The organism is Synechococcus sp. A18-25c (genome assembly GCF_014280035.1).
Taxonomy (GTDB): Bacteria; Cyanobacteriota; Cyanobacteriia; order PCC-6307; family Cyanobiaceae; genus Synechococcus_C.
The window spans coordinates 2426519-2482610 of record NZ_CP047957.1; the positions used below are offsets into that span (position 1 = coordinate 2426519).

The 56092-nt window shown below is 58.4% G+C and carries 59 protein-coding genes and 1 pseudogene (1 of these 60 only partly in view); 32 read left to right on the forward strand and 28 right to left on the reverse strand.

The genetic code is table 11. The features are described from left to right. Positions 1 to 6 precede the first annotated feature (6 nt). A complete protein-coding gene (locus tag SynA1825c_RS13065) occupies positions 7 to 246 on the forward strand; it encodes a DUF1830 domain-containing protein (protein ID WP_186469679.1) in 240 nt (79 codons plus the stop codon). A 96-nt stretch (positions 247 to 342) separates the two neighbouring features. On the opposite strand, the gene urtE is transcribed toward SynA1825c_RS13065, so the two are convergent. The 8 genes from urtE to ureE all read right to left on the reverse strand — a co-directional run bounded on the left by urtE (position 343) and on the right by ureE (position 7469). Then, the gene (gene urtE / locus SynA1825c_RS13070) at positions 343 to 1053 is read right to left on the reverse strand and encodes an urea ABC transporter ATP-binding subunit UrtE (protein ID WP_186469680.1); all 711 of its coding nucleotides are present in this window, start codon (positions 1051 to 1053) and stop codon (positions 343 to 345) included. Then, complete coding sequence (gene urtD / locus SynA1825c_RS13075) at positions 1050 to 1805, reverse strand: urea ABC transporter ATP-binding protein UrtD (RefSeq protein WP_186469681.1); 756 nt, start codon at positions 1803 to 1805, stop codon at positions 1050 to 1052. Before urtD ends, urtE begins: the two co-directional genes overlap by 4 nt. Next, entirely contained in the window at positions 1802 to 3064 is a 1263-nt protein-coding gene (gene urtC / locus SynA1825c_RS13080) for an urea ABC transporter permease subunit UrtC (protein ID WP_255476984.1), read from the reverse strand. The genes urtD and urtC overlap by 4 nt, the downstream gene beginning before the upstream one ends. Before the next feature lie 4 nt (positions 3065 to 3068). Then, on the reverse strand, positions 3069 to 4223 hold the full coding sequence (locus SynA1825c_RS13085; RefSeq protein WP_186469682.1) for a branched-chain amino acid ABC transporter permease: 1155 nt from the start codon (positions 4221 to 4223) through the stop codon (positions 3069 to 3071). Between the two features lie 93 nt (positions 4224 to 4316). After that, the gene (gene urtA, locus SynA1825c_RS13090; protein WP_186469683.1) at positions 4317 to 5627 is read right to left on the reverse strand and encodes an urea ABC transporter substrate-binding protein; all 1311 of its coding nucleotides are present in this window, start codon (positions 5625 to 5627) and stop codon (positions 4317 to 4319) included. 119 nt (positions 5628 to 5746) lie between these two features. Further along, a complete protein-coding gene (gene ureG, locus SynA1825c_RS13095; RefSeq protein ID WP_186469684.1) occupies positions 5747 to 6352 on the reverse strand; it encodes an urease accessory protein UreG in 606 nt (201 codons plus the stop codon). Then, positions 6352 to 7020, reverse strand: coding sequence for an urease accessory protein UreF (locus SynA1825c_RS13100; protein WP_186469685.1), 669 nt, complete (start codon positions 7018 to 7020; stop codon positions 6352 to 6354). The genes ureG and SynA1825c_RS13100 overlap by 1 nt, the downstream gene beginning before the upstream one ends. Next, positions 7017 to 7469, reverse strand: a complete 453-nt coding sequence (gene ureE, locus SynA1825c_RS13105; protein WP_186469686.1) for an urease accessory protein UreE — start codon at positions 7467 to 7469, stop codon at positions 7017 to 7019. The genes SynA1825c_RS13100 and ureE overlap by 4 nt, the downstream gene beginning before the upstream one ends. 99 nt (positions 7470 to 7568) lie before the next feature. On the opposite strand from ureE, the gene SynA1825c_RS13110 reads away from it, so the two are divergent. The 7 genes from SynA1825c_RS13110 (at position 7569) to SynA1825c_RS13140 (ending at position 12295) form a co-directional block, all read left to right on the forward strand. Beyond that, positions 7569 to 8507: an urease accessory protein UreD gene (locus SynA1825c_RS13110; RefSeq protein WP_186471230.1), complete on the forward strand. Its 939-nt coding sequence runs from the start codon at positions 7569 to 7571 to the stop codon at positions 8505 to 8507. An 18-nt stretch (positions 8508 to 8525) separates the two neighbouring features. Continuing rightward, the gene (locus SynA1825c_RS13115; RefSeq protein ID WP_038552166.1) at positions 8526 to 8828 is read left to right on the forward strand and encodes an urease subunit gamma; all 303 of its coding nucleotides are present in this window, start codon (positions 8526 to 8528) and stop codon (positions 8826 to 8828) included. Between the two features lie 10 nt (positions 8829 to 8838). Beyond that, positions 8839 to 9159: an urease subunit beta gene (locus tag SynA1825c_RS13120; protein WP_186469687.1), complete on the forward strand. Its 321-nt coding sequence runs from the start codon at positions 8839 to 8841 to the stop codon at positions 9157 to 9159. Between the two features lie 3 nt (positions 9160 to 9162). Beyond that, positions 9163 to 10872 (forward strand): urease subunit alpha, encoded by a 1710-nt coding sequence (gene ureC / locus SynA1825c_RS13125; RefSeq protein ID WP_186469688.1) that lies wholly within the window; start codon positions 9163 to 9165, stop codon positions 10870 to 10872. Next, positions 10869 to 11639, forward strand: a complete 771-nt coding sequence (locus SynA1825c_RS13130; protein ID WP_186469689.1) for a type 1 glutamine amidotransferase — start codon at positions 10869 to 10871, stop codon at positions 11637 to 11639. Before ureC ends, SynA1825c_RS13130 begins: the two co-directional genes overlap by 4 nt. Positions 11640 to 11827: 188 nt before the next feature. Beyond that, positions 11828 to 11995 (forward strand): DUF4278 domain-containing protein, encoded by a 168-nt coding sequence (locus tag SynA1825c_RS13135; protein ID WP_186469690.1) that lies wholly within the window; start codon positions 11828 to 11830, stop codon positions 11993 to 11995. 81 nt (positions 11996 to 12076) lie between these two features. Beyond that, a complete protein-coding gene (locus tag SynA1825c_RS13140; RefSeq protein WP_186469691.1) occupies positions 12077 to 12295 on the forward strand; it encodes a hypothetical protein in 219 nt (72 codons plus the stop codon). A 3-nt stretch (positions 12296 to 12298) separates the two neighbouring features. On the opposite strand, the gene SynA1825c_RS13145 is transcribed toward SynA1825c_RS13140, so the two are convergent. The 6 genes from SynA1825c_RS13145 to SynA1825c_RS13170 form a co-directional block, all read right to left on the reverse strand. Next, positions 12299 to 12976 (reverse strand): DUF1028 domain-containing protein, encoded by a 678-nt coding sequence (locus SynA1825c_RS13145; RefSeq protein WP_186469692.1) that lies wholly within the window; start codon positions 12974 to 12976, stop codon positions 12299 to 12301. Next, the gene (locus SynA1825c_RS13150; protein ID WP_370523165.1) at positions 12973 to 14262 is read right to left on the reverse strand and encodes a Zn-dependent hydrolase; all 1290 of its coding nucleotides are present in this window, start codon (positions 14260 to 14262) and stop codon (positions 12973 to 12975) included. Before SynA1825c_RS13150 ends, SynA1825c_RS13145 begins: the two co-directional genes overlap by 4 nt. Before the next feature lie 95 nt (positions 14263 to 14357). Continuing rightward, complete coding sequence (asnB, locus tag SynA1825c_RS13155) at positions 14358 to 16382, reverse strand: asparagine synthase (glutamine-hydrolyzing) (protein ID WP_186469694.1); 2025 nt, start codon at positions 16380 to 16382, stop codon at positions 14358 to 14360. Positions 16383 to 16391: 9 nt separating this feature from the next. Continuing rightward, a complete protein-coding gene (locus tag SynA1825c_RS13160; protein WP_222930016.1) occupies positions 16392 to 17462 on the reverse strand; it encodes an aspartate carbamoyltransferase in 1071 nt (356 codons plus the stop codon). Positions 17463 to 17650: 188 nt separating this feature from the next. Beyond that, positions 17651 to 17794: a hypothetical protein gene (locus SynA1825c_RS13165; RefSeq protein ID WP_186469696.1), complete on the reverse strand. Its 144-nt coding sequence runs from the start codon at positions 17792 to 17794 to the stop codon at positions 17651 to 17653. Next, positions 17791 to 19218 (reverse strand): sodium:solute symporter family protein, encoded by a 1428-nt coding sequence (locus tag SynA1825c_RS13170; RefSeq protein ID WP_186469697.1) that lies wholly within the window; start codon positions 19216 to 19218, stop codon positions 17791 to 17793. The genes SynA1825c_RS13165 and SynA1825c_RS13170 overlap by 4 nt, the downstream gene beginning before the upstream one ends. A gap of 318 nt (positions 19219 to 19536) precedes the next feature. On the opposite strand from SynA1825c_RS13170, the gene SynA1825c_RS13175 reads away from it, so the two are divergent. The 3 genes from SynA1825c_RS13175 to SynA1825c_RS13185 are packed head-to-tail and all read left to right on the forward strand — an operon-like array spanning position 19537 to position 22867. Beyond that, positions 19537 to 21012, forward strand: coding sequence for a circularly permuted type 2 ATP-grasp protein (locus tag SynA1825c_RS13175; protein ID WP_186471231.1), 1476 nt, complete (start codon positions 19537 to 19539; stop codon positions 21010 to 21012). Beyond that, on the forward strand, positions 21006 to 22001 hold the full coding sequence (locus SynA1825c_RS13180) for an alpha-E domain-containing protein (RefSeq protein ID WP_186469698.1): 996 nt from the start codon (positions 21006 to 21008) through the stop codon (positions 21999 to 22001). The genes SynA1825c_RS13175 and SynA1825c_RS13180 overlap by 7 nt, the downstream gene beginning before the upstream one ends. Continuing rightward, complete coding sequence (locus tag SynA1825c_RS13185) at positions 21974 to 22867, forward strand: transglutaminase family protein (protein ID WP_186469699.1); 894 nt, start codon at positions 21974 to 21976, stop codon at positions 22865 to 22867. Before SynA1825c_RS13180 ends, SynA1825c_RS13185 begins: the two co-directional genes overlap by 28 nt. On the opposite strand, the gene SynA1825c_RS13190 is transcribed toward SynA1825c_RS13185, so the two are convergent. Continuing rightward, the gene (locus tag SynA1825c_RS13190; protein ID WP_186469700.1) at positions 22855 to 23346 is read right to left on the reverse strand and encodes a redox protein; all 492 of its coding nucleotides are present in this window, start codon (positions 23344 to 23346) and stop codon (positions 22855 to 22857) included. The two genes, SynA1825c_RS13185 and SynA1825c_RS13190, sit on opposite strands and share 13 nt — an antisense overlap. An 82-nt stretch (positions 23347 to 23428) precedes the next feature. Beyond that, positions 23429 to 24013, reverse strand: a pseudogene (locus SynA1825c_RS13195) (cyclic pyranopterin phosphate synthase MoaA); the annotation flags it as partial. 104 nt (positions 24014 to 24117) lie between these two features. Here SynA1825c_RS13195 and SynA1825c_RS13200 point away from each other — a divergent pair. Continuing rightward, positions 24118 to 24957 (forward strand): hypothetical protein, encoded by an 840-nt coding sequence (locus SynA1825c_RS13200; RefSeq protein ID WP_186469701.1) that lies wholly within the window; start codon positions 24118 to 24120, stop codon positions 24955 to 24957. Between the two features lie 10 nt (positions 24958 to 24967). Here SynA1825c_RS13200 and SynA1825c_RS13205 read toward each other — a convergent pair whose 3' ends face one another. Next, on the reverse strand, positions 24968 to 26017 hold the full coding sequence (locus SynA1825c_RS13205; protein WP_186469702.1) for a GTP 3',8-cyclase MoaA: 1050 nt from the start codon (positions 26015 to 26017) through the stop codon (positions 24968 to 24970). Beyond that, entirely contained in the window at positions 26014 to 26601 is a 588-nt protein-coding gene (locus tag SynA1825c_RS13210) for a molybdenum cofactor guanylyltransferase (RefSeq protein ID WP_255476986.1), read from the reverse strand. The genes SynA1825c_RS13205 and SynA1825c_RS13210 overlap by 4 nt, the downstream gene beginning before the upstream one ends. Positions 26602 to 26850: 249 nt before the next feature. On the opposite strand from SynA1825c_RS13210, the gene SynA1825c_RS13215 reads away from it, so the two are divergent. After that, the gene (locus tag SynA1825c_RS13215) at positions 26851 to 28416 is read left to right on the forward strand and encodes a NarK family nitrate/nitrite MFS transporter (RefSeq protein WP_186469703.1); all 1566 of its coding nucleotides are present in this window, start codon (positions 26851 to 26853) and stop codon (positions 28414 to 28416) included. A gap of 97 nt (positions 28417 to 28513) precedes the next feature. Next, positions 28514 to 30742, forward strand: coding sequence for a molybdopterin oxidoreductase family protein (locus tag SynA1825c_RS13220; protein ID WP_186469704.1), 2229 nt, complete (start codon positions 28514 to 28516; stop codon positions 30740 to 30742). Here SynA1825c_RS13220 and SynA1825c_RS13225 read toward each other — a convergent pair. Next, the gene (locus tag SynA1825c_RS13225) at positions 30723 to 31190 is read right to left on the reverse strand and encodes a nitrate reductase associated protein (RefSeq protein WP_186469705.1); all 468 of its coding nucleotides are present in this window, start codon (positions 31188 to 31190) and stop codon (positions 30723 to 30725) included. The two genes, SynA1825c_RS13220 and SynA1825c_RS13225, sit on opposite strands and share 20 nt — an antisense overlap. Positions 31191 to 31485: 295 nt before the next feature. Between SynA1825c_RS13225 and SynA1825c_RS13230 the strand changes: the two genes are divergently transcribed. From SynA1825c_RS13230 to glp, 3 genes are read left to right on the forward strand one after another with little or no spacing between them, the layout of a single operon-like run. Then, on the forward strand, positions 31486 to 31701 hold the full coding sequence (locus SynA1825c_RS13230; RefSeq protein WP_186469706.1) for a hypothetical protein: 216 nt from the start codon (positions 31486 to 31488) through the stop codon (positions 31699 to 31701). 33 nt (positions 31702 to 31734) lie between these two features. After that, complete coding sequence (gene moaC, locus SynA1825c_RS13235; protein WP_186469707.1) at positions 31735 to 32211, forward strand: cyclic pyranopterin monophosphate synthase MoaC; 477 nt, start codon at positions 31735 to 31737, stop codon at positions 32209 to 32211. Continuing rightward, positions 32192 to 33445 carry a gephyrin-like molybdotransferase Glp gene (glp, locus tag SynA1825c_RS13240; RefSeq protein ID WP_186469708.1) on the forward strand — a complete coding sequence of 418 codons (1254 nt, stop codon included), beginning with the start codon at positions 32192 to 32194 and terminating at the stop codon, positions 33443 to 33445. The genes moaC and glp overlap by 20 nt, the downstream gene beginning before the upstream one ends. Before the next feature lie 9 nt (positions 33446 to 33454). On the opposite strand, the gene SynA1825c_RS13245 is transcribed toward glp, so the two are convergent. Next, complete coding sequence (locus tag SynA1825c_RS13245) at positions 33455 to 34165, reverse strand: hypothetical protein (RefSeq protein ID WP_255478401.1); 711 nt, start codon at positions 34163 to 34165, stop codon at positions 33455 to 33457. A gap of 149 nt (positions 34166 to 34314) precedes the next feature. Here SynA1825c_RS13245 and SynA1825c_RS13250 point away from each other — a divergent pair, with 149 nt between their 5' ends. Further along, positions 34315 to 35178: an NAD-dependent epimerase/dehydratase family protein gene (locus tag SynA1825c_RS13250; RefSeq protein ID WP_186469710.1), complete on the forward strand. Its 864-nt coding sequence runs from the start codon at positions 34315 to 34317 to the stop codon at positions 35176 to 35178. Here SynA1825c_RS13250 and SynA1825c_RS13255 read toward each other — a convergent pair. Continuing rightward, a complete protein-coding gene (locus tag SynA1825c_RS13255; protein WP_186469711.1) occupies positions 35142 to 35570 on the reverse strand; it encodes a molybdenum cofactor biosynthesis protein MoaE in 429 nt (142 codons plus the stop codon). The genes SynA1825c_RS13250 and SynA1825c_RS13255 overlap by 37 nt on opposite strands. A gap of 3 nt (positions 35571 to 35573) precedes the next feature. Next, the gene (locus SynA1825c_RS13260) at positions 35574 to 35843 is read right to left on the reverse strand and encodes a MoaD/ThiS family protein (RefSeq protein WP_255476988.1); all 270 of its coding nucleotides are present in this window, start codon (positions 35841 to 35843) and stop codon (positions 35574 to 35576) included. Between the two features lie 12 nt (positions 35844 to 35855). Between SynA1825c_RS13260 and moaB the strand changes: the two genes are divergently transcribed. Further along, positions 35856 to 36353, forward strand: coding sequence for a molybdenum cofactor biosynthesis protein B (gene moaB, locus SynA1825c_RS13265; RefSeq protein WP_186469713.1), 498 nt, complete (start codon positions 35856 to 35858; stop codon positions 36351 to 36353). Between the two features lie 8 nt (positions 36354 to 36361). On the opposite strand, the gene cobA is transcribed toward moaB, so the two are convergent. Together cobA and SynA1825c_RS13275 are read right to left on the reverse strand one after the other, a co-directional pair. Continuing rightward, positions 36362 to 37150 (reverse strand): uroporphyrinogen-III C-methyltransferase, encoded by a 789-nt coding sequence (gene cobA / locus SynA1825c_RS13270; RefSeq protein ID WP_186469714.1) that lies wholly within the window; start codon positions 37148 to 37150, stop codon positions 36362 to 36364. After that, complete coding sequence (locus SynA1825c_RS13275) at positions 37147 to 37752, reverse strand: DNA mismatch repair protein MutS (RefSeq protein WP_370523166.1); 606 nt, start codon at positions 37750 to 37752, stop codon at positions 37147 to 37149. Before SynA1825c_RS13275 ends, cobA begins: the two co-directional genes overlap by 4 nt. An 81-nt stretch (positions 37753 to 37833) precedes the next feature. Between SynA1825c_RS13275 and SynA1825c_RS13280 the strand changes: the two genes are divergently transcribed. The 4 genes from SynA1825c_RS13280 to SynA1825c_RS13295 all read left to right on the forward strand — a co-directional run bounded on the left by SynA1825c_RS13280 (position 37834) and on the right by SynA1825c_RS13295 (position 41805). Next, positions 37834 to 38082 carry a hypothetical protein gene (locus tag SynA1825c_RS13280; protein ID WP_255478402.1) on the forward strand — a complete coding sequence of 83 codons (249 nt, stop codon included), beginning with the start codon at positions 37834 to 37836 and terminating at the stop codon, positions 38080 to 38082. 251 nt (positions 38083 to 38333) lie between these two features. Beyond that, positions 38334 to 39875 carry a ferredoxin--nitrite reductase gene (locus SynA1825c_RS13285; RefSeq protein WP_186469716.1) on the forward strand — a complete coding sequence of 514 codons (1542 nt, stop codon included), beginning with the start codon at positions 38334 to 38336 and terminating at the stop codon, positions 39873 to 39875. Positions 39876 to 40173: 298 nt separating this feature from the next. Further along, positions 40174 to 41064 (forward strand): formate/nitrite transporter family protein, encoded by an 891-nt coding sequence (locus SynA1825c_RS13290; RefSeq protein ID WP_186471235.1) that lies wholly within the window; start codon positions 40174 to 40176, stop codon positions 41062 to 41064. A gap of 9 nt (positions 41065 to 41073) precedes the next feature. Then, complete coding sequence (locus SynA1825c_RS13295) at positions 41074 to 41805, forward strand: HEAT repeat domain-containing protein (protein WP_255478403.1); 732 nt, start codon at positions 41074 to 41076, stop codon at positions 41803 to 41805. Between the two features lie 83 nt (positions 41806 to 41888). Here the strand turns inward: SynA1825c_RS13295 and cynS are convergent, their stop codons facing one another. Further along, positions 41889 to 42371 (reverse strand): cyanase, encoded by a 483-nt coding sequence (gene cynS / locus SynA1825c_RS13300; RefSeq protein ID WP_186469717.1) that lies wholly within the window; start codon positions 42369 to 42371, stop codon positions 41889 to 41891. A gap of 151 nt (positions 42372 to 42522) precedes the next feature. Here cynS and SynA1825c_RS13305 point away from each other — a divergent pair, with 151 nt between their 5' ends. Beyond that, positions 42523 to 42687, forward strand: coding sequence for a cyanate hydratase (locus SynA1825c_RS13305; protein ID WP_186469718.1), 165 nt, complete (start codon positions 42523 to 42525; stop codon positions 42685 to 42687). Between the two features lie 73 nt (positions 42688 to 42760). Continuing rightward, entirely contained in the window at positions 42761 to 43831 is a 1071-nt protein-coding gene (locus tag SynA1825c_RS13310) for an anthranilate phosphoribosyltransferase family protein (RefSeq protein WP_186469719.1), read from the forward strand. On the opposite strand, the gene SynA1825c_RS13315 is transcribed toward SynA1825c_RS13310, so the two are convergent. Beyond that, positions 43792 to 44259, reverse strand: coding sequence for a GNAT family N-acetyltransferase (locus SynA1825c_RS13315; RefSeq protein ID WP_186469720.1), 468 nt, complete (start codon positions 44257 to 44259; stop codon positions 43792 to 43794). The genes SynA1825c_RS13310 and SynA1825c_RS13315 overlap by 40 nt on opposite strands. Here SynA1825c_RS13315 and SynA1825c_RS13320 point away from each other — a divergent pair. The 4 genes from SynA1825c_RS13320 to SynA1825c_RS13335 all read left to right on the forward strand — a co-directional run bounded on the left by SynA1825c_RS13320 (position 44258) and on the right by SynA1825c_RS13335 (position 49624). Beyond that, a complete protein-coding gene (locus tag SynA1825c_RS13320) occupies positions 44258 to 45559 on the forward strand; it encodes an MFS transporter (protein ID WP_186469721.1) in 1302 nt (433 codons plus the stop codon). The two genes, SynA1825c_RS13315 and SynA1825c_RS13320, sit on opposite strands and share 2 nt — an antisense overlap. Before the next feature lie 80 nt (positions 45560 to 45639). After that, the gene (gene ppk1, locus SynA1825c_RS13325; protein WP_186469722.1) at positions 45640 to 47775 is read left to right on the forward strand and encodes a polyphosphate kinase 1; all 2136 of its coding nucleotides are present in this window, start codon (positions 45640 to 45642) and stop codon (positions 47773 to 47775) included. 180 nt (positions 47776 to 47955) lie between these two features. After that, a complete protein-coding gene (locus SynA1825c_RS13330; RefSeq protein WP_186469723.1) occupies positions 47956 to 48975 on the forward strand; it encodes an RpoD/SigA family RNA polymerase sigma factor in 1020 nt (339 codons plus the stop codon). A gap of 4 nt (positions 48976 to 48979) precedes the next feature. Then, positions 48980 to 49624, forward strand: a complete 645-nt coding sequence (locus tag SynA1825c_RS13335; RefSeq protein WP_255476991.1) for a diacylglycerol/polyprenol kinase family protein — start codon at positions 48980 to 48982, stop codon at positions 49622 to 49624. Here the strand turns inward: SynA1825c_RS13335 and SynA1825c_RS13340 are convergent. Further along, a complete protein-coding gene (locus SynA1825c_RS13340) occupies positions 49621 to 49941 on the reverse strand; it encodes a hypothetical protein (protein ID WP_186469724.1) in 321 nt (106 codons plus the stop codon). The two genes, SynA1825c_RS13335 and SynA1825c_RS13340, sit on opposite strands and share 4 nt — an antisense overlap. Before the next feature lie 104 nt (positions 49942 to 50045). Next, a complete protein-coding gene (locus tag SynA1825c_RS13345; protein ID WP_186469725.1) occupies positions 50046 to 51125 on the reverse strand; it encodes a 3-deoxy-7-phosphoheptulonate synthase in 1080 nt (359 codons plus the stop codon). Positions 51126 to 51239: 114 nt separating this feature from the next. Between SynA1825c_RS13345 and acnB the strand changes: the two genes are divergently transcribed. The 3 genes in view from acnB to SynA1825c_RS13360 are tightly spaced (at most 56 nt apart) and all read left to right on the forward strand, a layout consistent with a single transcriptional unit that may run on beyond the window. Further along, positions 51240 to 53840, forward strand: a complete 2601-nt coding sequence (acnB, locus tag SynA1825c_RS13350; RefSeq protein ID WP_186469726.1) for a bifunctional aconitate hydratase 2/2-methylisocitrate dehydratase — start codon at positions 51240 to 51242, stop codon at positions 53838 to 53840. An 18-nt stretch (positions 53841 to 53858) separates the two neighbouring features. After that, a complete protein-coding gene (locus SynA1825c_RS13355) occupies positions 53859 to 55343 on the forward strand; it encodes a ClC family H(+)/Cl(-) exchange transporter (RefSeq protein WP_186469727.1) in 1485 nt (494 codons plus the stop codon). 56 nt (positions 55344 to 55399) lie between these two features. Continuing rightward, positions 55400 to 56092, forward strand: the beginning of a protein-coding gene (locus SynA1825c_RS13360) for a radical SAM protein (protein WP_255478502.1). The gene runs 900 nt beyond the window's last position; 693 of the gene's 1593 nt are visible here — the first part of the coding sequence; its start codon is at positions 55400 to 55402; its stop codon lies beyond the right edge, outside the window.

Genomic DNA, 56092 nt, shown 5'->3' on the forward strand with positions numbered 1-56092 from the left:
CTTCCAATGCTTGAGTGCGTTTATCGCAACGACACCAACCGGATGGTGATCGTGAAGCTGATCGGCGATCAACAGTTTTATCGAGAAAAGGTCGTCATGCCCATGGAGGTGTTCTGGTTCGAAGCTCCGGAGCAAACGCGACTCGAGATCTGGCAGATGTCACCCCAGGGTCAGATGTTGCATGTGCGTGCTGATATCACCGACTATGTGTATGTGGAAGAGGCGGCGGCAGCGAAGAGTGCCTGAGCCTTCCAAGAACTACCTTGGCTGCTTCAGGAGCTTTGCCTAGACCGTGCAAACCCTTTGGTGCAACTCGGCCTTGAACACAGCACGAACCCAAGCTCAGACGCTGAGAAACTCATCCACCACCGATTGGCTGAGTTCACTGGTGGGACCACTGGCAACGATTCCACCCCGCTGCATCGCGTAATAACGATCCGCTTGTCGCACGAAATTCAGGTGTTGCTCAACCAGCAGAACACCGATCCCCGTTTCAGCGATAATCCGCCGCACCGCCGACTCGATGTCCTGCACGATGTTGGGCTGAATGCCCTCCGTGGGTTCATCAAGTAACAGCAGCTTTGGCTTGCCGAGCAGGGCTCTGGCGATGGCGAGTTGCTGCTGTTGTCCGCCGCTCAAATCACCTCCCTTTCGCGGGAGGAACTCCTGCAGCACAGGAAAGAGCTCATAAACGATGGGATCGATCCGACGGCGGCTACTCAGCCCACCGGGCAAAGCTTCCATCCCGAGCAGCAGGTTTTCCTCAACCGTGAGCTGAGGAATGATTTCACGGCCCTGGGGGACATACCCCAACCCAGCCCGTGCCCGTTGATGTGGAGCCGCGCGGTCGAGTCCCTTGCCATCGAAGCTGATCTGACCGCTGCGCGGACGCAACAGACCGATCAAGGACTTCAGCAGGGTGGTCTTGCCGACACCATTGCGCCCAATCAGGCAAACCATCTCTCCAGCCTTCACCGTGAGATCCACATCCCGAAGGATGTGACTCTCGCCGTAGAAGGTATTGAGACCTCGAATCTCTAACAGCGTCATCATGCGTTCTCCTCCTCAGTGCTGCCGAGATACACATCAATCACGCGTTGATCGACCTGAACTTGATCCATGGTTCCCTCACAGAGCACATGGCCCTGATGCAGAACCGTGACCGGACTCTCGAGGCGGCGGATGAACTCCATGTCGTGTTCGATCACCAGCACCGTGTGATCACCGGCCAGGGATTTGAGTAGATCCGCGGTGAGGTCAGTCTCCTCATCCGTTAGCCCTGCAACCGGCTCATCGACCAGCAACAAATCAGGGTCCTGACCGACGAGCATTGCAATCTCTAACCACTGCTTCTGTCCGTGGGACAGGGAACCGGCCTTCCAGTCGGAACGGTGCTGCAAATTGACGATGCCCATCAAGTGATGCACCCGGTCACGCTGCTCAGCACTTAGGCCTCCGAACAACAACGGCCAGGGTTGCTTGGGTCGACTCACCGCCAGGGCGAGATTTTCCTTCACCGTGAGCTTTTCAAACACCCGCGGGCTCTGGAACTTGCGACCGATCCCCAAGCGTGCGATGAGGTGCTCGCTGGTTCCGATCAGCGAACGACCCTTGAACACCACATCCCCTTCTGTGGGGGGCGTTTTACCAGTGATCACATCCAGGAAAGTGGTCTTCCCGGCTCCATTGGGTCCGATCACAGCCCGCAACTCACCAGGCTGCAAGGAAAGATTGAGATCACGAAGGGCCAGAAACCCATCGAAGCTGACGGTGATCTGACTCAGTTCCAACAAGGAATGGCTCATGGCTGCACCTCCTCCTGACCTTCAAATTCGAGCTGCGGATACGTCCCACTACGACGCACAATCCCCAGGTTGTTGAGTAACTGACCACATCGAACCAGCCAGATGCCGAGACGGTTCATCGCTGTTGAATCAACACTTTTGTCGATCAGCACATCGCCCCAGGCAATCGCTTGATTGCCCACTTGGTTAAGCAAGGAACCCAATCGGTTGAACCCGTTGCCAGGGCCTTCGCCACGGAACCAGCCGATCACACCCTCCGGCAGAACCGTCACCACCAGGATGAACAATCCGCCCTGAATGAACAGCCAGGTCTCCGGAAACACCTCACTCACCAGACTCTGGGCGTAGTTGATCACCACAGCGCCGAGAATCGCTCCCACCAAGGTGCCGCGTCCCCCGACCGCCACCCAGATCACCATGTCAATCGACATCGGCACCTCCATGAATTGCGGCGAGGCACTACCGGATTGGACGGTGTAGAGAGCTCCACCGATGCCCGCAAGGGCACCGGCCAAACCGAACACGATGGTCTTAAACAATGTGGGGTTGTATCCGGCAAAACGAAGACGCGGTTCGTCATCACGAATGGCGATCAACACATCACCAAAGCGACCGCGCACCACCCAACGCAAGAACGCCCAAACCACAATCACCACAACAGCGGTCACCCAGAAAAACCACCGCTGCATCAATTCAGAACCGACGAACTGACCAAACAATTTCGTCGCCGGCGTCTGCAATCCGTTGGTGCCGTTGATCAGTTTCTGCTGGCCATTGAAGAAGTTGTAGAAGACGAGCAGGGCAGCCTGAGTCAGGATCGAGAAATAGACCCCTTTGATCCGGTTGCGGAACACCAGACCACCCAAAACGGCTGCCAAAAGACCGGGAACCAACCAGATCGCGACCAAAGTGAACCATGGAGATGCAAAGGGATGCCAAAAAAACGGCAGCTCACTGACGCCATAAAGGCTGAAAAATTCGGGAATTCCATTGAGGAGATCGCCAGCACTACTGAGTTGCAGATACATGGCAGCGGCATAACCACCCAACGCGAAGAAAATTCCCTGGCCAAGACTGAGGAGACCGGTGAAGCCCCAGATCAAATCGATGCCGAGAGCCACAATCGCCAAGGCCAGAAAACGACCCAACAGATTGAGCCTGAACTCAGACAGCACCGCAGGGGCCGCGACGATGGCGGCAAGAATCACCACCCAGAGAAGAAGCTGACGCCAACGAGGCTGTTGAAGGAGCTGCAACATCAGATCAAGCCTCCACCATGCGTCCCTTCTGGGGGAACATTCCCGCAGGGCGGAACTGCAAGAACACCACGATCAGAGCGAAGATCATCACTTGGGCCATGCTGGTGGTGGCAAAGAAGGTCACAGCACCCGCCAACGGGGCAGGCATGTCGGGCCAGAGCGTGAGTAATCGGCCGGCTCCGATCAGATCTGTCAACCAACCGATCGTGAAGGAGGCCAGCACCGTGCCAAACAAATTGCCAACGCCGCCCAGCACCACGACCATGAAACAGCCCACGATGTAAGAGTTGCCGACATTCGGGCCCACGGAACCCAGCAGGGAGACGGCCACACCGGCCACACCGGCCAAGCCTGAGCCAATGCCAAACGTCAGAACATCAACCGTGTCGGTCGCGATGCCCAAACAGTCACTCATGGATCGGTTCTGGGTCACGGCACGGATACGCATTCCCCAGACACTGCGGTTCAGGAACCAGGTGACCCCAAGCACCGCCACCACGGTGACCACGATGATCACCAAACGCGGCACCGGAACGGTCAAGCCAAGCAAGTCGATCCCGCCGCGCATCCATTGCGGAGCCGTGACATCCACATTGCGGGCATCCGCCTGAGCCAGTCGACTGATCTGAGACCCCAGGCCATTCGCCAGAACAACGCCCATGAGGGCTGCGACGCCCCAGCTCCCCGCGCGAACCAGCCGTGAGCGAGAACCATCCAGCCAACGATCTGGGAGAAACAACGGCAAACCGAAACCCACCACAAGCGCAAGAATCAAGCCCGACGCATTGGCCATCGGGACACTGCGCACGAACTGCTGGAGGATCAGACTGACTCCCCAGGTCGCCAACAACGTCTCCAAGGGATTGCCGTAAAGACGGCGAATCACCGTGCGTTCCAACAACACACCAACCACGCCGCTGACGAGAAACGCGATTGGAATCGAAACCAGGACGTAAAGGTCGTAGACGGGGGCCAACGCCGGCAACTTAAAAATCAACTGCACCACGAAAGTGGTGTACGCCCCCAGCATGATCAGCTCACCATGGGCGAGGTTGATCACCCCCATCAGGCCAAAAACAATCGCCAATCCAAGGGCGGCCATGAGCAGCACTGAGCCGATAGCCACGCCGTTGAACAGGCTTTCAAAAAGCAGTTGCACGACTGTCTGAAACGAAACGTTCAGGAAAACGACGAAAAAAGGAGCCCGAAAACGAGCTCCTCTGCAAGGAAAGATCGAGCTTGAATCAGCCGATCAGAGCTTGTACTTGCCGCCCTTGGAGGCATCGGTCCAGTCGCAGGCAAAGCCGGTGGAATCAGGGTGGATCTGGTTCCAGGCCTGGGGAGCGATCGGGCCATCGGTCTCCTCGAGGATGGCGAACTGTCCATCCTTGGTGATCTGACCGATGCGCACGGTTTGGGACAGGTGATGATTCGGCATCACAGTGACCTTGCCCTGAGGCGCATCAAATTCGATGCCGACGAGAGCTTCACGCACCTTGTCGTTCTCGAAGCTGTTGGCCTTCTCAACGGCAGCTTTCCAGAGATAAACCATGTTGTAGGCAGACTCCTGAGGGTCAGCCACCTGACGGTCTTCGCCGTACTTCGCCTTGAAGTCAGCCGCGAACTTCTTGGAAGCAGGCGTGTCGATTGACATCATGTAGTTCCAAGCGCCGTAGTGGCCCTCAAGGAACTCAGGTCCAATCGTGCTGATCTCCTCTTCCGCGATGGAGTAGCTCATCACGTAGTAACCGTTAGCGGGGGTGAGGCCAGCATCCTGAATCTGCTTGAAGAAGGCGACGTTTTGGTCACCATTCAGGGTGTTGATGATCACACCGCCGTCAGGCAGGGCCTCCTTGATCTTGGCGATGATCGGGGCGACTTCCGTGTTACCCAAGGGCAGGTAGTCCTCGCCGACCACCGTGCCGCCCAGCTGCTCCACCTGGGATTTGGTGATGGTGTTGGAGGTGCGGGGGAAGACGTAGTCCGAACCCACGAGGAAGAAGGGCTTGCCAGCGGCAGGCGACTTCTCATACATGAACTTGGTCGCAGGCTCAGACTGCTGGTTCGGAGTCGCACCGGTGTAGAAGATGTTGTTGGAGCACTCCTGACCCTCGTACTGGATCGGGTAGTAGAGGAAAGCGTCCTTGGACTCGTAAACCGGGAGCATTTCCTTGCGGCTGGCGGAGGTCCAACCACCAAAGACCACAGGCACATTGTCCTGGTCGATCAGCTTTTTGGACTTCTCAGCAAAGGTGGGCCAAGAAGAAGCACCGTCTTCAACGATGGTTTCGATCATGTATTTCTTGCCATCCACTTCAACGCCGCCGGCGGCGTTGATCTCTTCGATCGCCAACTCTTCGGTATCGACAAGCGTCTTCTCGGAGATCGCCATCGTGCCGGTTAAGGAGTGAAGGATGCCGACGGTGACAGTGCAGTTTTCGCCATTGGCGTCGCACTTGGCGTTGGTGGCGGCCTTCTCACCACCGCCGCAGGCGGTCACAGCCAGACCCAACGACGTTGCGGCCAGGCCGGCAAACAAACGCTTTGAGAGAGAGGAGCTCATGAAATGTGCAATACGGTGATGGACGGACGTCTGACGACGACCGAACCCTGACCATGGCCCTCACACTCACTACAAGAACGTATCAAGAGGAACATTTTTGCCCCCCAAGCGGGCGGCAATCAAAGATTAGGTAGCTGTCGATACACAAACTCAATGATGCGTTCGAGCCCCTCTCCGCTGTGGAGATTGGTGAAGCACCAAGGACGCTCCCCGCGCATCGCGAGCGTGTCGCGCTCCATCACCGCCAGATCGGCTCCAACCAATGGGGCCAGATCAATCTTGTTGATCACCAGCAGATCCGACCGCGTAATACCGGGCCCGCCTTTGCGCGGAATCTTGTCGCCAGCCGCCACATCGATCACATAAATGCAAAGGTCAACCAGCTCTGGACTGAAGCTGGCCGCGAGATTGTCACCACCGCTTTCCACCAGCACCAGATCCAGACCAGGGAACTGGTCCTCCAACTCAGCAACAGCCGCCCGATTAATCGAGCAGTCCTCACGAATCGCCGTGTGGGGGCAGCCACCGGTCTCCACTCCACGAATCCGCTCCGGCTCCAGAGCTCCAACACGCGTCAGGAATTGGGCATCCTCATGCGTATAAATATCGTTGGTTACCACAGCCAGCTGCAGTTGATCACGGAGGCGACGACAGAGCGCTTCCACCAGGGCCGTTTTCCCTGAACCCACCGGACCAGCCACCCCAAGACGCAGCTTGCTGCTCATCAGCTTCGAAACAGGCGGGAATACAACTCAGCATGGGCGAGCTGTGCCATCCCCGCACCCACGCCACCATTCCAGAGCGTTCGAGACCCACAGGCCAGCAATTGTTCCGCTTCACGCCTAATCAAGGGCTGCAAGCGGTGCTGCAGCACCTGAGCACGCGTCGGCCCCAGCGGCAGCAGCCGAACGGCAGCACTGAGCTGATTGGCAACCCAGCCGTAGAGATAACCCTCCACCATCTCCTCCTTGGAAACCTCTAACGCCGATGCCGCAGCGGCCCAGGCGCTTGGCCAGCTCAATGGCACCGCGTCGGGGAGCGGCCGGCCCATGTCAGCCAACAACTGAACCAAAGACAATCCCATCTGACGCAGTTGCGCACGGACCTCAGAAGCTTCACGGGTGGCCAGAAGCCATCCATCCAAATCGATCAAGCGCTGCTTTGCCGCAGCATCACCCCCGCACCAGGCTGCAACCTCCCGCGCTAATGAGGGAAGCGCGGAAGCCTCCAAGCGCAAGGCACCACGGCACAGCTCAGCCTCCAACCAACCCTGCAACTGAAAGTCATCCGCAATCGCCCCCGACTGAATCAGCACTTCCAGCCCCTCGGAATAACTGAAAGCGCCCACCGGAAGGGCAGGACTCACCAGCTGGAGCAAAGACAGCGACGTCATCCGTGGGAATGCTCCGCATAGGCCCCACGTTCAGGAGCGAAGGGCTGACAGCAGCGGCTCACCCGCAGCCCCAGGGTCTGCAACATGTCAGCCAGCACAGGATCGTCAGGCAACAGCAGCTGTTGCTCATGCAGCTCAAGAGCCACATGGCGATTACCCAGGTGATAAGCCGCTTTGAGCAATGCCAGAGCAGACCCCGCTTGCACTCGCAGCAAGGCTTCCGGTGCAGCGGTGACCTCCACCCGCACGGAACAGGCTTGATCCGTGAGGCAATCCCCGGGCTTCAAAGCACCATGCCTCGGCAGTTGGAGCAAAACCTGGCAACCGCAAGCCGTCTGACGCCTTCCTCGCAGCACAGTGCGCTCAGTCGCGGTCAGCGGCAGCTGCAAACCGACCATCGCACCGTCTGGCTCACAACGCTTCTCCAACACGATCACCGTGTCACTCACGAGCAACCCTCTTGCTGCTTGAAGACTGCCCAGCAACGTCCCCAAATTTGGTGTGCACTGCTACAAAACAATCGGTCCTTGCCATCCGAGCCTTCTCGAATGAGAGGTCTTGAGCCCTGGCACGGCCGTTGCCAGCTGCAATTCCACATGGATCAGCACGGCCGCACACGCCATCAAGGGGGCTGCAGTGCGCCCTTCAAACTGATGCGAGGCGAAATCGGCGGCGATGGCCGCTGCGATATCCCCCTGCTGCACACAGCGGGAGGGCTGGTGGGGGGTGACCGCCTCAGCATCGATCTGAACCTTTTAGATCACAGTCGCAGCCTGGTAACCAGTGTGGCCGCGCAGAAGGTGTATGGATCGATCGGCCTTAGCCGCATCCAGCCCCAAGGCTCTTGGGCACAGCAAACCGTGAAGGCACATCTCAGTGACCATGGGGATCTGGAGTGGCTCCCCCAGGAACTGGTGCTGTATGCCAACGCGCTCTATGAGCAGAACCTGAACGTGACCCTGCCTGACAACGCGTCGTTCCTCAGTGCCGAGATTGTGCGACTAGGACGGACCGCTGCGGGCGAACAGCTCGATCAGGGTCGATGGCGCTCCAGCTTGGAGATTCAACGTTGTGGCCCTGAAGGACGTCGCTGGGAACTCGTGGACCGAATCGAACTGGGGGGCGACAGCCTGAGTGACAACCACGGCATGGGCGGAGCCCCGGTGTTTGGATCCCTCGCATGGGCCGCCCCTCGCAAGCTGCAACCATCGGAAATCCAAGAGCTGCTGGACGGAGCACGGGCGGATCGTGAAGGCCTGGAGGGCACGATGCGCTGCAGTGCGCTGGCGCAAGGACTGGTGGCTCGCTATCTGGGCCACTCCAGCCGCGACGCTCGCTTCTGGTTCAGCCGTATCTGGGCCCGCACCCGCCACTTGAGGAACCTCAGTCAGCCCGAGATCCCACGGGTTTGGCCCTTACAGGAACAGCCCTTACAGCGATCAAAGTCCACACTGAACACTGCGCCGGCGCCGGCAGAGACACACTGAACAAGACCGAGCTTCGCCATGCATCTCAGTCCCCAGGAAAAGGACAAGCTCCTAATCGTGACCGCAGCACTGCTGGCTGAGCGGCGCTTGAACCGTGGTCTGAAACTCAACCACCCCGAAGCGGTGGCCTGGCTCAGTTTTCTGGTGCTGGAAGGCGCCCGCGACGGCAAGAGCGTGGCGGAGCTGATGCAGGACGGCACCACCTGGCTGCGTCAAGACCAGGTGATGGAGGGAGTGCCCGAGCTCGTCCATGAGGTGCAGATCGAAGCGGTCTTTCCCGATGGCACCAAGCTCGTCACCCTGCACGACCCGATTCGCTGAGGCAGAACCCATGGCACCTCTCATACCAGGCGAACTGCTCCCCGAACCGGGAGAACTCGAGCTGAATGCAGGCCGCCCCGTCACCACGCTGAGCGTCTCCAACAGCGGCGACCGGCCGGTGCAGGTGGGCTCCCATTTCCATTTCGCCGAAGCCAACGCCGCCCTGCAGTTCGACCGTGCCGCGGCCCGCGGTCAACGGCTCGACATCCCCGCTGGCACCGCCATCCGCTTCGAACCCGGCGACAGCCGCGACGTGCACCTGATTCCCTTCGCCGGTGCGCGACGCGTCATCGGCTTCAACGGCCAGATCAACGGACCCCTCGACGCCTGACCCATGCCCTACCGCATCTCCCGCCAGGCCTACGCCGAAACCTATGGACCCACCACCGGCGACCGGGTTCGCCTGGCCGACACCGATCTGATTCTGGAAGTCGAGAAGGACTACACCGTCTACGGCGATGAGGTGAAGTTCGGCGGCGGCAAGGTGATCCGCGACGGCATGGGCCAGTCCCAGACCCCGCGTGCCGAAGGCGCCGTCGATACGGTGATCACCAATGCCCTGATCCTCGACTGGTGGGGCATCGTGAAAGCGGATGTCGGCCTCAAGGACGGCCGCATCGTCGGTATCGGCAAAGCCGGTAACCCCGACACCCAGGAAGGGGTGACGATCGTGGTGGGCCCCGGCACGGAAGCCATCGCCGGCGAAGGACACATCCTCACGGCCGGTGGCATCGACACCCACATCCACTTCATCTGCCCCCAGCAGATCGAAACCGCCCTGGCCAGCGGGGTCACCACCCTGATGGGCGGTGGCACCGGACCGGCCACCGGCACCAATGCCACCACCTGCACGCCCGGCGCCTTCCACATCGGCCGGATGCTCCAAGCCGCCGAAGGCTTGCCAGTGAACCTGGGCTTCTTCGGCAAAGGCAACGCCAGCACCCCAGAAGCCCTGGAAGAGCAGGTGCGCGCAGGCGCCTGCGGCCTGAAGCTGCATGAAGACTGGGGCACTACTCCCGCCACGATCGATGCCTGCCTGTCGGTGGCCGACCGGATGGATGTACAAGTGTGCATCCACACCGACACCTTGAATGAAGCCGGCTTCGTGGAAGACACGATCGCCGCCATCAAAGGACGCACCATTCACACCTTCCACACGGAAGGTGCCGGCGGCGGCCATGCCCCCGACATCATCAAGATCTGCGGCGAGGCCAACGTGCTTCCGAGCAGCACCAACCCAACCCGGCCCTACACCCGCAACACGCTCGAGGAACACCTCGACATGCTGATGGTGTGCCACCACCTCGACCCGAAGATCCCCGAGGACGTGGCCTTCGCCGAATCAAGGATCCGGCGCGAAACGATCGCCGCCGAAGACATCCTTCACGACCTGGGCGCCTTCTCGATCATCGCCAGCGACTCCCAAGCCATGGGCCGCGTGGGCGAGGTGATCACACGCACCTTCCAGACCGCCCACAAGATGAAGGTGCAGCGCGGTGCCCTGCCGGAAGACTCCGCTCGCAACGACAACCACCGGCTGAAGCGCTACATCGCCAAGGTGACGATCAACCCGGCGTTGGCCCACGGCATCAGCAGCGAGGTGGGGTCGATCGAAACCGGCAAGCTCGCCGATCTCGTACTTTGGAAGCCGGGCTTCTTCGGCATTCGCCCGGAACTGGTGGTGAAGGGCGGTTCGATCGTCTGGGCCCAGATGGGCGATGCCAACGCCTCGATTCCCACCCCCGGCCCGGTGCACGGCCGACCGATGTTCGGTGCCTTCGGCAAGGCCCTCGCCCCCAGTTGTCTCACCTTCGTGAGCGCAGCGGCGATGGATGCCGACATCCAACGCCAGCTGGGGCTGGAACGCACCTGCAGGGCGGTAATGGAAACGCGCAGCGTGGGTAAGAGCGGACTCAAGCTGAATTCAGCGCTGCCGGAGGTGAGCGTGGACCCGCAGACCTATGAGGTATTCGCCGACGGTGAATTGCTCACCTGCGAGCCCGCTGAAGTGCTGCCCCTGGCCCAGCGCTATCTGCTGCTTTGAGCCCCACGCTGTTGGTGGTCCAACACGTGGACCACGAAGGGCCTGATTTGATCGGCCGTTTGGCAACCCAACAAGACCTCACCATCCGAATCCTGCGTCCCGACCTGGGTGATGCGCTACCCGCTCCGGGCGACTGCCCTAACTGCCTGGCTTTGGTGCTGGGGGGACCGATGGGCGTGAACGATCGACACAGCCCAGGACTGAACTGGCTCCAAGCAGAACTCGATTGGCTAACTGCCTGGCACCAGGCTGAAAAGCCGGTCATCGGCATCTGCCTGGGGGCACAGCTTCTGGCTGTTGCCGCAGGCGGTTCAGTGGAACCACTGCATGTAGGGGAACCACCTCAGCCCCTAAAAGAAGTCGGGCTTGGGGCGATTCACTGGCTGATCGGAGCCGATACCGAACCGTTGCTGGAGAACCTGGGCACAAGCACCACGGTGCTGCATTGGCACGGCGACCGGATTCATCTCCCAAAGCAGGCGACGCTGCTGGGCTCCTCACTGCACTGTGCAGAACAGGTGTTTCGAGTCGGTCGCCACGCTCTTGGCCTGCAATGCCACCTCGAAGTGAGCACGGCATCACTCCAGCAATGGATCGTGCAAGACGAGGCCTATGTGGTGAGCGCCATGGGCGCGGAAGGCCCTGCGCAGATCATGCGGATGTGGCATCGCGTGGGAGACGACTTGCAAACCCAAGGCTCACGTTTCTTCGAAGCCGCCCTGCGGCAGTTGCTGCCGCTCACGACCGGAAGCAGCGCAGGCAAATAAGGTTTCGCCAAGCAAAAATCAAACGCAAAAGTTTTCTAAAACTGTATCCATCTGAACAACCAAAGAAGAAACCCACAGCGGACAATCATTTAGTAGCAACTGCTACAAAGCGTTCACCACGCAATACGCGTGGCGCAGTACGACTCAGGCCATGGAACGGGGACCTGAGCTTGCTTCGTTGAACAACCATGACCACACTCCTCTATCGCGGAAACACCTACAGCCCCAACCACGGCGCCGCACAAAAGCCCGTGATTCAGCTGACGTACCGCCGCAATGTGTACCAGTCCCGCCAGACCACTCCTCAAAGGGTCCCCGTGGAGTTGATTTATCGCGGCGTTCAGTACACACGCTGAGGAATTCGCAACTCGGTATCAAGAAAAACAACTGAGGCCAGGGCCTTGAGGAGTTAATGGACCCAGCGATGCATTGGGTGCGTGGATCTGATTGCACAACCTCACGACTCCGAGCTGGTGCTGCTTCAACCAGCGAGCATCCACGGAGTGTTCTGGCTCCAATGCCACTTTCCCGAAAGTGAGTGGGATGCTCTGCTGTCAGGGCAGGCCGTGTTCGAAGTGAGTTGCATGAAGCAACTTGCTCAAGATGCTCGCCAAGCCGGCGTCAGCCTGGATTGGGCAACGTCCGTGGCCTCCTGAGAGTCAGCCCGCTATCAGACGGTTTAAGCGTGGCAATTCGGCAAACGAATCGCGCCACTCTTGAGCCCAGAGCTCCTGACTGCGTTCATATACACGCATCAACTCTTCAACAGCAGAATCACGAAAGTCGACGCGCAAATCCAAAAGTGGAAAAGCGGCTTCCCCACTCACTTGAAGCGCAGCAGATGTTGATGTGTCAGAGCGTTGGTCGCCGCCTGCTGCTTCACCTGCCTGAAGAGCCAACATCAATCGACGGCCTAATTTCCACGTCGGGTCGCTGCAGAGGAAAGATTCTTCGATTGCTGCAAGTACTGCATTACTAGCCAAATAATTTCCCGCCACTGAAAGATTCGCGTGATGGCGGTGGCCTGCCCAGCCTCCACAAGACTGGCCAGTCCAACAGGCTGTACGACCAGTGGAATCAATGAGATGAAACTGGCGTTGATCACGGTGAGGGTCATCGGCGAGCAGGCTGCTCAAGACCTCATCGGCATCCGCACTTTGTTCAAGCCGTTCCAGCCCACAGATGCCGAGATAAGGATTGGTGTGTGCTTGCGTAGCCACAGCACCAACCCCCGCACGAATGTGAGGGACGGTGGATCCCACCGCCAAATGGCAAGTTGCCACGGCGACCCCAAACCGGCCGTTGCTTGGATCTCGCGCAACGATCGAAAAGGTCATGTGAGGGCACTGTCAAGCCGCTGAATGGTTTCCAGCAAAACAGCAGTGCCATCCACACACTGGCGGTCAGTGGTGAATTCGGCCGCTGAATGGCTGAGACCATCGCGGCTGGGAACAAAAATCATGCCCATCGGCCAGCGACGGCCAATCTCTTGGGCATCGTGACTGGCACGACTCGGCAGCCCACTCCAGCGGAGGCCGAGATCCGTGGCCACTGACGCAATGGTCGACATCACCATGGCATCAGCTGGGGTCGGCTCCACCTGAAACTGAGGCTCCAAACGAATGGGGCATCCCGTCGCAGTGGAAATCCGCTCGAGCTCCATCTCCAGGTTGGAGACCAATTGATCCAAGACAGCGGGGCTAAGATCCCGAATATCCACCGTCATCGAAACGGAGCCGGGCACCACGTTGGCGGCATTGGGCCAAACCTCCAGCCGACCCACCGTCGCCACAGGATCCCCTGGGTGAAGTTGGGCGATGGACTCGACCGCGAGCACCACTCTGGAGGCTGCAGCCAACGCGTCCTTGCGCAACGTCATCGGCGTCGTACCGGCATGGTTGGGCTGACCCTCCACCTGAATGGAAAACCGACGCTGGCCAACGATGCCTTCAACAACACCGATGGCATCACCGCGATGCTCCAGCACAGCACCCTGCTCAACGTGCAATTCCAGAAATGCTGCAATCGCCTGATCAGCACGACGGGCAGACGCCAAGGACGGCCAGTGCCCCCCGATGCGCTTCAGGTTGACGTCAATCGGCTCACCGTTGCTGGTGGCATAAGCCGTTGGCTCAGCAGAGGCAGTCCCAGCCATGCCCTTGCAACCGACCATCGTTGACTCTTCGTCAGCGAAGGCCACCACTTCAAAGGAATGACGTAATTCAAGGCCTGCATCCATAAGAGCACGAGCTGCCTCAAGGCCGGCCAACACGCCGAGAACGCCATCAAAACGGCCGCCGGTTGGCACCGTATCTAAGTGAGAGCCCGTCATCAGCACGGGCAAAGTGGGATCCTGCCCTTCCAAGCGGCCAATCAGATTGCCAGCCGTATCGACACGAACTTTCAAGCCGGACGCTTTCATCCAGGCCGCCAGCTGATCACGACCCTGCACATCAGTCGCACTGAAGCCGCGCCGACACACACTGCCATCGGCCTGCAGACCGATGGAGGCCATCTGATCAAGCGATTGAATGAGGCGAGCACGGTTGGGGGTTACCGCTGTTTTCCGAACCGTTGCCTCCACTGGAGTGGCTTGTGGACGATTGGAAAGCAGTTGTGGCAATGGTCGTGACCCTTAGTTCAAACCAACGGTCACTTTCGCCTGGGTTTTCGAAACTTCCTGTCGTCAATGCAACTGTTTAACCCTGATCAAAGAATTCAAACGGGCATCAAGACACGCCATCCCAACCGCTCCGCCTCCTCTCGTGCCAAAGCGGGAACATCAGCAGCCACGAACATGCGGTGCAACATCTGCACTCCCAGCAGGTGGTTGATCACAGCGTCCATCTGAACGCGCTCGGAATCCGTGGTCTGCGGGTGGTCATGGCGATCAAAGAGAGCCCGTACGCCGTCTTTGCTCAACAGTCCAGCGGCATCAATCGCTTCATCACTGAGATAGTCATCCGCCAACTGTTTCATCTGCGCCCACTTCTCCGGCTCCGTGTGGGCAGGGGGCGCCATGAAGGCAAACTTCTCACGCTTGTAGAGCACCTCGGGTAGCAGCCCAGCCATCGCTTCCCGCAACACGTATTTCTCCGTTTTGCCTTTGATCCGCAATTCCGGCGGAACCCGCACCGCGGCGGCGGCGAGGTGGTGGTCCAAAAAAGCCGGACGGGCTTCCATCGAATTCGCCATATCGACACGATCACCACCCCAGGTCAAGATCTGACCCTCAAGCATGGTTTTGATCCAGACGTACTGGGCCTTGTCCAAGGCATGGCGACCCTCAAGTTGATCGGGATCGAGCTGATCGGCGATCGCCTGGCCAGGCGAGTACCCCTCGACCGCCTGGCGATGAGAGTCCGCCAGCAATGCCGGCACGAGAGGGGCACAGGCAAGCCAGGGTTGCAGGCAACTCGGTGTGAAACCCACCACATCCTCCAAAGCAGGATCATCCACTTGATCGGCGGCCAACATCGCCCCCTGAACCAGAGCATTCGACTGCTGCAACAGCGACTCCCAGCTGCTGCGTTCCTCCTCCGGCAGATCATCAAGACCGTGCAGGAACATGTCGCGGCGGAACGCGGGGTAGCCACCGAACAACTCGTCGGAGCCTTCACCCGTCATCACCACCTTGTAGTCAACGTTGTTGACGTGGCGACTCATCAGATATTTGGCCACCGCCAGGGTGTTGTAAATCGTGCGCTCCGCATGCCAAAGGGTGCGCTCCATGAATCCATAGAGCTCACGTCCTGACAGGCGCATCACATCCTGCTCCGCTCCCGTGGCTTCCGCCATTTCCTGAGCGATCGGTGATTCGTCATATCGGGCATCATCAAAGCCGATGGTGAAGGCCCGCACTGGGGACTGACTCACTGCAGAAGCCAGACCAAGAATCGAACAACTGTCGATCCCGCCGGAGAGGTAACAACCGACCGGCACATCAGCAACCATGCGCAGTTCGACGGCCTCCAGCAGCGCTGCGCGCACGGCCGCAACATGATCAGCCTCGCTCAGGCTTTGATCGCGCTCATCCTTGCGCGGAAAGTTCAGATCCCAATACGACCACTCGGACACCTCGAGCTGACCCTGGGCACGCTGCACCTTCAGCACGTGCCCAGGCTTCACCTGGTGAACCCCTGCAAAGGCAGTGGTGCCCGGCACCATCGTTTGCATCAGCTGATGGAACAAGCCTTCCGAGGTGAAACGTCGCTCCACCGCAGGATGGGCGAACAACACCTTGAGCTCCGACCCGAACACCAATCCCTCGGATGTCATGGCCCAGTACTGGGGTTTGATCCCAAAACGATCCCGCACTAGATAGAGGCAATCCTCCTCGCGATCAAACAGAGCGAAAGCGAATTCCCCTCGTAGCAAGGGCAAGGTCGCGTTCAAGCCCTGGCGCTGATAGAGCCGCAGCAGAATCTCGGAATCGCTCTTGCTGCTGAAACGAACTCCCTGAGCGGTGAGATCGGCGCGAATGCGCTGAAAGTCATAGAACTCACCGTTGTGGGCCATCAACACCTCACCGTCATCGGTAAGAAACGGCTGCCGCGCTCTTGACTCATTGAGATCAATGATCGACAGCCGGGCATGGCAGAAACCAACCCCTGCCTGATCGAGACACTCCACCCCGAAGCCATCCGGCCCGCGATGGGCTTGGATCGCTGCCATATTGACCAGCAACTGCCGATCGACCGTCTGGTCACGATCAGCGTTAAACACACCTCCGATACCGCACATAACCCTGATTCAGACGACGTCCATGACCCGGTCAGCCCGGTTCACCATGCAGGTGAGGAGAGCCATACGCAGAAACACCGCACCTCGGGCCTGGCTGAAATACCAGTTGTGAGGTGTCTCATCCACGCAGGTGCTCAGTTCGGCTCCCCGAGCCAGCGGATGCAAAACAATGGAGCCGTCTTTGTAGGGGAGATCCTTGGTCAACCGGAACTGCGATCCATGCACCTCAAAACTGTCGCCCACCCAGGCGATGGCATTGATGTAGGTGACATCCAAATGTGGCAATTCCGTGAGTAAGTCTGTGCTGCAACGCAAGTTGAGACCAGCCTCCTGGAGCTCCTCACACTGACCGGCATCAAACAACGTGTCTTCAGGATCCGCCTCAGCGTGATGAATCACCACGACCTCCTCAACGATCTGAGGGAACTTGGCCAGAATCCTGAGTAGCGAACGCACCGTGCGCATCCTGGACGGCACACCGATCACGCCGATCCTGATTCTCTGGTCCGCTGAAACAATGGGCTGGGCCAGGCTCGGACGCCACTTGAAAATCGTGAAGAGATCCGCCATCGCCTGCGTCGGGTGCTCATCCAGGCCATTCCCGGCATTGATGATTGGAATGCGCAGGGTTTGCGACATGGCGTAAACCGCTCCGGGATCGCTGTCCCGCAACACCACGCAGTCGCCGTAGTTGTTGAACATGTGCGCCACATCCTCAAGCGATTCGCCTTTAGCAATCCCCGTGGTGGAGCGATCCGTGATGTTGATGGAGCTGCCACCGAGCCGATGCCAAGCACTGTCGAACGACAACCGAGTGCGCGTGCTGGGCTCATAGAAGGCGTTGATCAAGATCTTGCCCTGCAGCGGCATGTTGTGCGTGATGTAGCGCTCGGGATTGCTCTCGTACTTCGCCGCCAATCGAAACAACTGCAGCAGCGTTTGCGGACGAAACGACTGGATCGAGACCACGTGCTGATCCACGAGGTCGAGCAGGGGTTCCGCCTCCTCCTCAATGCAGGTCAGCAGCGACTGGGGGTGCGTACGGCCGTAGACGTCTGGGCCAAGGGGCGCGAATCGCATGGGCGCCTCCTCAACCTCCAGGGCAACTTGCTTGGTATTCAACATCGAGGCTCCTAGGCGCAATCCCGATGAAACGGAACTTGAGCAGCGCCATCCATGTGATTCAAATCACCCTCTAGCAACAGGGGGCGCCGAAGCCAGTAAATCTGGGAGATCTTTGGAACTGATTCAGAATTCAGTCTTAATAACTACCAAACTCGTCCGTTTCGATACTCAAGCCACCAGATCAGCAGCAAGACCACCACTGACAGCACCAGCGCCAGCTGGCTACCCAGTAACACCAACTCAAACCCCTTCAGGCCAAGCACCACCGAAAACAAGGAAGTGATCATGGGTCCTCCTTCAAGAGTGCGAAATCAAACCGTTCCGGCCAAAGGTGGCTGCCCACCAGCATCACGAGAGCAGAAATGGCAGCTGAGAACACCGCAGCGCAGTAGGGCTCAATCAACACATAAGCGGCCAGGCCCACCAGGCTTCCGCTGAGCATCGCCAAGATGGCAGCGCCACGGCTAGCAGAGCGCCAGTACAAACCACAGGCCACAGGCCAGACGGTGGACGCCACCAAGGACCCCGTGAACAACAACACGGAGGCCAATGAATCGAGCTGAGGCCAAGACAAGGCCAGGGTCACCACAGCCAGTCCCACCACCATCATCCGTGCCGCTTGTTTGAGCTGTGCATCACTGGCCTGGGGCTGCAGCAGGCGGAAATAGACATCTTCTGCCAAAAGATCAGCTGTGGAGGCGAGCAGCGAATCCAAGGTGGAGGTGAGCGAGGCAAACACGACCACAAACACCAGCGCTGCACCACCGGCACCCAGAAGATCAGCGGCCATCACAGGAAACACCATGTTCACCTGCTGCAGAGGCAGATCACGGGCTAGGGCCACAAGGCCAATGGAACCGGTCACCAAGGGAACGCTCATCCAGGCGAGGCCCCCCAGAACGAACGACGTCATCACCACGCTTCGGCGACTGGCAAACACCCGAGACCACCAGATGTTGTTATGAAACACCTCCCCCATCGAGAACAAAGCTGAATTCCAGGCGAGCAGCAGGCCCGCAGGCAGCAGCAGATCCAGACGATCTGGGTGCTGGTTCACCAGAGCTGCATGCACCTCCGGCATCGGCGACTGGCGAAACGCCAGCACAGCCACCACCGCCAACAACACCATGATCAGCAACGACTGAATGAAGTCCGTGCCGATCACCGCACGCATGCCGCCATAGAGGGTGTAAAGGGTCGCGACGCCAATCACAACCACCATGCCGACGTGGTAGTCAAACCCTGAAAGTGCCTGCAACAACAGACCAGCACCCATCGCCTGGGTCATCAGAAAACCCAGGGTGTAGATGGCCGTGATCACCATGAACACCCACCAGGCCAACCGGCCATAGCGCAAGCGAATGAAGTCTCCACTGGTGCGGCCATGGGGCATGAGCTGCTTGATCCGCAGCGCCAATGGCGCAAACAAAATCAATCCCAATCCGGCCAAGCCGTAGCTGAACATGCCCCAGAGGCCCGTTCTGTAGCCAAATTCCGGGGCCAGAAGGGTGGTGTTGCCGGTCACCCAGGAGGCCATCAACGTGGCCGTGCTCAAGGCCAGACCGATGTTGCGGCCGGCCAGCATGTAATCGTCAGCATCACCCTTGCCACGTCGCCCCCAGGCCACACCCAGGGCGACCCAGAGCACAGAAAACAGAACCACCAAAGCCCAGGCGATTCCAGGGGCCAAGAACGGAGTGGTGCCAGCCATCAGTCAGCCCCCCGATCACGCCAATCCAGGTGGCCGCGCACGATCATCACCACAGTTGAACCTGTGACCAGTGCGCCAAGGGCGAAGATCAAGCGCGCCCAGAGCAGTTCATCCAAGACGAGAGATGGTGTTGGCTTCGCCCATCAGATAAGCAAACACCGCACGCGAGACCTAGGACTTCAAGCGATTCCGGTGCTCGGGACTACGCAAAACACCAAGCCCCCACGCATTCCCGAGTCAAATTGCGGAATGTGTAGCAACCACAACCAGACAGGTGACAGGCCGAGGTTTTGGATGCCATTACACCATGGTTTCGGGATGTTCACCGACTACAAACCCTCAGTCGGCTACGACGAATATTTTTGCAGCATTACGGAATCGCCTAGGGACGACCTCGCCCCTCTGCTCACATCTCTTGGCCAGATGGGATTGCAGGAACTGAACCGCAACCATGCCTCTGCGAGCAATCTTCTGCGTCGACTGGGAGCCACCTTCCGGCTGAATGATTCCGGACTCAACGGCAGTGAACGCATCCTTCCCTTCGATCCACTGCCACGATTGATCAGCCGCGGCCAGTGGCAGCGCCTGGAGCAAGGGCTGCTGCAGCGGCTGGAAGCGATTGATTGCTTTCTGGCCGACATCTATGGCCCCCAGACCATCCTCAACGACAAGGTGATTCCCAGGGAAGACGTGGAAAGCTCCTCGGGATGGAGACCACAAATGCAAGGAATCAACCTGCCGCTGAATCGTTGGTGCCATATCTCCGGACTGGATTTAATCCGTGATGGGCAGGGCACCTGGCGCGTTTTGGAAGACAACCTGCGTTGTCCCTCCGGCGTGGCCTACTTCTTGGAGAACCGGCGGGTGATGAAACGGTTGTTCCCCAGTTTGTTTGCGGGACGCACCGTCCAACCGATCGATGATTATCCCTCCCATCTGCTGCGCACGCTGCAGGATCTGGCGCCATGGAGTGATGCACCACGGGTCGTGATCCTGACGCCAGGGGTGTTCAACAGCGCTTATTTCGAACACAGCTACTTGGCGCAACAGATGGGCATTCCCCTGGTGGAAGGCCGGGATCTGATCTGTGTGGACGGCCGCACCTGGATGCAAAGCACCAATGGACGCACTCCTGTGGATGTGATCTACCGGCGCATCGACGATGACTTCCTCGACCCGACCGTGTTTCGCAGCGACTCGATGCTCGGCGTTCCTGGCCTCATCGATGTGCTTCGTCGGGGACGCGTCGCCATTGCCAATGCTCCTGGAACCGGCATCGCGGACGACAAATTGATCTACGCCCACGTGCCGACGATGATCCGCTACTACCTCAGTGAAGAACCGATCATCGAGAACGTTCCCACCTACCTCTGTGCTCGGCCCGACGACCGCGCCTATGTGCTGGAGAACCTTGAACAGCTGGTGGTGAAGTCAGTTGCTGAAGCAGGAGGCTACGGAATGCTGATCGGACCTCAGGCCAGCCGCACGGAGATCGCCGACTTCGACTCCAGGATTCGTGCCAATCCGCGCAACTTCATCGCCCAGCCGACCCTTCAGCTTTCCACTGTTCCTGCCCTCAGTGACGGGGAGCTTTACCCCTGCCATGTGGACCTGAGGCCCTACGTACTCCGAGGCAAAAGCAGCTGGGTTAGCCCCGGCGGCCTGACCAGGGTCGCTCTCAAACGCGGCTCACTCGTGGTGAACTCCTCTCAAGGTGGGGGCTGCAAAGACACCTGGATTGTCGATGAACAACAGGTGAGCGCAACGCAACCGATGGAGGCCGTGCCGTGCTGAGCCGGGTCGCCGACTCCCTCTACTGGATCAACCGCTATCTCGAACGTGCCGAAAATATTTCCCGCTTCCTGGAGGTGAGTGAGGCGATGGCCTTGGATTGCCCGCCGGGGAGCGCTGAGCCCTGGCTACCACTCGTGGATGCGACTGGTGACCGCCACAGCTTCGATCAAAACTATCCGGCTGGACAACCGCGCGATGTGAGCCGCTTCCTGCTCTTGGATCGCGAGAACCCCAACAGCATCGTGAGCTGCATCAGCATGGCTCGCGAAAACGCTCGGCAGATCCGGGACGTGATCACAACAGAGATGTGGGAACAGATCAATGATCTGCACTGGAGCCTTCAAGACGGGGAAGCGATCTGGCAGGAACCCACACAGGAGCGACTGCGCATCATCCGACGTGAATGTCAAATCTTTTACGGCATTACTGACACCACACTCAGCCGTGATCTGAGCTGGCTGTTCAGCCAACTGGGCCGCCTGATCGAACGGGCGGACAAAACCTCACGAATCCTGGATGTGAAGTACTACCTGCTGCTTCCAGCACCGGAAGAGGTGGGCGGGGTGCTCGATGAACTGCAGTGGATCGCTTTGTTGCGAACAGCCGGTGCTTACCAGATGTATCGGCAGAGCATGCAGCAGGCCATCAATCCCGTCTCCGTTGCAGGATTTCTCTTGCTCGATCCCATCTTTCCACGCTCCGTGCGTTACTGCCTGCAGGGGATCAATGACACCCTGAAGCAGATCCAGACCCAGCCCGTTCAGGCAGCACCCGATGACCTCGACTGCCTGCGCGGTCAGCTACTGGCGCGATGGAGCTACGTGCGCATCGACAGCTTGATTGAGGGCGGTCTTCATGAAGCGATCGATGGACTGCAACAGGATCTCAATCGTTTGCACAATCTGATTCAGAGCCGCTATTTCACCAGCACTGAGCTGCATTCCACCCCAACCGAAGTTCTATGCGCGCCCGAATCCTTCACCGCCTGACCTATCAATACGCGGCAGCGGTGAGCCTTGGGGAACACCGCCTCTGCCTCAAACCACGGGCCCAGGGCTTTCAGACCCTGATCGAGCATCAGCTCAGCGTGACACCAGAGCCCCATCAACGGCGAGAACTGCTGGCCGCCAGTGGTGATGAAATTCAGCGACTGATCTTTCTCGGTTGCACCGATCAGCTCTGCTTTGAAGCTTGCAGCCTGGTGGAAACGCGCCCTGCACCAGCTCTGGAAACCTGCTTTAACGGGCTGGAAGTTCCCTTGCCTTACCCGCGCGGCCAACTGAACGTTGACCTTCAAGGAGCACTGGAAAGCTGGCTGCCGAATGGACAACACGAACCTTCGGTGATCGATCTCACCCAAGAAGCACTCATGGGGAGCAACCAACACACGCTGGCATTTCTCAAGCAGCTCATGGCCTTGATTCAGGAGCGGGTCAAATACACCCAACGCCATGTGGGGCCGGCCTGGCCAGCGGGCCGCACCCTGCGAGAACGGATCGGATCCTGCCGTGACCTGGCCATGCTGATGGTGGCTTGTTGTCGCGTGGTGGGCTTGCCGGCCCGATTCGTCAGCGGCTATCAGCTACTGGAACCAGCACCCGATCAGTACGACCTGCACGCCTGGGCCGAGGTCTACCTCCCTGGCGCCGGCTGGCGAGGCTTTGATCCCAGCGCGGGCGGAGAAGTGACACAGCGCTACGTGGTTCTGGCCACATCATCCAAACCCGAACTCACTGCAGCAGTGAGCGGCAGTTTCAGTGGCCCACCTGATACACCCAGTGAACTCAGTTGGTCGATCACTGTCGAAGAAAACGAGCTCAGCGATTGTGCACCGGCCGTCGTTCATGCCGCTTGAAGCAATGGTTCAACACCATGGAGCCGCGGCTTCATCGCCGTGCTGACCGTGGCGGCCATCAGAGCAGGAATGCGAGCGCTGTTGTACACGCGGAATTCACGCAACAAAGACACTCCTGATTCGCGCACGGCTTGATTCAGAACCACTGATCCATCGGGATCAGAAATCGAACGATGGAACGTGCCCGGTGGAATGCGGAGGATGTCTCCACCGCTTTCCAGCCGCACGATATGGAAAGGCTGTTCCCAAGCCAGGTTGACCAAATAAAAGGTGCGGCCTCCGCTAGCGGCAAGGAGATTGTCTTCTTGATGGGGATGCAAGTAAAACTGCCACGCACCGGAATCAGGATCGTTCGGAGGACTCACGGCCGGGCCGGAGTGAATGACCAGATCACGAGCGTTCGATGTATCAACCGTCACATCGAAAAACCGAACTGATGGCGTGTCGCGAAAGCGCTCGTATGACAACAGTTCGAACATCACCGATGGGCCGAAGGACGGCCCGAACTCTCAGACGTTTGTACCGAGCTTTTCGCTTAGAAACGGTGATATCGACGACGGTTCAACCACCCAGATAAGCCATTTCTGCTCGAGGGAGAGAATCAGCCGTGCAATGGCGCTCCTCGCTGTAGCGATCAGATCGTTTCTGCCAGAGAGAACGAATGGCATGCTCCAACTCCTGATCGGACCCCATGGCAGGGGTCAAATCAGTTCCTTGGGCAGCGAACAAACAAGTAAAAGCCTGACCATCGGCCGTAATGCGTAGACGGTTGCAATCACCGCAGAACGGCTCACTGATGGAAGCAACCACACCAACGTCACTCACTTCATCGTGATAACGCCAACGCCGAGCAGTGCCTCCAGGGGTCCGACCCAGTGATCTGAGGGGCCAATGCTCAGCAATGCGCTGCACCATCACCTCAGCCGGCAGCACCTGATCCATTCGCCAGCCATTGCGATTGCCCACATCCATGTATTCGATCAGGCGCAATTCCATCCTCTGACTGCGCGCCAGCTCCGCCAGGGGGATCAACTGATCGTCGTTCACACCCCGTTGAATCACCGCATTGAGCTTGAGGTCACCTGCAGCTGGATCGAACCCAGCAGCTCGTGCAGCGACCAGACCAGCCAGCACTTGCTGCACCAATCCATGTTCAAACCGATCTGCAAACGCTGAAACGCAACTCGAAGCCGCCCAACACGTGACAACCAGTTGTGAGGCAGTAAATTTAAACCAGATTTGTTCTCCCGATGCTTACAACACAACAGCAACTGTTGGAAAGTGCTTATGCAAACCAGACACAAAGAGTTCGTGAAATCTATCCATTGACATACAGTCCAAAAATATTCTCCTTAAGCTTCCAAAACAAGCTCCCACCAGTACAACGCTCCCTAATTCCCAACCACACAAGAGACAATGATGTAACGCTCCAATCGATAGCCCAAGACGTAACATTCACTTATACACCCGAAGAATTTTTTCCAGGTTTCCCAAGGCCAGGTACCATGGAATTTGGGGAAGCCATTGTAAGCCTCGGATTAGACGAAAGCGGTAAAGTACTTTCATTCATCTGCCCTCAAGCCGAGCAAAATTTTACTCAGAATCTTGCTATTGGCTTAGTAGAACTTTCTGGAAAAGTAGAGGCTGAAATAGGCATGATCGGTGGCAGTGTCGATCCCATAACTGGTATTGGTACCGTTTATCTCGATGATGTGCAATTGTTGTTTTGGGGTGAAATCACAATCGATCCACTGTTGGGTCGGACTACCAGTTTTTATCTCGACAAAGACGAAGCCGCATTCATCCCGCTCACCAATCTGCAGGGAGGCAGTGAACTGGTAGTGGACAGCTCAGGTGCTCCCAATGACAATACCTTCGCAAGACTCGAAATTTCGGCATTACAAGGCGTCAATCAAGGAGTTCAAGACGGCTTGTTACAGGAACTAATTATTGAAGGCATTAACCTTGAATTGCCAGGATTCGCAATCAAAGGGACCAGCCTTGAATGGACCGTCAATCTGCAAGATCCCCAGCCTATCTCTGGTGAGGCCTACGCGGAACAAGCTAACGACTTACACATGGGACATTGATTCAATTAATTCAACCGCCCAGATAGGCCATTTCTGCTCGAGGGAGAGAATCAGCCGTGCAATGGCGCTCCTCGCTGTAGCGATCAGATCGTTTCTGCCAGAGAGAACGAATGGCATGCTCCAACTCCTGATCGGACCCCATGGCAGGGGTCAAATCAGTTCCTTGGGCAGCGAACAAACAAGTAAAAGCCTGACCATCGGCCGTAATGCGTAGACGGTTGCAATCACCGCAGAACGGCTCACTGATGGAAGCAACCACACCAACGTCACTCACTTCATCGTGATAACGCCAACGCCGAGAAGTGCCTCCAGGGGTCCGACCCAGTGATCTGAGGGGCCAATGCTCAGCAATGCGCTGCACCATCACCTCAGCCGGCAGCACCTGATCCATTCGCCAGCCATTGCGATTGCCCACATCCATGTATTCGATCAGGCGCAATTCCATCCTCTGACTGCGCGCCAGCTCCGCCAGGGGGATCAACTGATCGTCGTTCACACCCCGTTGAATCACCGCATTGAGCTTGAGGTCACCTGCAGCTGGATCGAACCCAGCAGCTCGTGCAGCGACCAGACCAGCCAGCACTTGCTGCACCAATCCATCACCGGCACTCCGTCCGCCACGCAGTCCGGCCATCGTTGCTGCCACGGCGCCGTCAACAGCATCCAAGCTCACGGTGATGCGATCCAGGCCTGTGTTCTTCAAAGCCCTGGCGCGCCCCTCGGACAGCAACACCCCATTGGTGGTGAGCGCCACGTCACGCAAACCAACCAGAGGATCGCCAGGGGTGCATCTGCCGTCGGCAACCCCGGCCAACAATGGCATCAACCGATCACTAAGCAGGGGTTCACCACCGGTGAGGCGGAGGGTGCGCACACCGAGGCGAGCCGCAACGCGGATCAAACGCAACTGCTGATCCAGCGTCAACGTTCCCGGAGGATCGGCGGAATCCGGACAGCAATAGGGACACGCCAAATTGCAACGGGCGGTCAGTGAGAGCCTCAGCACCCCCAGCGGCCTGGTCCATTGATCAAGCGTCGACACTGGAGATGCGCAAGTCATCCAACCAACGCTGCCAGATCGGTTGGATCATTCACATTGCTGAGCTGCTGCGCAGGCAGTTGCAGGCTGTCGTAATCAATCCGCTGCAGCCAGCCAAGCCATCGCGCCTGTCCATCACACAATTCAGCATCCAGCGCCGCGCGATTGATGGCACTACACGGGTAGATGCCCAGCAAAGGCTGAAGACGTTGACCATCGTCGGCCACCAGCGCTCGCGATTCATTCCGACGCCAAGCGTCCAAAAGCGCTTGCAACGCCTCAATCTGCAACGCAGGCATGTCCACCGGCGAGGTCAGCAGAGCCTGGGTCTCATCGGCATTCAGCAGGCAACTGAGCGCACGAAGAGGCCCGGCGGGGCTCCATGGTTCGGCATGCACCGTGACCCCGAGCCAACCGGACAGACAGCGTCGATGGTTGGCATGAGCACTCATGACACACACCTCAAGCCCGAGGGAACGCAACAGCCGCACCTGCCGCTCCAACCAGGTGGATCCGTCCGCAGTGGTGATCAATGCTTTGTCGGTTCCCATCCGACGACTAGCACCGCCGGCAAACACCACTGCTCTGAGCGATCGCGAGCTCACAGGACCCTCAGAACGCCAGCTAATTAAAGACCGGCCGATACACGTAACAACCGCTACCAATCAATGCGTAGCAATGCTGAACTTTCAGCCCCCAGACCCCCGAGTGGGGGATTTCGGTAGCCAATGCAACGAATCACGTGCCCACCGAATGGTGCAATTATCCGGCGGTCTGCATGAGCGCCGCATTTTGAAATCCTGGGCGCCTTCGTTTCGACGCCGGGGTTTGACTCTCCATCCCAAACAAACCCCATGCTTGGCGAACTCTGGTCGTTCCAGGGGAGATACCGAACTCTTCATCTCACCTGGATCGCCTTTTTCCTGACCTTCGTGGTCTGGTTCAATCTGGCTCCTCTGGCCACCACCGTGAAAGCAGACCTTGACCTGACGGTGGGTCAAATCCGCACGGTGGCCATCTGCAACGTGGCTCTCACCATTCCCGCACGCGTGCTGATCGGCATGCTGCTCGACAAATTTGGGCCAAGAATTGGGCCAAGAATTACGTATTCCTCGATTCTGGTCTTCTCAGCCATTCCCTGTTTGCTGTTTGCCGCAGCCCAGGATTTCAATTCCCTGGTGGTGGCTCGTCTGCTCCTCTCCATCGTTGGTGCGGGCTTCGTGATCGGCATCCGCATGGTGGCTGAGTGGTTCCCGCCCAAGGAAATCGGCCTGGCTGAAGGCATCTACGGCGGCTGGGGCAACTTCGGCTCTGCCTTCTCTGCCCTCACCATGGTGGCCATCGCTGGCTTCCTGTCCTTCTCCGGCGGTTTCGAACTGCCCACCGGCGCGATTCTCAATTGGCGTGGTGCCATCGCCCTGAGCGGCATTATTTCCGCAATTTACGGAGTCTTTTACTTCTTCAGCGTCACCGACACTCCTCCTGGAAAGGTGTACCAGCGCCCCGAGAGGACAGCTGGTCTGGAAGTCACCTCCATGCGTGACTTCTGGGGACTGCTGGGAATGAACGTTCCTTTCGCAGCCATCCTGGCTGTGCTCTGCTGGCGCCTGCAAAAGGTTGGTTTCCTGACTGCCAGCACCTACCCGTTGGCTCTCGGAGCTGTTGCCCTTTGGTTCATCTTCCAAACCTGGGGAATCATCCGCACCAACCGAGAATTGATCCTCGGCAACAAGGTGTACCCCAAGGAAGATCGCTATGAATTCCGCCAGGTGGCCATTCTTGAGCTCACCTACATCGTGAACTTCGGCTCCGAGCTTGCTGTGGTGTCGATGCTTCCCACCTTCTTCGAAACCACCTTCGATTTACCGAAGGCAACCGCGGGCATCCTCGCTTCCTGTTTCGCGTTCGTGAATCTGGTGGCTCGTCCCGCCGGCGGATTGATCTCCGACAAGGTCGGCAGCCGCAAAAACACCATGGCCTTCCTCACCGCTGGCCTTGGAATCGGCTATTTGGTGATGAGCATGATCAAACCCGGCACGTTCTCCGGCACATCTGGAATCTTCGTGGCTGTGGTGATCACCATGCTCGCCTCTTTCTTCGTGCAATCCGGCGAGGGTGCAACCTTCGCTTTGGTGCCTCTGGTGAAGCGCCGCGTCACCGGACAGGTGGCAGGTCTCGTCGGTGCCTACGGCAACGTTGGTGCCGTGACTTACCTCACCATCTTCAGCCTCCTGCCCATGTGGATGGGTGGTGGTGCCGAGCCCGATCCGACGGTGATCGCCAACTCCAACAGCCGCTTCTTCCAGATTCTTGGAATCGCTGGCCTGATCGTTGCTTTCTTCTGCTACTTCTTCCTCAAGGAACCCAAAGGTTCCTTTGCGGATCTGCATGAAGGCGAAACGGCAGAAGCGGTCGCCTAAGGATCAAAATCCACTTCTGATCGGAGTTTGCAGTTCGACTGCCATCCGAATGCCCGGGGGACTTCCCCCGGGTTTTTGAATTTCTGCCTCTCCGGATGTGACTGATTCCAGAGCTAACCCCACAAGCCAATGTCCTTACTGCGGCGTGGGCTGCGGCCTGGAACTGCTGCCTCCGGGCGAGGCAGGCAAATCCGTGAAGCGCGATGCTGAAGGCAATCCCATGTGGGCCGCACGCGGCGACCGCCAACACCCTTCCAGTCTCGGACAGGTCTGCATCAAAGGCGCCACGGTGGGTGAAACCCTGGCCCGCGGACGTTTAAATCGACCGCTGTACCGCCCCACACTCAACGACGACTTTCAACCGATTAGCTGGGACAGCGCTTTTGATCTACTGACCGGACGCATCCGCAGCACTCTGGCCAGCAAAGGACCCAACGCCATCGCCATGTATGGGTCAGGCCAGTTTCATACCGAGGATTACTACCTGGCTCAGAAACTCCTGAAAGGAGCGCTGGGAACCAACAATTTCGATGCCAACTCGCGGCTGTGTATGAGCTCCGCGGTGGCTGGATACACACGAAGCCTGGGATCGGATGGTCCTCCCTGTTGCTACGAAGATTTGGACCATTGCTCGGTGGCCTTCCTCATCGGCACCAACACGGCCGAGTGCCACCCTGTGTTGTTCCAGCGACTGCTGAAGCGGAAAAAACGTGACCCAAAAGGGCTCACCATCGTGGTGGTGGACCCGCGCAAGACCGACACCACCAAAATTGCTGACCACCATCTAGCGATCGCTCCAGGCACAGACCTCGCGCTCCTTCACGGCCTGGCACGACTGGTCATCCAAGACAACGGCTTTGATAGCGATTTCATCGATGCAGCCACCGAAGGCTTCGCGTCGTACACCCAGACCATCAATGCCTGGACCCCCGGCAAAACCGCCAAGTTCTGCGGAATCACTGAACAGGATCTGCGCGCCGTCGGCCGACTATGGAGTCGCAAAGAAGGTGTGCTCAGTCTCTGGTCGATGGGGGTCAACCAGCGCCGAGAAGGAACGGCAGTGGTCAGTGGACTGATCAATCTGCACCTGCTCACCGGAGAAATCGGCAAGCCAGGCGCCGGGCCCTTCTCGCTCACCGGTCAACCCAATGCCATGGGCGGCCGTGAAGCCGGAGGACTGGCACATCTGCTACCTGGATACAGGGTGGTGACCAACCCGGACCACAGGGCAGAGGTGGAGCAAGCCTGGGGGTTCGCCAAAGACTCCATTGCGGCAGCCCCAGGACTGAACGCCTGGCAGCAGGTGGAGGCAATGGAGCAGGGCGAGCTCGATCTGTGGTGGGTGGCAGCCACCAATCCATTGGTGAGCATGCCCGACCTGGAGAGAGTGAAAAGCGCCATGCAGCGTTGTCCGCTCGTGGTTGTCAGTGAGGCTTACGCCGACACGGAAACCTCCCACTACGCCCATCTGCTGCTGCCCGCATCGCAGTGGAGCGAAAAATCGGGAGCGATGACCAATTCAGAACGACGTGTCACCTACTGCCCGTCATTTCGACCACGCCACGGCGAAAGCCGTCCTGATTGGGAGGTGTTCGCTGAACTTGGACGTCGGCTGGGATTCGCCGAGCAGTTCACGTATGCGTCCTCAGCGGAGGTTTACGCAGAATTCGCAACTCTCACCGAAGGCCGCGTCTGTGATGTCTCCGGCCTCAGCCATGGCCTGCTTCACTCCCACGGGTCGCAGCAATGGCCCTTCCCCAAAGGACATGAGCCAACCCGCACCTCCAAGCGGCTTTACGTCGGCAAACGATTCCCAACAGCCAGTGGTCGTGCCCGGTTCCAATCAGAGGCTCCGCTCGGCCTAGCCGAACCACCCTGTGATGTTTACCCACTGGTACTCACCGTGGGCCGTTACCTCGGCCAATGGCACACCATGACCCGCACAGGCATGGTGCAACGACTCAACGACATGCATCCGCAACCACGCCTGGAAATGCATCCCGAGGATGCCAAGGTCTACGGCGTCGAAGACAACGGACTGGCCGCGATCACATCCCGGCGCGGAACCCTGACCTCCCGCGTCACGCTGACGGATCGAATTCGCCGCGGCTCTGTGTTTCTGCCAATGCACTGGGGCTTTACACAGGCCGAAGCCTGTGAAGCCAACACCCTGATGCATGAGGAATCCTGCCCGATCTCAAAACAGCCGGAACTCAAAGCCTCCGCCGTCGTGGTCGCCCCCGCGGTATCGGTGAGGAAACCCACTGAACAGCAAACCGGACGGCTGGAAAGCCTGCGCCGACTGCTTATCCCAGCACTTCGGTAAAAGCCGCCTCAAGATTGTGATGATCGTGGCCAGGTCTGGCCAGCTTGCACAGGGCGAAGCGATCGAGCTCCCGCATCGCCTGCCAGGCCTGCAGTGTGAGCTGCACACCACGCGCCCGCGCTGCGTCTGAAAGATGATCCGGCAGATGATTCGGTTGCTGCCAGGGCTCATCCACCGCGTGGGGCAACTCTTTCACCACGCCATCCGCCATGGTCGCGGTTTTGACACGCAAATGCTCGCGCATCTGGTTGAGGTGTTCGGGTGAATCTCCCCAATCCACTAGCTGCTGACGCTGCTCCTGGGTCATCGCCAGCCAATGACTCAACTTCAGCTTGACACCAGCCAAATCCAACTTGCGGCGAACGCAGAGAGGAATGCATCGCCAAGATCCGATGAAGTCCTGCTCAAAGGCAAAACAATGTCGCGCCTGATCCAGCTGCGAATTCATTGGTAGCCAAAGCGACGATTTTTTTATCTCTAGCTGGAAACGGTGACAATAACGACCATCAGTTGCACCACGAACAAAGAGGCTCGTAGCAACTTTGGACGCGTTCATGCGCTTTGCTCTGACCTTGGGGTTGCTATTGGGATCCGCTCACGGATGGTTGGCATCCCAAGGATTAGCGACGGGTCTACTCGTTCTCAATCACCAGAGCAGCGCGTCAAATCTGCAGCATTTCAGTGCTTTTGGTAGCAACGAGTACATTTCATATCCATAGTGAGTGTCGTCAGACATTCGTTCAATGACCTTCAGCACCACCACAAGCCAGGTCCAGCGCAGCCCCCTGACCGTCGCCGCTGGCTTCGTTGGCGCCTTTATTGTGGCCTCCCTCGCCGTGCAGATGGTGTTGAGCCAAAAGGCAGCCAACACGTCATCCACCGCAGCAACGGCAACCCAGCAAGTGGAACCAGTGGTGACCTCTCAAGCGGCGATGTGGTCCGTGCTCGGCCAGCGCTGATCAACACTGGAGCGGTCAACAACCCGTTCACGCATGGCTGAAGAGCTCTCGCACCTCACCGGTCAAGGTGAGGTGCACATGGTGGAGGTTGGCGATCGCGCGATCACCAAACGTGAAGCAACGGCTGCCGGAATGCTGGTGATGCAGCCGTCCACGCTCAACATTGTGCTGAGTGGAGACACACCCAAAGGTGACCTGCTGGCCGTCGCGCGAATCGCTGCCATCCAAGCGGCGAAGCGCACATCCGAACTGATTCCCCTCTGTCACCCGCTGCCGATCAGCGGGATGGACATCAGCATCGAGCCCGATCCCTCTCTGCCAGGACTCAAGGTGCAGGCAAGCTGCCGCACCACAGGTCAAACCGGAGTCGAAATGGAAGCGATCACGGCGGTCTCTATCGGCCTGGTCACGCTCTACGACATGTTGAAATCCATAGAGCCCGGCATGACCATCAACGGCATCCAGCTGCTGCACAAGGACGGAGGTCGCCATGGCAGCTGGAGCTGCTGAGCCCTATGGCCGCGAGGGTCTCCCGCTCGATGAAGCGCGACGACGTGTTTTGTCAGCCATCACGCCGCTCAATCAGAGCGTCACCGTGCCCCTCAACGAGGCCTTGGGTCGTGTGAGTGCCGAAGCCGTGTTGGCCACAGATCCAGTCCCTGGGTTCCGCGCCTCGATCATGGACGGTTACGCGCTGGGGCAAACCCATCCACCGACCATGGGCGATCGGTGGATGCTGAAGGGACGCGCTTCCGCAGGTCGGCCATTCAACGGCAAGCTCTCAGCCGGTGAGTGCATTCGAATTCTGACGGGGGCACCGCTTCCAGAGGGCGCTGGTTGGATCCTTCCTCAGGAACTCATCTCCGTTAACAACAACCAGATCCAACTCAACCAGGAGGCCTCTGACCGGCCCTGGATCCGCGCGGCAGATGAGGAATGTCAGCCTGGTGATCCACTGATGGTCACCGGACAGCGGCTGGGTCCCGCAGACCTGGCCCGGCTCGCCAGCTGTGGCGTGGCCCAGCTGACCGTGCGGAGAAAGCCGCGGATTGGCCTTTTGATCAGTGGCGATGAACTGGTGCCACCTGGGGCGCCGAGGCCGCCCGGCACCATCTGGGAAAGCAACGGCACATTGCTGGAGACGATGCTTCAGACCCTTGGACAAGAGGTCCATGAGCGCCGTGTGGTGGCCGATCAACCTGACGCTTTACGCGTGACCCTTAGTGACCTCGCCGACTGCTGCGATGTGGTGGTCAGCACCGGGGGCGTCTCGGCGGGCGACAGCGACTGGATTCGTCCGCTCGTGGCTGAACTGGGCTCGGTGAACTTCTGGAAACTGTTCCTACGGCCAGGGCGCCCCTTCGCCTTTGGTGCTCTCCGCGATGGCGTGCCCTTCTTCGGCTTACCGGGGAATCCTGTGGCAGCCGCAGTGACAGGATTGCAACTGCTTTGGCCAGCACTTCAAGTGCTAGAAGGCCAAAGCGAACCGGAACAATTCCCTCGGATTCAGGTCGAACTTGCCGATCCGTTAGCTCGACGGCCAGGGCGACCGGAACTGGCTCGCGCACGATTAGAAACCAGCCGTGACGGTGCCCTGGCAGCCCGCGTGGATGGCTCCCAGGCGTCATCACGCATCGGCTCCCTGCAAGGAGCCGATTTGCTCTTGGAACTGCCGGCGGATGCAGGCGATCTCAAGCCCGGCGACCGTGTTTGGGCCCAACTCATCCGCGGACGCCTGTTTTGAGCCGCCCCCTCAACTGACAGAAGCTGGTTGAAAGCTTGAACGGTCCCATCGCAGAAGCCGTCCATCGGCATCAAAACGGATGCTGACGTGCTGAAACCGATCAGCACCAAGCCGTGCACCAATCTCCAACGTGAAGGCTGCGTCGGGTAGACACTCAGGCACTGAAAACACCAAACCGTCTGGCATCACTGCACTGCAGTCATGGCGGAGCAGCTGGTCTGGTTCAAACACCACAGACTGTGGATCACTGGCTCGTGCCATCACGCCCGGCTGTGGCCGAAGTGATTCGGCATAGCCCGACCAGCCCCGCAAAGGTTCCAGCAACGCCTCGGGTGTCCCGCACGTGGGACGCTCAGGTTCGAGATCTGCAGCATCGCGACAGCGAAAGGCCACCGCTCCCACAGCCTGCAAACGCCAAGCGTCGTCATGCGGCTCCCAGAGCAGCACCAACATCGAACGGGAGCGGCCTCTGAAGAGATTGATCTCGTGCCCGAAGCGACCGCGAGCCAAATCAAGCCGCAGGCTGGATTGACCGCCGGCGCCCTCAAACTGCCAGCATCCGCCGCCAGCGTTGTAACAGCTCCGGCTGATGTCATAGGTGGCTTGCCCACCCGGAGCGAAGGCCAGGCCAGAACCGTCCCAAACGCCATGATCAGCGTCACTGAATCGAATGACGTAGGTCGTGGGATCAATGACCCGTTGAGGCGAGGTCAAATCCAACCGATCCGAGCCATCACGCCCAAACCAAATGCCAGGTCCCTGCCAACAACCGGCGAAATTGCTTCGATTCAACATCCACTGATCCGTCATCGAAGTCACCGTGAAAACAAGCGAAGGTCTTTAAGGTCGAGCCATTGCTCACACCAGTGATGGGACTGACAATCATTGGTTGTGGCTATGTGGGTGAGACCCTGGCGCGGCGGCTGCAGCCACGCCGACCGTCGCTGGACTTGACCCTGACCACCACACGGCAAGAGCGGCAGGTCGCGCTGAGTCATCTGGCTGATGAGGTGATGATCTGCGATGCCACCGATCCTGAGCAATTGCTGAAGAGCCTGCAAAAGACGCACACCGCTGTGTTCTGCCTTGGTCCAAAAGGGAATCAACAGGTGGATGAAGAGGGCTACCGGCACACCTTCGTCGACAGCTTCCGCTGCCTGAGGTCGCTGTTGCCACAACTACCGCAACTGCGTCAGATCCTCTACACAGGCAGCTGCTCGGTGTATGGCGATGCCAACGGCAATTGGGTGGATGAGACCACACCCGCATGCCCGGGCCCTGGGCATGGCTCCGTGCTCCTCGAGAGTGAACAGCTGCTGGGCGCCATCAACGACAGGACGGTCTGCATCCTGCGCTTGGGAGCCCTACATGGACCTGGACGTGATCTCAACAAGCGTCTCAAAAATTTGGCGGGCCAAGAACGACAAGGTGAAGGCAACACCTTCACCAACTGGGTGCATGTGGACGATGCCGCCGGTGCACTGGAGGCTGCTGTCGATGGGCAGTGGAGTGGTGTGGTGAATGTGGTCAATGACAAGCCCATCCGAGTACGGGAGCTCGTGGAACAGAGCCTGGCGCGTCAGGGGCTTTCACCCGTGCAATGGACAGGAGGGCTTGAACCGCAATCCAGTGGACGGCGCATCCGCAACCACCGGTTAAAGCAGCTGGGCTATCGATTGCTCCACCCCAACGTCCATCAGAGCGGCGTGTTCTCCACCAACCAGGTGCCCTGATCACTGCACCACTCCCGCTTCCAGAACGGCGCGTGATGTTTGAGCTCCTCCAAAAGCTCCGCAGAACAGCGCTGGGCTGCCCCCCGACGATCCGCCTCAACGGCCACCAACACGATGGGCTCACCCGGATGCAACAGCCCCACCCGATGCAGGACCAGCATCGCGCCTGCCTTGTGACGCTGCTGCAGCCGCTCTGCCATGGCGGTGAGCCGGCGCTCGCACAAACCGGGGTAGTGCTCCAACTCCAACGCTTGAAGAACCTGGCCATGAAGTGCGATCGGGCGCACGCGGCCGACAAATACCGCCACCGCTGCAGGATCGCCGCCCCATCGCATCAGCTCCTGCCAAGGATCAAAAGATGTCGAACGAATTTCAACCTGAATGCCATTCATCCCTCAACCTCCAGTGAACGGAGGCAGAAATGCCAACTCATCACCGGACTTCAGAGGCTGATCCAGCTCGACCAACTCCTGGTTAACGGCAACAGTGATGCCCTGCAGTGAGCCGAGATCCAACTGGTGCCAGACCTCACGGGCTGTGGTCACCTCTGACGACAGCGGGAGTGAGCGCTCAGCCCAACCGGCGCGTTCGCGCAGGGAAGCGAAAAGCAACACGTGCAGCACCACGGCCGTTGCAGCTGAAGAGGTTCTAGCGTCCGAGGTCACCGCCACTGTTCCGTGGGCCTCGCGATTGCCTTGCTCACCATTTCCGACACACGCACTCTCGACGAGGACAGCAGCGGCGATCAGCTGCAACGCAGCATCGCAGACGCTGGCCATCAACTCCATGAGCGTGCACTCTGTGCGGACGATCGCTATCAAATCAGGGCGGAACTCAGCCGATGGATCGCTGACCCAACCGTTGACGTGGTGATCACCAGCGGCGGGACAGGCCTGACCGGTCGAGATGGGACACCAGAAGCCATTGAACCTCTGCTGGACAAAACCATCGACGGATTTGGTGAGCTGTTCCGTGTGATCTCCTTTGACAGCATCGGCACCAGCACCTTGCAAAGCCGTTGTCTGGCAGGCGTGGCCAATCGCACTTTTATCTTTGTGCTGCCGGGGTCCCTGGATGCCGTCACCACAGCTTGGCAACGGTTGATCCGAGCACAGCTTGATCCTGAAACTCGACCCTGCAACCTGGCGCAGCTACGGGCACGACTCAAGGAGTAAGGCTGCGATCAAAATGGAATCGGCATGGTGACCGCAGCAGGCGATGGCTTGCAGGCTTCAACCTGATGATCGATCACGTCACCGACGACAACGATGGACGGTGACTTGAACTCCTGAGCTCTGGTCTGATCAGCAACATCCGCAAGGGTGGCTTTCAGACAACGCTGGCCCGCCACCGTTCCCTGCTGAATCACAGCAACGGGGGTCTCCGGAACGAGCCCACCCGCCATCAGCTCTTCCGCAATGCGCGGCAGATTGTGCAGACCCATGTAGATCACCAGTCCATCACTAGCAGCAGCGAGGGAGCGCCAGTTCACAGAAGGGCGCCGCTTGTCGATTTCCTCGTGACCGGTCACGAAGGTGACGGAGGAACCAGCACGACGGTGGGTGACCGGGATGCCGGCATAGGCCGGTGCAGCAATTCCTGCGGTCACTCCAGGAACCACCTGCACAGGGATCTGCCGTTGCGCCAAATAAGCCGCTTCCTCGCCACCCCGACCGAACAGAAAAGGATCCCCACCCTTAAGCCGAACCACGGTTTCATGCTTCTCGGCCATCTCCACCAACACCGCATTGGTGCTGGGCTGGGGAACGGAATGATGACCCCGACGTTTCCCCACAAACCGGCGCTCACAGCTTTCCGGCACCAGGTCCAGTACCTCTTCGGGCACGAGTGAGTCGTAAACAAGCGCATCACAACTGCGCAACAGGCGATGCGCCTTCACCGTGAGCAGTTCAGGATCACCCGGCCCAGCTCCCACCAGATAAACAGTTCCAGGTTGTTGAACAGTGGTCACGGCAGAGCGATCAGCAAATCAATCAGGCCCTGACGAATCAGGGAATGGTGCAGAAGCGGTTGCAAACCTCCAGTCTCGCTAAGCGTCTCCGTCATGCGATTGGGAGCAAGAGCGAGGGGGAGTGCCTGGGCTTGAGGGTGATGGAGGCGGTACTCCGCCCACCGGTCAGACGCGACCAAAGGAACAGAAAGACGCCGGCTCAATTGATGGAGAAAACGGTCAGCAACTCCAGGTCGGAGGGGATGGTGAAGGAGCACGACTTCACCTGTCAGCAAGGGATCGAGAGCCTCTACCACCAACGACCACCACCAAGACCAGGCCCCTAGAAACGGAAGGAGTGTGACATCAGCACCTTCTGAACGCATGCGCCGCCGAATGGCAGGCACATCATCACGAGCATGGGCTCCTGGCCATAACAGCAACGGCACCAACCAGCTCGGCGCGTCAGGGCAAGGTGGAGGAGAATCGGCCGTGAGCACCTCGAGCTGAACCGGAGCCGAACGATGCTGCTGGAGCTCCTGCCTCAGAGCCATCAGCGCCTTGGGCACCTCACCCCCCGAGCGACCATGCACCACCAAACGGATGGCCCGCTCGGACCGCAAGTTTCGATTCCGTAGCAATGGCCACGGATCGATGGCCGAACCGACTGCTGACATCACCTCATCCTGAAGGTTTTTCGTTTCATGTCCCGACGTCAATACTCCGAACGCGCGGCTTTGGAGGGACGATCCCGCAGAGAAGTCACCGATCAACGCTACCGGTCGAGACGTTTTGACGACCGCGGAAGATACGCCAGCAGAGAACCGAAACGTGCCGACAGCACTCGGTTCCAGAGCGAGCTTGAACGGGATTTCGCGGCGATGCAGCGCGTTTGGCAAATGCTCCGTCATGGAGCCGTACGCATGCTTGGCGAAGTTGGACGCCAATACTGAAGCCGCGGAAGGCAGCCTTCTACGGCTCAGCCAGGCACAACAGATGTAGCCACGGCGACAGTTTGCTCCATTCGACAGCCGTGAAGGATCAACAGACAAAACGGTTTGAACCACTACCGACAGGCGCACAACCGACCTGTTGTCATACTCACCAAGCGCTCCCTTCATTCTGAAGCGCTGGTTTTAAAAAACCCTTTTGATTGATCCTCGCAGGTTTTGAACGATCAATCCGTTCTATCCGTATCAAGATCATGACTCTCAGCTCTCCCTCCAGGCCTTATCTGGATGGCAAGAAGCTCAACAAGATCGAGCAAAACAAAGCAGACAAAGACGGTCTGCTTGTGGGCAGCGAGATTGAAAAATTTGCAGAAATGGGCTGGGAGCAGGTCGACGAAACGGACCTCCAGCTTCGCCTGAAGTGGTATGGCATGTTTTGGCGCCCGAAAACTCCGGGCAAATTCATGCTGCGTTTGAGAGTTCCAAATGGTGTGCTGTCCGCCGATCAACTCCGCGTGGTCGCCTCAATTGTTGAGCGATACGGCGAAGAAGGAAGTTGCGACATCACAACCCGCCAGAACCTGCAGTTACGAGGCGTGCTGCTTGGAGATTTGCCTGAAATCCTCCGTCGGCTTGAGGAGGCCGGTCTGAGCACCATCCAATCCGGCTTCGACAACCCTCGAAACGTTACCGGCAACCCCATTGCTGGCATCGATCCCCAAGAGATTGTCGACACCCGTCCTTACACGACAGAACTCCAGAACTTCCTGACCAACAACTGCAAGGGAAATCCTGAATATTCCAACCTGCCCAGAAAATGGAACACTGCTGTTGCAGGAGCCAAAGACAATTTCTTACTGCACAACGACATCGTCTTCCACCCTGTGGAAAACAACGGTGTGATGGGATTCGGCGTCTGGATCGGCGGGGTGCTCTCCTCACAAATGAATGCCTATGCCATCCCGCTGAATGCCTGGGTGAAGCCTGATGAAATCTGCAAGATGACCGATGCCGTGATCCGGCTCTGGCGCGACAACGGAGAACGGGACAAGCGTCCAAAGGGACGCTTCCGCCTCTACCTGGATCAGGTGGGCTTCGACACGTTCCGCACTCAGGTTGAAGAGCTGTTCGGACCGCTCACTCCTGATCCCGGGTCTGTTTTCGATACAACCCCTCGCTCTCACTACGGTATCCATCCGCAAAAGCAAGACGGCTTGTCGTACGCGGGACTTCATGTGCCTGTCGGACGGCTTAAAGCGCAAGATCTCCAAGATTTTGCCACCGCAAGCCTCAATTACGGCGCCGGCGAGGTGCGTTTGACAGAAGATCAGAATGTGATTCTGGTTGGACTCCCAGCGGACAAATTGGAAGCGTTCAAAGCCGATGAGCTGCTTGGACGGTTTCCTCTCGAACCCGGCCACATCGCCGCGGGAACCGTCTCCTGCACAGGGAACACTTACTGCGGATTTGCACTCACCAATACCAAGGATCAAGCGCTCCAAGCCGCGCAGGAACTGGATCAAGAATTAACGCTCCCAGATGAGCTGAAAATCCACTGGACCGGATGTCCAAACACCTGTGGCCAGGCCTACATGGGTGCCATTGGACTGACCGGAACGAAAGCGAAAAACAGTGAAGGCGTGATGGGTGAGGGCTACACCATGACCCTTGGAGGCTCACAGGGCCCGAACCCCTCCCTTGGTGAAGTGCATCGCAAAGCTATCCCGGCGGATGAAATCAAATCCGCCTTACGCGAAGTGCTGATCGAACGTTTTGGCGCCACACCCCGCGCCTAAATGTTTGACATGAGGTTCAAATCAACTCAGAGCTGGTGCACACCTTTTGAGACCAATTCTGATTGCTCGACGACACTTCCCCTACCACCCTCCATGGCTAACAGCAACGACTATTTTTCCCGTCTGGTCAACTGGATCACCTCAGTTGGCCAAGACAAACAACCCATCAGCCGCAATTCAGATCAACAAGATCTGTTTTCCAAGCTGATGAACAAAATCAGCGGTTGAATCGCGTCGAATTCAACCCTCACCAACCTTTCATCCCACCACGAAAACCATGAGTGCGTCGGCTTCACAAATGGACTACGTCCTACCCAACGAACTTGTCGACGGCATGATTGCCGCAGGCGGCAAAAAGGCAACCGTCAGCGTCAAAAACCTACTTTTGCGTGGTTTTTACTCCGGCGCGATTCTCGGCCTCGCTGTCATCCTGGCTTTGACCATCGGACTCAAGAGCGGTCAACCCTGGTTGGGCTCGTTGTTGTTCCCGTTTGGCTTCGCCAGCATCGTGCTCTTTGGCATGGAGTTGGTCACTGGCAACTTCGCCCTGCTGCCCATGGCAACTTGGGCGGGCAAAAGCTCCTGGAAGGCAACCTTCCGCAACTGGGCTTGGGTTTGGTTCGGTAACTGGATTGGAACAGCTGTTGTCGCCGTTCTGATGGCCATCAGCCTCACCAGTGGCGGCACCGTGGATCCTGCCTCTGCTGCCGATGGCGGTGGCATGTGGCAACAAGTTGCAGCCAAGATCATTGCCCTTAATAAGACCAATGTGGTCACTAAGTATGAGAACCTCGAGACCCTTGGGTTCTTCCTGGCCATCCTGCGCGGTCTGATTGCCAACTGGCTGGTGTGCCTCGGCGTGACGATGGCTTTGGTGAGCAAAAGTGTTCCCGGCAAGATCCTGGCCTGCTGGCTCCCAATTACCGCGTTCCAATCGATGGGCATGGAGCACATCGTGGTGAACCAGTTCCTGCACACCGCAGGCCCCATCCTGGGATCCGGCGTCAACTTCGGTCAGGTGATCTTCTGGAACTGGCTGCCAGTCACCATCGGCAACATCATCGGTGGCATGGTCTTCATCGGCATGCTCTTCTACAGCACCCACCGCACCAAGGTTGAGAATGTCCTGCCCTCCGAGCATGACGACAAACTGGAGCGTGAACTGGCCGCTGAACTCGGCGCCCGCTGATCAACTCCTGTGTCACATCCTGTGAATGAAGCCGCTCTTTGGGAGCGGCTTTCCCAATCACGACGGGCTCCACTGGAGCCCCATTGGCTGGGGGAGGTCTACTCTCCCAGCCTTTCTATTGATCTCCGTCGAGCCCTCAGCGAAAAGCTCGGCATGCTGGCCGATCGGGGTTGGCCAGAGATTCAGAGCCTGATCAATCAGCACGGAGCGCTTCCTGATCTCGTACTGGCAGCAGGCCTCTGCCATCAGAAAGACGCCAGAAACTGGTTGCTGGATCAACTCACCAGCCGTTCACAACTGGATGACATCAACCTCTGCATTGTTCAGGCCCTCTCCTGCTGGGGTGCGGATGTGCCCGAGACCGTCATGACTGAAAGCCTGCGCCATCCAGGTCAGCAGCATCGCCTCGCGGGCTTGCAGTTGCTGAGTTTCCGGGCTCACACCCTGAGTGATGAAGAGCTGCTGAGGTATTGCTCAGGATTGCTCCATGACTTCAGAGACCCTGTCGTCATCGCAGCAATCCGTGTTCTACAGCGACGGGATGGATCCAGCATCAGCAACAGGCTGGCGCAGCTCTGCATCGACGGATCTGATGAGGTCGCTGCGGCAGCGTTGCGAGCCCTTGGATGCATCGCCACTCCTAGCAGCCAGAGCTCTTTATTGGAACTCAGTAAAACTCTGAGCGATGCCTCCCGGCAACAACTCGCCCAACAACAACTGGAACAACAATTTCGTTCCTAACCATCAAAAAGCCCGGCATTCGCCGGGCGCTTGTGTACTGATTCTCGAATTCGAATCAGGGATGCAAGAGGATCCCTAATCGCTCACCACTTTTTGTAAGGAAGGAACTTGCCACACATCGTGATCTTCACACGATCACCCTTGGGATCCTCAACTTTGTCGACATCGAGAGTGAAATCAATGGCGCTCATGATTCCATCGCCGAATTTCTCTTGGATCACATCCTTCAGAGGCATGCCATACACCTGCATGATCTCGTAGAAACGGTAGATCAGAGGATCAGTGGGGATAACAGGCTCAAGGCTGCCCTTGGTGGGAAACTCCTGAATGGCAGCAGTGATAGCAGGATCCAAAGACAGAAGCGAAGCCAGCTTTTCTGCCTCTTCGCTTGACGCTGTGGCCTGGCCATAAAACAGAGAAGCGATCCACACTTCATCCAAGCCAAGAGCCGCTTCAAGATCAGCAAAACTCATTCCTTTGGCTTTCTTCGCAGCCATCAGGGATGCGGTCACAGTGCTCTGTGATGGTGCTGACAGCGAAGGAGATGAGGTGGAGGTCAAAGTCATGGCGTTTATTGCCGATTACCCATAAAGACTCTCGCTCTTACCACCCAAGAAAAGCAGCAATCAACACAAAACCGAAAACCCATTTCAGACGCATTGATCACAACACAACACCTCCAAAGCTGCTCTACTAATCGCATTAGACGTTGCGATTATGAGCAACCTGTTCCGATCTCTCACATCTTTGCTGAGTAGTCAGCAGCTCGAGTCCAGTGGAACCACCAGCCTTGTGCTTGAGCGCCTCTATTACGCGGATGGACGGCAAAATCCAAGCCATCCCCGCCACGGCAGCTTTGAAGGTCTGTCTCTGCTCGACTGAACAACTCTGTATCAAGCGCTACCAACAAAGGTAGCCTTGCTACAGAAAACTACTGGTAGCGACGACATGATGCGTGGCGAGCTCTGTTCTCAGCGGTCGTGAACGCTTCAAGCAGCACCTGCGAAAAGTTGGTAGTGGAGAGCACACCAGCAAGGGGATGAGTCGGCAAGAGGCGGCGGACGCCATGGCTCTCATGCTCGATCAGGAGGCGACCCCAGCTCAGATCGGCGCTTTTATGATCGCCCATCGCATCCGCCGTCCGGAACCGCAGGAGCTGACCGGAATGCTGGACACCTACCGATCCAGAGGGCCGGTGGTGCAGAGCTCGGCAGGTCAACGGGCACCTCTCTGTTTCGGTATGCCTTTCGACGGGCGTACACGCACCGCACCCATCTATCCACTAACGACGCTGGTTCTCCTAGCCAGCGAGCAACCGGTGGTGCTGCAGGGCGGCGAACGCATGCCGATCAAGTACGGCATCACAGCGATGGACCTTTTCCGTCTGCTGGACCTTGATTTGACAGGTCTTTGCCTCAGTCAAGTGCAGGCAGGCTTTGAAACCCATGGTTTTGCACTGATTCACCAACCGGATCATTTCTCAATCGCAGACTCGCTGATCGAATACCGCGAAGACCTCGGCAAACGCCCACCGGTAGCCAGCCTGGAACTTCTCTGGACAGCCCATGCAGGTGCGCATCTGTTGGTCAGCGGCTTCGTGCACCCTCCCACCGAAAGCCGGGCCTGGGAAGCACTCAGGCTCGCCGGCGAGACCGATGTGCTCACCGTGAAAGGGCTTGAGGGAGGAACCGATCTGCCGATCGGTCGGGCCTGCATCACAGCCCGTGTCCGCCATGGCGAGGCCGAAAGGCAGATCCTGCATCCCAGGGACCATGGCTGCCATGACGCCGACGTGGAGTGGTCCAAGGACCAGGACTGGAAGGATCAAGCCCTTCAAGCCCTGTCGAATCGAGGCCCTCTCAGTGACGCCCTTCGCTGGAATGCGGGGGCTTATCTGTGGTTTGCCGGTCTCACCGACACTCTTGAAGCTGGGATCCAAAACGCTGTAGCCGTGCTGGAAAGCGGCAAAGCCTTGGCGCAACTGGATCAACTGCGCGTGTGGCGCAACAGCCTCTCCATCCGATAACGCTCAAACATCACTCCAGCGATAGCAATCGTTTCGGGGGCCACCACAGACCAACCACGTCTCTCCAGCAGCGAGCGGCTGCACTGACTGGCCTCTGTGCGCAGACAGGTCACACCCTCATCGGCCGCGTCCGCTTCAATTCTGTCCAGCAGAGCTCCAGCATGACCCTGTCGTGCCGAGCGTCCTCGGCAGTACAGCAAGGCAAGCCGGTCCCGTGGATCACGGATCGCAAACGCAGCATCGCCTCCACTGATCCAGCCGCACCCGGTGCGAAGGGTCCGATCCAGAACACCAGGCAGCCAGGCTAAAGCCGACCATGCCCTCACTTGCTCGTCTGTATAAAGCGCCGGGGCCTGGGTTTCGATGGCATCGGCATAGATCTCCCGCAAAAGACCCTCATCAGTTGGAACGATCGGTCGAAGCGCCATGGCGAGTGCCCCTTATGGGAGTGTGAGTCTTCTGTGCACGCAGGCGGCTTTGCAGCGTCCTCGCATTCCCACTCTGCTCAGCGCCTTTCTGACGCTGCTCAATGACCGCCTTAGCGAGAGCATCTTTCTGCCTCTGCTGCCCTTCCTACTGGAAGACTTCAGCAGCAACGGCAGCACGGTAGGTCTGCTCTCAGGCACGTACGCCCTCTCCCAGTTCGCAGTGGCGCCACTTATTGGCGCACTGAGTGACCGCTTCGGACGAAAACCCATCATCAGCCTCTGCGTCTTTGGCTCTGTGATTGGCATGGGTCTCTTTGCCACCACCTTGACCGTGCCATGGCAACCAATCTGGCCAGAGGCGGCAGCAGCAGGTCTGCCCCTCGCCCTGTTGTTTCTGGCGCGAGTCATCGATGGGGCAAGCGGGGGCACTGCCGCCACAGCCACAGCTGTCTTAGCCGACATCACCACACCAGAAAACAGGGCCAAAGCCTTCGGCCTCATTGGCGTGGCCTTTGGCCTGGGGTTTGTCCTTGGTCCTGGTCTTGGTGGACTGCTGGGTGATGTCAACCGCATTCTTCCTGCCTGGGCTGCAACAGCCTTCGCCGTCGCGAACTTAATCGTGGTACTTGGACTCCTCCCAGAAACGCATCCCATCAATGCCAGAAAGCAACTGCCGCGAAGGCGCGAGCTCAATCCAGTCACGCTCTTGGCACGCGTGTTTGCCAAACCAGAGGTGCGTCGCCTCTCGATCGCCTTTTTTGGCTTCTTTATGGCCTTCAACGGTTTCACCACCGTTTTAGTGCTGTACCTATGCAACAGTTTCAACTGGACTGAAGGCATGGCTGGAGCCGCTTTCGCCCTGGTTGGAGTCATCGCAATGGTGGTCCAGGGAGGCTTAATCGGACCGCTGGTGAAGCGTTTCGGTGAACTCCGTTTGACCCTCGTTGGTCTTGGTCTTCTGACCTCCGGATGCCTGTTGGTGCCCATGGCGACACCGAATAACTCCATTCCAGTGGTGTACACCGCCGTGTCTTTGCTGGCACTCGGCACGGGTCTTGTGACCCCCTGCTTGCGTGCTCTGGTCTCGCGTCGTCTTGGCAGCGATGGCCAAGGATCAGCACTGGGCGGTCTGCAGGGTCTGCAAAGCCTCGGCACATTTCTTGGCGCCTCCGCCGCTGGCTTCAGCTACGACCGGATTGGCGTCACCAGTCCGTTCTGGTTCGGAAGCATGATGCTGATCGGAGTTGCCCTCTTGGTGGCTGGCAGCATCCGGAATCGGCCAGAAACCATTCAAGACTGACAAGTCTCCTGGACCACTTGCCGTCAAAACTCGATTGCTAGCTTTCGACCAAGAGCCTTTGCACCCGATTTTCTTCCGTGATGGCAAAGCAAGCCCTCGATCCTGATCTCTACATCAATCGGGAGCTCAGCTGGATTGCCTTCAATGAAAGGGTTCTGATCCAGGCACTGGACGAACGCACCCCACTCCTAGAGCAAGCGAAATTCAGCGCCATTTTCAGCAACAACCTCGATGAGTTCTTCATGGTGCGGGTCGCATCACTGAAGGCCCAGGTTGAAGCGGGGATCAACAAACGCAGCGAAGACGGACTCACACCCATCGAACAGCTGCAGGCCATTCGTGAGAATCTCGCACCACTGCTGCGTCGTCAGCAGGATCACTACCGCACACGACTCAAGCAACAACTGCACGACCAGGGTGCTCATCTACTCGACTATGCGCAGCTCAATCAACGTCAACAACTCTGGATCGACAACTACTTCCAAACGGCGATCTTTCCTGTACTCACACCCTTGGCGGTGGATCCAGCACACCCATTTCCCTTCGTCAGCAACCTGAGCCTGAATGTGGCGGCACTGATTCGAGATCCGGAAACCGGACAGAGCCTGCTGGCCAGGGTGAAAGTGCCCCAAACAATCCTTCCCCGGTTCGTTGCCATCCCAACGGATCTGGCCGATTCCAAGGACAGGCCAGTCCACACCGCTGTGCCGTTGGAACAGGTTGTGGCCTTCAACCTGGAGCTGCTGTTCCCCGGCATGAGCATCGAGGGGCATTACTTCTTCCGAGTCACCAGGGATGCCGACTTGGAACTGCGTGATCTTGAGGCCGACGACTTGATGATCGCGATTGAACAAGGTCTGCGGAAGCGACGCATGGGCGGTGAAGTCGTGCGCTTAGAAGTCGCTGATGAAATGCCGCAAGACATGGTCGAAATGCTTCTGGATGGAATGTCAGTGGAAGAAAACGATCTCTACCGCGTTGACGGACCCCTTGGGCTCGACGATCTCTTTGGGCTGATGGCAATTCCCCTGGCCAAACTCAAAGACGAATCGCACTCAGGAATGACACCGGCTGTTCTTGGCCGAGCCCAGCGGAGCATGCTCGAAGACGGCTCCATCAAGGAAGAGGAGTTCGAGAGCATCTTCTCCGTGGTGCGTCGGCGTGACGTGCTTCTACATCACCCCTACGACCTGTTTTCGACCTCCGTTGAGGAGTTCATCAACCAGGCTGCGGACGATCCTCTGGTCATGGGGATCAAGATGACCCTCTATCGCACCTCGAAGGATTCACCGATCATCGCCGCCTTGATCCGCGCCGCTGAGAATGGCAAACAGGTGATGGCACTCGTGGAACTGAAGGCACGCTTCGACGAAGACAACAACATTCAGTGGGCGAAGCAGCTGGAAAGCTCAGGTGTGCACGTTGTCTATGGCGTTCTTGGCCTGAAGACACACACCAAGATCGTGCTGGTCGTCCGCAAAGAGAAAGAACGGCTGCGCAGTTACGTGCACATCGGAACCGGAAATTACAACTCAAAAACCTCTCGCCTCTACACCGACCTCGGGCTGCTCTCCGCTCGTCCAGAGCTTGGTCAAGATCTGGTGGAACTGTTCAACTACCTCACAGGCTTCTCCAAGCAGCAGGAATTCCGAAAACTACTGGTTGCTCCAGTGTCACTGCGCAAGGGCATGGAAAATCTCATCCGACGCGAAATCGAACATGCCCGGGAGGGGGGGGGCGGCCACATCAAGGCCAAGATGAATTCTTTGGTGGATCCTGAGATCATTGCTCTTCTCTACGAGGCATCACAGGCTGGCGTCATCATCGAACTGATCATTCGTGGCATGTGTTGTCTTTACCCGGGGCGTGAAGGTGTCAGCGACAACATCAGCGTGATCAGCATCATTGGACGGTTCCTCGAACATTCCCGCGTCTTTTGGTTTGCCAATGGAGGCGAACCGGAGGTGTACATCGGCAGCGCTGATTGGATGCCACGCAACCTCGATCGGCGGGTGGAAGCCGTCACATCGATCGACGAACCAGCGCTCAGGCAACAATTAGAACGCTTGTTGCAACTTTACTTAGACGACAACCGCGGCTCCTTCGACATGCAGGAAGACGGCAGCTTTCGCCAACGCCATCCCGAAGATGTTGTCTGCAATTCTCAACTGCATTTGATTGAACACTGGAAAAAAGGGCTACAAACCCACGCATAAAAACTGCAGCTGTGTATTGATGGATACAGCCATAGGGCTCGTTTCAACCTCTTCATTTCACATTTGACTCATACGACTTAACGACAATTTGCAGATTCGGAAAAACTTTCGATTCTTTCAGGTCAGATTTAGGGACGGATGCTAAATTTTGCCCAAATCTAATTTCAGGAGGCCAGGGTGATGGGGATCCCTCTGGAATCTGAAGAACTGACTCAAAAAGTCTCTTCTTCTGACCCTGTATTGCCGACCACAGGTCGACGAAACAGTGCTGCGCGTTCAAGAACTAGCTCCAGCCGCTCGTCAAAGCAGAGTGGTCGATTAGCCACCGATTCGATCGGCTACTACCTGAGCAGCATCGGACGCGTACCACTGCTAACGGCAGCCGAAGAGATCGAGCTGGCGCATCACGTGCAGGCCATGAAGGAACTTCTCGAGATACCCGAAGATGAGCGCACTCCGCGGCAGTGTCACCGCATCCGCATGGGCAAGCGTGCACGCGATCGAATGATGGCCGCCAATCTCCGCTTGGTCGTCAGTGTGGCAAAGAAATATCAGAACCAAGGCCTCGAACTGCTGGATCTGGTGCAAGAAGGTGCCATTGGTCTTGAGCGTGCGGTCGACAAATTCGACCCCGCCATGGGCTACAAGTTTTCCACCTACGCCTATTGGTGGATTCGCCAAGGGATGACCAGGGCCATCGACAACAGCGCCCGCACCATTCGTCTCCCGATTCACATCAGTGAAAAACTGTCGAAGATGCGGCGCATCACCCGTGAGCTGTCGCATCGATTCGGTCGGCAACCCAATCGCTTGGAGTTGGCGAGCGCCATGGGGATCGAGCCCCGCGACCTTGAGGATCTGATTGCCCAGAGTGCGCCCTGCGCCTCACTTGATGCCCACGCGCGTGGCGAAGAAGATCGCAGCACCCTTGGCGAATTGATTCCAGACCCCAACGGGGCGGAACCGATGGAAGGGATGGATCGGAGCATCCAGAAAGAACACCTGGGAGGCTGGCTTTCGCAACTCAACGAGCGAGAGCAAAAAATCCTCAAACTGCGTTTCGGCCTGGATGGTGCTGAGCCTTTGACCTTGGCCGAAATCGGTCGTCAAATCAATGTGTCGCGTGAGAGGGTCCGTCAGCTCGAGGCCAAGGCCATTCTGAAGCTGCGTGTGATGACCAATCACCAGAAGGCAGCCTGAGACCTTGCTTCTATCTCTGCTGATCATCAGCACCTGGATGCTCCTGGTGCTGTCAACAGCAGTGATCTGCAAACGACAGTGGCCTCAGCGCCGAGAACTCAGCCGCAAGATTGTCCACATCGGCACAGGTCCGGTGATCGCTTTGGCCTGGTGGCTTGAGATTCCTCAATCGATCGCGTTGACCGTGGCGGTAGCAGTCACCTTGATCACTGCAATCAACCACCGCTGGAAACTGCTCCCCGCCGTTGAGGATGTTGATCGCCAGAGCTACGGAACTGTGGCGTATGGGCTTGCAATTACGCTTCTGCTGGCCTTGTTTTGGCCTGATCAAGCGATTGCCGCCTGTGCCGGTGTGCTTGTGATGGCCTTCGCCGATGGCTTAGCAGGCTTGGTGGGTCGGGGGATCGAGTCAGCGAGCTGGACGTTTTGGCAACAACACAAGTCCGTTGCTGGAACATTGACGATGGCTGTGGTCACTGCCTTGGTGTTGACAGGACTGGCACTGGTGAGCCAAAGCCCTTTGCATCCCCTACGACTGTCTGCGGTCTGTGCCATGGCAGTGGGCCTAGAGCAACTAAGCCGCTGGGGAATCGACAACCTCAGCGTGCCATTGGCCGTGGGTTTGTGCTGGTCCTGGATGGTGATCTAAGCGCGAAGCAGACGCTCCATGTGCCGACACCAGTCACCCCTGCTACCCAAAGCTGCCACAAGCGTCTGATCATCGGGCAGGTCATGCAATCGCATCTGCCAGAGCTGAATCTGTGCAGCCTGACCCACCCAGAAATGCATCACCTGCTGGTGCAGGGCATCAACATCCCAATGCTGCTGATGGGCTACGCCCTGTGACCAACCCAGCAGATCGTCCAACTGAAGCGGTCGAAATCCTCGCACCCACAATCCACTGTCGCGATCCAGTTCATACAAACGAAGTGGATCGCCAAAACCAAAGATATGCAACCCGATCATTGAGCCAACCTCCAAGAGGATTGAGCCCAAAATAAACACATCAAATTTAAGCAAAGTTCAATTTGAACAGATGACTTAAAAGGCCAAAAACGTCCGACTGAGTTTCAAGAAACTGGCACTCCTATCGAGCGAGTGCCAACTTTTTTCACCGCATTGGCCAGTTCGTCCAGCAAATCAGCCGTTGTTTCAAGGCTGATGCAAGCATCGGTGACGCTTTGGCCGTAAGTCAGAGCGGAGCGATCAGAACTGATCTTCTGATTCCCTTCCACGAGATGACTTTCCAGCATCACGCCCATGACGTGGGTTGAACCCTGCTCGACCTGAGACGCCACCGCCCTAAGAACGTCACCTTGACGGCGGTAATCCTTGTTCGAATTGCCATGACTGCAATCCACCATCAACCGATCGGGCAGACCTGCAGCATCCAGTTCAGCCGCCGCGTCCTGAATCGCTTCAAGGTGATAGTTGGTGCCTCGATTGCCGCCCCGGAGCACTAAGTGACCATCCGGATTGCCGGTGGTGCTCACGATGGAGGCGTGACCCTCACGATTGATTCCCAGGAAATGATGCGGCTTTGAAGCTGCCTGCATCGCATTGATCGCAATGGCGGCACTTCCATCGGTGCTGTTTTTGTAGCCGATCGGCATCGACAATCCTGAGGCCATCTCACGGTGGGTCTGACTTTCAGTGGTTCGGGCACCAATGGCCGTCCAACCAATGAGATCAGCAATGTATTGAGGCACCACAGGGTCGAGCAGTTCCGTGGCTGCGGGCATGCCATCTCTGGCCAGATCCAGCAGCAAGGCACGGGCCATGCGCAAGCCGGTGTTGATGTCGTAGGAACCGTCGAGATGAGGGTCGTTAATCAGCCCCTTCCAACCGACTGTGGTCCGAGGTTTCTCGAAATAAACCCGCATCACCACTTCCAGTTCCGCAGCGTGGCGTTCCCTTAAGGACGCCAATCTCCGTGCGTAATCGCGGGCGGCACCGACGTCGTGTACGGAGCACGGTCCAACGATCACAAGCAGACGATGATCCAAACCACGAAGGATGGCCTGAATGCGACCTCGTGCCGTAGCCACTGTTTCCGTCGCCTTGGCATCGATGGGTAAATCGCGATGCAGCAATGCCGGAGGCACCAATGGCCGAGTGTCCACCACATGCAGATCGTGAGTGGTGGTCATGCTCCAAACCAGGAATTCACTCAGACTACGCAAGGTGCATGCATCTGCTTAACAGCGGTTCGGAACGGTGACGCAGGACAATGGAATCGCTTTGACGTTCCTGCACCGAATCCGATGCTGAGCACTTACCGCGAGAACGCCGCCCAACGCCTGTCCCAAGGCATCCCGGCACTGCCTCTGAATGCCTCCCAGACCCAGGCGCTCACGGAGCTGCTGCAGAACCCTCCCGCTGGAGAAGAGGACGAACTGCTGCATCTGCTCAGCGAACGAATTCCGCCTGGAGTGGATGAAGCGGCCTACGTCAAAGCCACTTGGCTCAGCGCCGTGGCCCAGGGTGAAGCCGAGAGCCCACTGGTCTCTGCCTTGGACGCCACCCGACTGCTGGGAACCATGGTTGGTGGTTACAACGTTGCAGCACTGATTGAACTGCTCAAGCACGACGAGGAAGCTCTGGCCTTGTGCGCTGCGGAAGGTCTCAGTCGCACCCTGCTGGTATACGACGCCTACAACGAAGTGATGGAGCTGGCGTCCACCAACCGCTTTGCCAAACAAGTGGTCGACAGTTGGGCTGCAGGGGAATGGTTCACATGCAAACCAGAATTGGCCAGCGAAATCACTGTCACCGTGTTCAAGGTTGACGGGGAAACCAACACGGATGACCTGTCACCAGCCACCCATGCCACCACCCGGCCGGACATCCCGCTCCATGCCCTAGCCATGCTGGAAACACGGGATCCTGATGGCCTGAACACCATCAAGACGCTCAAGCAAAAAGGCCATCCCGTGGCCTACGTGGGTGATGTGGTGGGCACCGGCAGCTCCCGCAAGAGCGCCATCAATTCGGTGCTGTGGCACACGGGGAACGCCATTCCTTATGTGCCGAACAAAAAAGCCGGCGGCGTGATTCTCGGGGGCAAGATTGCGCCGATCTTTTTCAACACAGCGGAAGACTCCGGCGCGCTGCCGATTGAATGTGACGTCACCACCCTCAAAAGCGGTGATGTGATCACCATCCGGCCCCATGCCGGAACGATCGAGCGAGCTGCCGGTGAAACCAATGCCGGTGAAATCATTGCCCGCTTCGAGCTCAAGCCGAGCACCATCAGCGATGAGGTGCGCGCTGGCGGCCGCATCCCTCTGATGATCGGCCGTGCCCTCACCGACAAGGTGCGCAACCAGCTAGGTCTTCCCTCCTCCGACCTGTTCATCCGTCCTTCGGCCCCAGCGGACACCGGCAAGGGCTTCACGCTGGCCCAGAAGATGGTGGGCAAAGCCTGTGGACTCCAGGGTGTACGCCCGGGAACCAGCTGCGAACCACTGATGACGACCGTCGGGTCCCAGGACACCACCGGTCCGATGACCCGGGACGAGATGAAGGAACTGGCCTGCCTGGGCTTCTCCTCGGATCTGGTGATGCAGAGCTTCTGCCACACCGCCGCCTATCCCAAGCCCGTCGACCTGCAAACCCAGAAAGAACTGCCGGATTTCTTCGCCCAGCGAGGCGGTGTCGCCCTGCGACCAGGCGACGGCATCATCCACAGCTGGCTGAACCGCATGCTCCTACCCGACACCGTGGGCACGGGCGGTGACAGCCACACCCGCTTCCCACTGGGGATCTCCTTCCCGGGTGGCTCAGGGGTGGTGGCCTTCGCAGCCGCGATCGGTGCCATGCCGCTCGACATGCCCGAGTCAGTGCTGGTGCGCTTCCGTGGCTCGCTACAACCAGGCGTCACTCTGCGCGATGTGGTGAATGCCATTCCCTGGGTGGCGATTCAGAGAGGCCTGCTCACCGTTGAAAAAGCCAACAAGAAGAACCTGTTCAATGGCCGGATCATGGAGATTGAAGGTCTCCCTGACCTGAAGCTGGAACAGGCTTTCGAACTCACCGACGCCAGCGCCGAGCGCTCCTGCGCCGGCTGCACCATCAAGCTTTCCGAAGCCACGGTGAGCGAGTACCTGCGCAGCAATGTGGCGCTCCTCAAAAACATGATTGCCCGGGGCTACAGCGATGCCCGGACCCTGGCGCGGCGCATCAAGGCCATGGAGACCTGGCTGGAGAACCCCCAGCTGATGAGTGCTGACACAGACGCAGAGTACGCAGAGGTGCTGGAGATCAACCTCGACGAGCTCACGGAACCGGTGGTGGCCTGCCCCAACGACCCCGACAACGTGAAGCTGCTCAGCGAGGTGGCTGGTGATCCCGTGCAGGAGGTGTTCATCGGCTCCTGCATGACCAACATCGGCCACTACCGTGCCGCGGCCAAGGTGCTTGAAGGCGCCGGCCAAAACTCGGCACGCCTCTGGGTCTGCCCGCCCACCCGCATGGATGAGGAGACGCTGAAGGCCGAGGGCTACTACGCCACCTTTGAGGCGGCCGGCTCCAGGATGGAGATGCCCGGCTGCTCCCTGTGCATGGGCAACCAGGCCCGCGTCGAAGACGACACCACGGTCTTCTCCACGAGCACCCGCAACTTCAACAACCGCCTGGGCAAAGGGGCCCAGGTGTATCTCGGGAGCGCCGAACTGGCGGCGGTCTGCGCACAGCTAGGTCGGATCCCCACCCCCGATGAGTACCGAAGCATCGCAGCGGAGAAAATCGATCCCCTCTCCGATGAGCTGTACCGCTATCTGAACTTCGATCAGATCTCAGGTTTCGAAGACGAAGGTCGGATTGTGAGTGTTGATGAGGAGGCTCAGATGCTGGCTGGGGCCTGAACCCAGACCAGCAACGACATGGCAGTTCTGAGTGACCTGAAACAACGCCGGCATCAGCGCGGATCCAGCCGCAGCATCCGCCGCCTGCTGGAACGCCGTTGGTGGGTGGTGGTGCTGGCGTTGATGCTCACTGGCTTGGGTGCAGCCCTCACAGGCGTGCTGTTCAAGGCCGGTCTCAAACTGCTAGGTGGTTGGCGACTGGAGCTGCTGGCCGAGTACCCCGCCTGGATGGTGCTGCCCTGTCTGGGGGGCTTGGGCGGTCTGGTTTCCGGCCTGCTGGTGTCACGGCTGGCACCGGCGGCCGGTGGTTCAGGCATCACCCACATCATGGGATTTTTAAAACACCGGGCTGTGCCCATGGGCCTTCAGGTGGGCCTGGTGAAACTGGTGGGTGGCATCGTGGCCATTGGCAGTGGTTTCCCGCTCGGTCCTGAAGGCCCTGCCGTGCAGATGGGTGGTTCCGTGGCCTGGCAGATGGCCCGCTGGCTGAAGGCACCGGTGGCCTTTCGCCGTGTGATCGTTGCTGCAGGGGGCGGCGCCGGCATCGCAGCGGTGTTCAGCGCGCCGATCGGAGGATTTGTCTATGCCGTGGAGGAACTACTCCACTCCGCCAGGCCAGTAGTCCTGCTGCTAGTGATCGTCACCACCTTCTGGGCCGATGCCTGGGCCGATGTGCTGGGACTGCTAGGCATTAGTCCCGCCACCGGTGGCCTGGATGCCACCCAAGGGTTCCTCCTGGAACGGGAATACACACCCACGGTGAGCTTTTTGCCCATCGATCTGGGCTATCTGATCGGACTTGGCGTGGTGGTGGGCGTGCTGGCAGAGATCTACTGCCGCTACGTGCTGGCCATGCAACGCAAGGGAAATGCCTGGTTCGGTGATCGTCTGGTGCTGCGAATGGTGATCAGCGGATGTGTGCTTGGCAGCGTGTATGCATTCCTGCCCGAAGCCTTCCGGGATCTGGAAGGACTTCAGCATCTGATCGGCGCTGGCGAAGCCGACATCCCGATGGCTCTAGGCACGTTCACTGTGCTCTTCTTCAGCACCGGTCTTGCGGCGGCGTCCGGCGCCCCAGGCGGTCTGTTCTTTCCGATGCTCACCCTGGGAGGCGCCATCGGCCTGGCCTGCGGCATCTGGGTTGAAGCGCTCACCGGTCACGTCCCCAGCACCTATGTGTTCGCGGGCATGGGTGCCTTCGTGGCCGGCTGCTCACGCACACCGATCACGGCCATGTTTCTGGCCTTCGCCCTTACCAAGGATCTGCTGATTCTCAAACCGATCTTGGTGGCCTGTCTGGCCAGCTTCTTGGTGGCACGTCTCTTTGATGACCGCTCCATCTATGAACGCCAGCTGGGCAAGGAACTGCTGGAAGAGGATCACCTGGAAGCACGCCGTGAGCGACGTGGCGGCATTCACCACGCCTGGGAGGGATCAATCCGCAGGCGCGCCTTCACCGCCCCGCCTCCACCGACCCCTCCCGACCCACCGAACGAGTCCTGAACAAGGAAACCCTGCTGTTTGATCCGGCTGTGCCGGAACCGGGCGCCCTGCGCACGGTGCTGGCTTTTCCCAGCACCTACACCGTCGGCATCACCAGCCTCGGCTACCAGATCGTGTGGGCCACCCTGGCCATGCGGTCTGACCTAGACGTGCGTCGCCTGTTCACCGACCAGGGCGATCCACAACACCGCCGCTGTGAGCTGTTCGGTCTCTCCTTGAGCTGGGAGCTCGATGGGCCCGTGCTTCTGGATCTTCTGGAACAGCAAAGGATTCCTATCTGGAGTGATCAACGATCGGATGATGACCCAATCGTGTTCGGAGGTGGGCCTGTGCTCACCGCCAATCCCGAACCACTCGCCCCCTTTTTTGATGTGGTGCTGCTGGGAGACGGCGAAGACCTGCTGCCAGCCTTCATCGATGCCTTGCAGGAGGTCCGAGGCGAACCGCGTGCTGCGCGTCTGCGTCATCTGGCTCAAGTCCCCGGCATTTACGTGCCCTCGCTCTATGCACCCAGCTACGACAGCGATGGAGAGCTGCTGAGCATTGATCCGATCGAGACCGGACTGCCGGCCACCATCAGCAAACAAACCTGGCGAGGCAACAGCCTCAGTCATTCCACGGTGATCACGCCGGAATCGGCCTGGCCCGACATTCACATGGTCGAAGTGGTGCGCAGCTGCCCAGAACTGTGCCGGTTCTGTCTGGCGAGTTATCTAACGCTGCCCTTCCGCAAGCCGTCGCTCGACGAT

Bases quoted from the DNA above. Each gene is read 5' to 3' on its own strand.
- SynA1825c_RS13065 (WP_186469679.1), top strand. From the start codon at position 7: ATGCTTGAGTGCGTTTATCGCAACGACACCAACCGGATGGTGATCGTG.
- urtE (WP_186469680.1), bottom strand. From the start codon at position 1,053: ATGATGACGCTGTTAGAGATTCGAGGTCTCAATACCTTCTACGGCGAG.
- urtD (WP_186469681.1), bottom strand. From the start codon at position 1,805: ATGAGCCATTCCTTGTTGGAACTGAGTCAGATCACCGTCAGCTTCGAT.
- urtC (WP_255476984.1), bottom strand. From the start codon at position 3,064: ATGTTGCAGCTCCTTCAACAGCCTCGTTGGCGTCAGCTTCTTCTCTGG.
- urtA (WP_186469683.1), bottom strand. From the start codon at position 5,627: ATGAGCTCCTCTCTCTCAAAGCGTTTGTTTGCCGGCCTGGCCGCAACG.
- ureG (WP_186469684.1), bottom strand. From the start codon at position 6,352: ATGAGCAGCAAGCTGCGTCTTGGGGTGGCTGGTCCGGTGGGTTCAGGG.
- SynA1825c_RS13100 (WP_186469685.1), bottom strand. From the start codon at position 7,020: ATGACGTCGCTGTCTTTGCTCCAGCTGGTGAGTCCTGCCCTTCCGGTG.
- SynA1825c_RS13110 (WP_186471230.1), top strand. From the start codon at position 7,569: ATGAGAGGTCTTGAGCCCTGGCACGGCCGTTGCCAGCTGCAATTCCAC.
- SynA1825c_RS13115 (WP_038552166.1), top strand. From the start codon at position 8,526: ATGCATCTCAGTCCCCAGGAAAAGGACAAGCTCCTAATCGTGACCGCA.
- SynA1825c_RS13120 (WP_186469687.1), top strand. From the start codon at position 8,839: ATGGCACCTCTCATACCAGGCGAACTGCTCCCCGAACCGGGAGAACTC.
- ureC (WP_186469688.1), top strand. From the start codon at position 9,163: ATGCCCTACCGCATCTCCCGCCAGGCCTACGCCGAAACCTATGGACCC.
- SynA1825c_RS13135 (WP_186469690.1), top strand. From the start codon at position 11,828: ATGACCACACTCCTCTATCGCGGAAACACCTACAGCCCCAACCACGGC.
- SynA1825c_RS13145 (WP_186469692.1), bottom strand. From the start codon at position 12,976: ATGACCTTTTCGATCGTTGCGCGAGATCCAAGCAACGGCCGGTTTGGG.
- asnB (WP_186469694.1), bottom strand. From the start codon at position 16,382: ATGTGCGGTATCGGAGGTGTGTTTAACGCTGATCGTGACCAGACGGTC.
- SynA1825c_RS13160 (WP_222930016.1), bottom strand. From the start codon at position 17,462: ATGCGATTCGCGCCCCTTGGCCCAGACGTCTACGGCCGTACGCACCCC.
- SynA1825c_RS13165 (WP_186469696.1), bottom strand. From the start codon at position 17,794: ATGATCACTTCCTTGTTTTCGGTGGTGCTTGGCCTGAAGGGGTTTGAG.
- SynA1825c_RS13170 (WP_186469697.1), bottom strand. From the start codon at position 19,218: ATGGCTGGCACCACTCCGTTCTTGGCCCCTGGAATCGCCTGGGCTTTG.
- SynA1825c_RS13175 (WP_186471231.1), top strand. From the start codon at position 19,537: ATGTTCACCGACTACAAACCCTCAGTCGGCTACGACGAATATTTTTGC.
- SynA1825c_RS13185 (WP_186469699.1), top strand. From the start codon at position 21,974: ATGCGCGCCCGAATCCTTCACCGCCTGACCTATCAATACGCGGCAGCG.
- SynA1825c_RS13190 (WP_186469700.1), bottom strand. From the start codon at position 23,346: ATGTTCGAACTGTTGTCATACGAGCGCTTTCGCGACACGCCATCAGTT.
- SynA1825c_RS13200 (WP_186469701.1), top strand. From the start codon at position 24,118: ATGCTTACAACACAACAGCAACTGTTGGAAAGTGCTTATGCAAACCAG.
- SynA1825c_RS13205 (WP_186469702.1), bottom strand. From the start codon at position 26,017: ATGACTTGCGCATCTCCAGTGTCGACGCTTGATCAATGGACCAGGCCG.
- SynA1825c_RS13215 (WP_186469703.1), top strand. From the start codon at position 26,851: ATGCTTGGCGAACTCTGGTCGTTCCAGGGGAGATACCGAACTCTTCAT.
- SynA1825c_RS13225 (WP_186469705.1), bottom strand. From the start codon at position 31,190: ATGAATTCGCAGCTGGATCAGGCGCGACATTGTTTTGCCTTTGAGCAG.
- SynA1825c_RS13230 (WP_186469706.1), top strand. From the start codon at position 31,486: ATGACCTTCAGCACCACCACAAGCCAGGTCCAGCGCAGCCCCCTGACC.
- moaC (WP_186469707.1), top strand. From the start codon at position 31,735: ATGGCTGAAGAGCTCTCGCACCTCACCGGTCAAGGTGAGGTGCACATG.
- glp (WP_186469708.1), top strand. From the start codon at position 32,192: ATGGCAGCTGGAGCTGCTGAGCCCTATGGCCGCGAGGGTCTCCCGCTC.
- SynA1825c_RS13250 (WP_186469710.1), top strand. From the start codon at position 34,315: ATGGGACTGACAATCATTGGTTGTGGCTATGTGGGTGAGACCCTGGCG.
- SynA1825c_RS13255 (WP_186469711.1), bottom strand. From the start codon at position 35,570: ATGAATGGCATTCAGGTTGAAATTCGTTCGACATCTTTTGATCCTTGG.
- SynA1825c_RS13280 (WP_255478402.1), top strand. From the start codon at position 37,834: ATGTCCCGACGTCAATACTCCGAACGCGCGGCTTTGGAGGGACGATCC.
- SynA1825c_RS13285 (WP_186469716.1), top strand. From the start codon at position 38,334: ATGACTCTCAGCTCTCCCTCCAGGCCTTATCTGGATGGCAAGAAGCTC.
- SynA1825c_RS13290 (WP_186471235.1), top strand. From the start codon at position 40,174: ATGGACTACGTCCTACCCAACGAACTTGTCGACGGCATGATTGCCGCA.
- cynS (WP_186469717.1), bottom strand. From the start codon at position 42,371: ATGACTTTGACCTCCACCTCATCTCCTTCGCTGTCAGCACCATCACAG.
- SynA1825c_RS13305 (WP_186469718.1), top strand. From the start codon at position 42,523: ATGAGCAACCTGTTCCGATCTCTCACATCTTTGCTGAGTAGTCAGCAG.
- SynA1825c_RS13320 (WP_186469721.1), top strand. From the start codon at position 44,258: ATGGCGAGTGCCCCTTATGGGAGTGTGAGTCTTCTGTGCACGCAGGCG.
- SynA1825c_RS13315 (WP_186469720.1), bottom strand. From the start codon at position 44,259: ATGGCGCTTCGACCGATCGTTCCAACTGATGAGGGTCTTTTGCGGGAG.
- ppk1 (WP_186469722.1), top strand. From the start codon at position 45,640: ATGGCAAAGCAAGCCCTCGATCCTGATCTCTACATCAATCGGGAGCTC.
- SynA1825c_RS13330 (WP_186469723.1), top strand. From the start codon at position 47,956: ATGGGGATCCCTCTGGAATCTGAAGAACTGACTCAAAAAGTCTCTTCT.
- SynA1825c_RS13340 (WP_186469724.1), bottom strand. From the start codon at position 49,941: ATGATCGGGTTGCATATCTTTGGTTTTGGCGATCCACTTCGTTTGTAT.
- SynA1825c_RS13345 (WP_186469725.1), bottom strand. From the start codon at position 51,125: ATGACCACCACTCACGATCTGCATGTGGTGGACACTCGGCCATTGGTG.
- acnB (WP_186469726.1), top strand. From the start codon at position 51,240: ATGCTGAGCACTTACCGCGAGAACGCCGCCCAACGCCTGTCCCAAGGC.
- SynA1825c_RS13355 (WP_186469727.1), top strand. From the start codon at position 53,859: ATGGCAGTTCTGAGTGACCTGAAACAACGCCGGCATCAGCGCGGATCC.